This is a genomic window from Pseudomonas sp. LTGT-11-2Z, assembly GCF_003691445.1.
GTDB lineage: Bacteria > Pseudomonadota > Gammaproteobacteria > Pseudomonadales > Pseudomonadaceae > Aquipseudomonas > Aquipseudomonas monteilii.
In genome coordinates this window covers 3,780,517-3,836,753 of the sequence record NZ_CP033104.1, presented here as the reverse complement: position 1 = coordinate 3,836,753, position 56,237 = coordinate 3,780,517, and the positions used below count along the sequence as shown (strand labels likewise).

Sequence of the window (56,237 nt, the reverse complement as noted above, 5' to 3'; positions counted from 1 at the left end):
GATTACCGCTCGGGGCAGGAGTTTCATGTGGACTATGCCGTGGGATGGGGGCTTGGGAATGGCTGGGTGCTGGGGGTAGGGGGGTATTACTATCGGCAGACGACTGACGACCGTCAGGACGGTGAGCGTATCGAAGACAACAAGGGGCGCAGCTTTGCCATCGGCCCGTCGATCAAGTACAGCGGCAAGGATGGCTGGTTCGTGACGGCGAAGTGGTCTAAGGAAACCGAAGTGCGCAACCGCGCCCAGGGTGATGCTTACTGGTTGAAGCTGACGCTACCCTTCTGAAAATGGGGCCAGTGCAGACATTACAAGGCTGCCTGTACTGGCCGATTCATCAGGCCACATCTACCAGCACGATCTCGCTGTCTTCGATGGCGGTCACCCGCAACACTTCTTCCTGCTCGATCGCCACGCCATCACGCGCCTTGGCCCGCAACCCGTTCACCTCCACCAGCCCCTTGGCCGGCACCAGGTAACCCCGGCGTGCGGCATCGAAGCGGTACTCGGCAGTTTCACCCGCACGCAAGGTAGCAGCCACCAGCCGCGCATCGGTGCGAATCTGCAGGCTGTCTTCATCGCCCACGCGGCCGCTGGCCAGGGTCACGAAGCCTTCACCACGTTCGCCTTTGGGGAACGGCCGGGTGCCCCACTGCGGTGCTTCACCGGTGCGCTCCGGCACGATCCAGATCTGGAAGATACGGGTATCGACGTCCTCCAGGTTGTACTCGCTATGCACGATGCCGGTACCGGCGCTCATTACCTGCACGTCACCGGCTTCGGTGCGGCCCTTGTTGCCCAGGCTGTCCTGGTGGCTGATCGCGCCTTCACGCACATAGGTGATGATTTCCATGTCGCGGTGCGGGTGCGGCGGGAAACCGCTGCCGGCTGCGATCAGGTCGTCGTTCCATACCCGCAGGTTGCCCCAGTGCATGCGCGCCGGGTCGTAGTACTCGGCAAACGAGAAATGGTGGTGGGCGTCGAGCCAGCCATGGTTGGCGTGGCCGAGGCTATCAAACGGTCGCAGTTGCAGCATGATCGTGCTCCTTGAATCAGTGGAATGACGCCATGATGCGCTAAAGAAACATCGAAAATAAGCGTAAATATCGGCTTAAAATAATCAGTTTAATAGATGTTAATTCTGCTGGCCTTTCTTCGCTTCATCGCCTAATCCACTGATCTGCAAGCATTCGCTGGCGATTTTCCGTCGATGCAGCGAACATGCCCGCTGATTTTGTTTTTCAACGGAGTGACCGTGGCCCACGAGCAACCCCAGGCCCCCGCCGACCTTACCCCGCCCGCCCAACTGCCCTGGTTTCGCCGCCTGGTCGCCCGCCTGCTGGGGCGTGGCCTGACCCGCCTGCAGGCTCAGCACCGCGACTCCTGGTTCCTCGGCCACGCCAGCGGGCAGCGCACGGGCCATGCAGAGGGTGAGCGCGAAGGGTTCGAGCGCGGTCGGGTGGAAGGCTACGAGGCCGGGCGCCAGGTGCTGGTTATTCGCGATACCCGCCCCGACACCGCCGCCGTGCCTGGCCAGGACGATAACCTGTTCGATGACTGGCGCCTGCCATTGACGGCCGAGCTGAAAAAGCGCTTCAAGGCTGATGTGGCCCAGCGTCTGCCCGCCGAGGCCCAGCCCAGTGTCGCGCAATGGAAGCTGATTTTCAGTGACACGCCCTCCACCTGCGTGGTGGCCGGGGCCGGGGCGGGCAAGTCCACGTCGCTGGTGCTGCGCATTTTGCTGCTGCGCCATTACCTGGGCTACGAGCTGGACGCGATGACCGTGGTCACGTTTACCCGCGAGTCGCGCAAGGACTTCATCAAGCGCCTGATGCAAGTGTTCGCCCTGTGGCAGATCAACCTGCAACCGGTGCAGGCACGCGAGCTGGTGCGCACCTTCCATTCGCGCATTCTGCCGCTGGTGCGCAGCCTGCCGGGTTTCGGCCAGGTGCGCGCATTCGAGACGCTGGGCAACGAGATGGCCGCCGGGCGTGAGGCCGAGGCCGACAGCAACCCGTTCGACCTTCGACTTAACGATGCCCAGCGCCAGCAACTGAACCAGTGCTACAGCAGCTTGCTGGGCGAGAGCCCGCGTTTTGCCGAGCTGGTCGGCCTGTTGCGCAGCGAAGCGTTGCAACTAAAGCCACTGGACCCGAACAACCCCGATGTGCAGAAGCGCGCACAGGTAACGCAGCTGGCGGCCCAGCGCGACGAAGAGCTGTGCGATGTGATCGAGGACCTGTGGTTCGCCGCTGGTGCCTGGCCGATCAAGGGTATCGAACCCTGCCGCGAAACCGTCGACATCCGTGGCAGCCGCTTCCATGTGCATGGCCGGCTGGAAGGCCAGGGGCCTTGGGTGGTGCTGGGCTTCGACCCCGCAGAAAGTGCCCAGTATCAGCGCCCCGGCGCCAAGCTGGCCGTGCGTGCCGAGTGGGCGGTCAAGCGCACCTTGTTGCAGGCCTTCTGCGACAGGCCGCTGATCTGGCTGGACAACTACGCCATGGCCCGGCGCCTGGCGGCCTCGCTGGCGGGGGATGCCGTGGCTGGCCCGGGGTTCGAGTACAAGGTCAAGGGTGAGCTGGCCCCGGCGCCGTTGCTGGATGCCTTTGTCGGCGCGGCCAACTTCATCGAGAACCTTGGCCTGGACGTGAACAACGCGGTGGCGGCGATGAGCTTCCCGTCGGGCGACAGTGATGCCTTGTTCTTCGAGGCCCTGGCCCTGTACTGGAAAGCCCTGGAGGCGCACCTGCTTGACCAGTCGCCGCCTGTGATGAGCTACAACCGTATGTTCGCCTTGTTTGGGGAGAACAACCCGGAAAACCTGAAACTGCTGCCCGACCCGCTGCTGCGGCCACTGGCGCACCTGATGATCGACGAGTTCCAGGACGTGTCGCCGCAGATCGTCAGCTGGCTGCGCGCCAGCCTCGCCGAAATCCGCCGACGCGGCCCGGCCATGCACACCGGGCGCCATGCGCAGCATTCGTCGTTGCTGTGCGTGGGGGACGACTGGCAGTCGATTTACGGCTGGCGAGGCAGTTCGCCCAAGTACTTCATGGAGTTCACCAAGGCCTTCCCGTCGCCGTCCAGCACCCGGGTGATGCTGGTCGACAACTACCGCTGCCAGCAGCAGGTGATCGACGCGGCCGAGCACCTGGTCAAGGGTACCCCGGCGATTGCCGGCAAGAAAGCCCGGGCCAGTGGCCCGGCAGCCGAACTCCCGGGTTCGCCAGTGAAGGTATTCGACCGTGACGAGGCCGCCCTGGGCGAAACGCTGATGGAGCACTATCAGCGGGGCGAGACGGTGATGATGCTTTACCGCAAGGGCAGCGACAGGGCCTTGATGAACGAGCACCTGCAAAGCGTGCTGCACGCCGAAGCCGCATTGCCGGCTGAACAGCGCCGGCTGCGCCAGCTGACCTACCACAGTGCCAAGGGCTTGCAGGCCGATGCGGTGTTCATGCTGGGCGACTGCCAGTACCTGACCAGCTCGCCCTACAAAAACCAGGTGTATCGCCAGGCCGGGCTGGGCAAGGCCGGTGATGCCCAACCGTTCGATACGGCGCAGAAGGAAGAAGTGCAGCGTCTGGCCTATGTGGCGGTGACCCGTGCGGTGCAGCATTGCTATTGGCATGTGGAGGCCGCCAATGCTGATGCGGCGGTGGCCTCGCGGGCGTCCAGCCAGGTGGATGGCCGGCAGGCCTTCTTCGAAGACCTGCGCGGGCAGTGAGAGCCGTTTAGCCGCCGAGGGTTTGCGCCTGGCGAGTGAGGCTGGTCAGCAGGCCGGTTTCAACCTGCTGCTGCTCGGCAGTCAGCACGTCCACCCCCTGGCGGTACTGCTGCTCGTTGATCGGGACGCGACGCAGTATTCCTTGAGCATTCAATGGGCTTTCAGGCATGACGCCGGCCAGCGCTCGTAGAACAGAACTGTCCAGGGTGGTGACTGGGTCGGCGGTTTCATCCAGGCAGTAGTACAGGTAGTCCAGGCCCGGCCGCCAAAAATCGGTGATCAGGCCGAACTGTGCGGCATGCTCACGTTTCAGGTACCCAACCCAACCCGGCTGCTGGTTCAACCATTGTTCCCGAGCACTGGCATCCTTATCCAGCGCCAGGACCGCAGCTTTCACCCGGTCGATGATGGTCTGGTTGATCCTGGCTGTGTCGCGGTACAACATGCCTCGGCTTGGCTCAGGATAGTCCAGCGCGGTGGCCAGAGACTGGCGCAACGCCAGGCGCACCTCGATATCGTCCACCAGCCCCGTTTCCAGGTCGATGTCCGGAAACGCAGAGGGTTCGTCGAGCACATCGTAAGCGGGAAGATCTTCATCGAAGACGCCATCGAGCAGCGCCTGTTTGCGCAAGGACCTTTTCCAGCTGATACGGTCGGCCAGTTGATTGACCTGGTCGCGTCGATACAGCTTGCGATACAGCCTCAGCAGATCGATGGGTTGGCTACCGGCACGGCCTGCGGCTTCGTGGGCCAGTACCTCTATTTCCAATGCGCTGAAAGCGTCGGCGCCTGCGTCGCCACAGGTTGGGGGGAAGTCGCCAGCCACGGTGGCCAGGCGTTCACGTAGCTCGGTGTCTTGAGCAGCCTTCTCCAGCAAGTCCCAGACACGTTTCCTCAGGGCTACGGTATCACGCCGCGCTTCCGCCGACTGGGCGAGACGTCCCAGGACCCCTAGCAGTGCCGCATTCTCACCTTGGTCGAACAGATCGCTCCACAGTTGCTCCTCCGCATTGCTCGCCTCACCACGGAAAATGCCTTGCCACTGTGGTACGTCCTCTGCGTGCTCGAATACGTTGACGCCACTGCTGCCCAGGCGCGCACGTGTCTGGGCTTCCAGGGTGTTGTAGTTGAACAGCCAGCGGCGCTCAGGCAGGCGCGCGGCGACGTCACGGGCGAAGGGGGTACGCAGCACCCCTGGCAGGTCTGGCAGCGTGCGAATGCGGTTGGAGGAGAGGTTGAGATAGCGCAGTTGGTACTGGGGCTGACTCATGAGGGTGGTCAAGCTGTCGGGCCATTGCTGCAGTTCGCAACGTTCGAGGTCCAGGTGGCTGAGGCGGGCCATGAAGCGCAGGTCAGGCGGCAGCTGCAATGGGTTGCCAGGCATGTGCAATACCATGGGGTGAATCATGTCCTGAAAACGGGCTGCCAGGGTGTCATCGAGTGTGATCTGATTATTGCCCAGGCCCAGTGCATCCAGTGGCAAGCGCGCAAGGAAACTCAAGCTGGCGGCATCGAGTTGCAGGCGATTGCGGCTGAGGCCGAGTATTCTCAGGCCGGGCATTGCTTCGATGGCTTGTTGGGCAGTGGCTGTAAGGGCAGTCAAGCCATTGCTTGTCAGGCCCAGCTCGCGTAGCCGTGGCGCAGACTTGAGCGCCTCGAACAGTGTTTCGGCGTCAATGTCGGGGTTGCCAATGATTTCCAGGTTTTCCAGGTTGGGGAAGTTTGACAGCAAGCCGCTGTCCAGGCGCTGCAGTTGCAGCCCATCAAGCGTGAGTTGCCGGATATGCGGCATGCGAGCAGTGAACGTTGGCAGCGCTTGCAACTGCATGCGGTCCAGCACGAGTGCCTCGCGTTGCGCGCCGCCTTCACGCCGGGCAGCACTCATCAGCCGCTCGGCGCACTGTTGGCGATCAAAGCGCTCTTCCAGCGAAGCTGAAGCGTTGGCCCAGCGGTTGAGGTCACGGCTGAGGGTACGCTGTTCTGCTTCCAGCCGACTGATGGCGATACCCAGGTCGCCCCCTTGGGCAAGATCAGCTTGCAGCGCACTGATTTGCTGGCTGCTGAGTTCGGGGTAGAGTGCCTGGAGGCGGCGCGCGGCTGGCAGGCCCCGACCACTCAAAGGGTAGCCAAGTTGGCCGTTGGCCATGCGCAAGGGTGAGCGCAAGCTCGGCTTGATGGGCTGTTGGCCAAGTAGTGAGGCGCAATGCTGGCGATCGGCAAGGGCAAGTTGCAGTAACTGAGCCGAGTCTGCCTGTGGGTGCTCGGCTTGCAGGGCCTGTTTCAGGCGTTGGCTGTCATCGTTAGCCAGGCTGCGCCTGAACATGCCGAGGATGGCGCGGTCTAGCCGTGCACGGGCTTGCAGGCGACGGGCTTCTTCGGCAATGCGAAGCGGCACCCGTCCGTTGGTCAGGCTTAGCCGTTCGGCGTTGCTGATGTTGGCCAGTAACGCTTCAAGCGCACTGTCCGGCAGGCCGGGAAACTGCCGGGCGAGGGGTTGGGCGGCTGGGGGAAGGACGGAGCGGCGGCTTTGTTGCAGGCTGCTGAACAACGCCTCGCGATGTGCTTCCAGGTGTGTCGCGAGCGTGTTGTTCAAGGCAGAAGGTCGCTGCTCGGGTGGCGTGTCACCCACCAGTTGCAGCGCGGCCTCTTCCTCCATTTGAGCCAACACGGTCTGGCTCAGTTGACCATTGTCCAGATCGGTGCGGGTGACTTCGATTTCTACCTGTCCCGTCGAATGGGGTGGGCCGTAGCGCACAGACTCGCCCCAGGGTTCTGGCCCTTTGTAAACCTTGAGTACAGTCCCCTCAGGCCACCCCGGCAGGCGCAGCAGTTCAGGTAAGGCAAAGTTCTTGTACGCTGCCAGCGGCAGCCCATGGCGTACGCGATCAATGATCTGTTGAGCCTCGTTGTCGAGTTGCAGGCGTTGCAAGGTGTCGATCAACAGGGCGGGTGGGCGTGAGCCTGTTGCCTGTTTACGGCGTAATACACTTTCATCGGTACCGGTACTGCGCATGGCGTAGTCCAGCTCGCTTTCGTCCAGGCCAGTGGTGTAGTTGCCCAGGCGGCTCATGAGTTGCTGGTGGTCCCATTCCAGCGGTTGTTCATGGTCGAGTTGCCAGCGAGCGTCACCATGATGCAACAAGCGCGGCGCATAGGCCTGCGCATCATCGGGGTGGCGCACGCGCCATTGTTGCTCAGCGTCCTGAAACACTTCGTATAGCGTCCCATCCAGCTTCAGGTAGGTCTTCCCATCGAGGTGCACATGGCCGAGCGAATCGGGTTGAGTTTCCTCAGGGATAGCCGCTGGGCTTGCATACGGCTTCATGTCGGGGTACCAGAGCACTTCCTGATCTTCGTGCCACACACTCGTCAGTGCATCGACGAAGCCTGATGCCTGAACGATCTTGGCGCCTACCGCAAAACCGGCGATGACCGCCGCATTGATGGCCAGTGATTCCAGTTGCACCAGCGCTTGCTGGCTATCGCCTTCTTCCCAGGCCTCGAACCCGGTGAACACAGAACTCATCAGGTCGTAGGCGAAAACGCCAAGCATGACCGTGTTCAGCCCGGGCACGAAGAACGCAGCCACGTTGAGCACATTCATGCCCATGTCGAACCAGTGCTTCAGGCGCTGGTTGCGGGCCTTGGCGTCTACGTCGGCAGTGGGGACAGCAATGGTTTTCGCGTCGGCCTTCATGCGCGCAAGGTGCGCGTTGTACAAGGTGGCCCAGGGATCAGTGCGGATGGGCGAGGGGGTGAAAGGGAGTACAGGCTTGTGTCGGGGTCTGCGTATGCCTGCATCGTCCTTCTCGAACAGCGCGTTCTCCAGCTTGTCGGCCAGCTCCTGTTGCCTGTCCTTGTAGGCGAAATGGACCAAGGCACGACGGAATGTGCTTTGCAGCAAGCGGCTGCGCAGGTGCTTGCCTGCTGCCTGGCGTGAGGCAAATTCCCTGACCGGGTGCTCGTTGTCTTCAGGTATGTAAACAATGCACGGGTTTATCTGGCCAGGCTCGTCGGGCCCGATGAACAGGATTTCGTGGATGGGGATACCGAACAGGCTGAAGTTCCAGCAGTGCAACGGCTGCTTATCGTAGGTGGGGTGGGGCTTGCCATCGCATAACTGAATGAGCGCATTGCCTGCGCGGTCGCTCAACAGGCCTTTGAGCGTTGCGATCAGTGCCTGCACCCTCAAAGCTTCACGGCTGGCTTGAATCGACAGGCGCTGGATTTCAGCGCGGTTGTCGCCCTCGTGGGTTGCATGCAGATGGTCTTGATAGCGCTGGCCAAGGTCCAGCGCCCGACAATGCTTGACGAAGTCCGCCATCGTCAGGCCTGGCAAGGGTGTCTCGCTGCCTGCTGCACGGGTGAGCCTGCTGTAGGCGCCTACTTCATCCAGGCCCTCGAAGTTGTGCAGAGCCGCCTCCAGCAAGCTGCGTGCTTGCGGCTCGCCCACGGGGCGGGTGGCCAGCACATCCACCTTCCGGTCAGGGAACAAAGGCACTTCCAGGTCGGGAACGCCGGTCCAGATATCGGCATCGGCTTCAAAGGGCTGGAAGACATACTGCGCTCTGTCTACGGGCACATTCACTTTCAACCGCTCGGTCAGCAGAGGGGTGCTGAAGGTGATGATGTCTTTGAAGCCCGCAAGCGCTGTCTTGAGTTGCGCCAGGCATTTGTTTCGCACTTTGATGGCGTTGCGCAACTGCTCGCGCGCGGGCGCATCGGCAGTGGCGTACCATGTGTAAGGGGTGCCATCTTCAGCCAGATAGTCCCTGCGCAGGCTTTGCACCACTTTTTGCGTGTGTGCGGGGTGAAGCGCCTTGCTCCATTTCGGCAATGCGCGGGTTATCTGGCTTTGATGTAGCGGCGTGGGGTTTGTCATGGTCATGACCTCTTGCGTAGAGGGGATAGTCCACGCTCTTCAAGGCGCCGTGGTGCGGTAGATAGTTGTCGGTAACGGTCGGTCTTGCGCATGCGTGGGTCGGTGAGGGGCCAGCAGCAGGGGGCGATCTGCGAGAGGGTGAGGCAGGCCATGGCGCAGGCTTCAGCCAAGGAGAATTGCAATGCGTTCGCTGTGCAGTCCGAAAGATCACCTGCTAGACCTCAATGGTATTGAAATAGCGGTCCGCACCTGGGGCGCCGAAGACGGTATTCCCGTATTGGCCTTGCATGGCTGGCTGGACAACGCTGCCTCGTTCGAACGCCTGGCACCGATGCTGGACGGTTGTTTCGTGGTGGCCCCCGACCTGGTCGGCCATGGCCGCTCTGACCATCGCCGCCACGACAGTGGCTATTACCTGTGGGAGCACGCCGAAGACATGCTGGCGGTGACCGATAGTCTGGGGCTGGCGCAGTTCCATGTGCTGGCCCACGGCATGGGCACCGGGGTGGCATCGCTGCTGGCTGCCATGACCAGTGGCATTGCCAGCATGACCTTCCTCGACGGCATGGGGGCACCGTTCACGGTGGCCGAGGATGACCGCGTGCAGCACCTGGCGCGGGCCTACCGGCTCAAGCGTATGGTGCAGCGCAGCCAGCTACCGGGATTTGCCGAGCCAGACCCCGGCCGCTTCGACGACCTGGACACCGCCTTGACGCAACGCCGCGAACGCCTGGACACCGAGCTGTCGGAAGGTGCTGCACGGCTGCTGGCGCTGCGCGACCTGTTGCAACTGGGCGATGGCTATTGCTGGCGCCACGACCCGCGGCTGGTGCTGCCCGAACCCATGCCACTGACCGAGCGCGAAGCCTGCGAACTGCTCAACCAGATCAGCTGCCCGTTGTACCTGCTGTTTGGTCGCCAGGGGGCATTCACCGGCGAAGCCTTTGCCCGGCGCGAGGCTGCCTTGCCTGGTCAGGCGAAGATTTCGTGGCACCCGGGCGGGCACCACTTCCACCTGGATACCCCGGACCGGGCGCTGGTCGACCAACTGTTGCGTATCCTTACGCGGCATGAAGGGCGCGTGCTGCAACGGTTGGTGAACGAGTAGCTGATTCTGGTCACGCCGGGCGAAGCTGGGCTATGGTGGCGAACGTATTCGCACACACGGCACAAGGAGCCCGGCATGCGACCGTTCGCTATCAAGCACATAGACCATCTTGTTCTGCGGGTCAGCGACCTGCCGCGCAGTGTTGCCTTCTACACAGAGCTGCTGGGCTGCACTGTCAGCCGCGTACGCGACGACCTGGGCATGGTGCACTTGGCCACGGGCACGGCGATGATCGACCTGGTGACCCTGGACGGCCCGCTGGGCCAGCCAGGCGGGGCGGCACCGGGGGTGGGGGGGCGCAACCTGCACCATTTCTGCCTGCGTATCGAGCCGTTCGACGAGGCGGCATTGACGGCCTACCTGGAAGCCGCCGGGGTCAAGGTTGAACCTGCCGAGAGACGTTATGGTGCCGAGGGCGAGGGGCTGTCCCTGTATTGCTACGACCCGGATGGCAACCAGGTCGAGTTGAAGGGGCCGGTAGCAGAGGCGGTATGAGCGAGCTGCACAGCCGTGAGCATTGGATCGACACCGCGCAAGGCAAGCTGTTCGCCCAGGCGTGGGTACCCCTGCAGGTGCAGGGGGCGCCCATTGTCCTGCTGGATGATTCGCTGGGTTGTGTGGCGGGTGGGCCGGCGGCGATGCAGTTGCTGCAAGGGTGCGGGCATGTACCGCATCGGGAACAGGCTGAGGTGGCGCTGGCAGCGGTCGTGCAGGTTCTGTGTAAACGCCGCTAAGCATGCGCCGTTCTTTCAAGCGCCCACCTGGCCTCAGGCCCAACACTGGCGGCTCCTGACTAACTGGAGTCGCCCATGCGCGCCCTGTATGCCCCACTGTTCTTCTTCGGTTTCATTGCCGCCGCACTGTCATTGGCAGCCCAACCGTTGTGGCTATTGCCCCTGCTGGCCAATGCCGTGCTGCAGAGCTGCTCGCCCACACGCACCTCGACATCGGCGCCGAGGCCGACAAGCACCTGATGCGCGTAGTGCACGTGACGGTCGGTCCTGCCGAGTGTAGACAGCAGCAGGCAGTGATCGTCCGCCAACCAGATATCGCCTAGCCAGCCCGGTGTAGCCGTGTCGTTCATGCTGCCCTCTGGAGTGCGGTCAGCCGGGTGGATATCCAGGCAAACCCGATTATGCTTCAGTTACCTTGCTGCGATCCGAGGCGGCTCGCCTCGTCGTGCTTCGCGCAACCAAAGCAAGCCCCAAGGCCTGGGTGCGACGGTGAAGTGGTTGTGAGGTGCTCCGGCCTGCATGATGACATGACGGAGGCAACCCATGGCGGTTCTCGACAGCGCATCCACGGGCAGTAGCGCGCCCCAACGCGGTATCACCCGGGAGGAGCGCAAGGTCATCTTCGCCTCTTCCCTGGGCACGGTGTTCGAATGGTACGACTTCTACCTGTACGGTTCCCTGGCGGCGATCATCGCCAAGCACTTCTTTGCCGGGGTCAATGAAACCACCTCGTTCATCTTCGCCTTACTCGCCTTTGCCGCCGGGTTCGCCGTGCGGCCATTCGGTGCCATCGTATTCGGCCGCCTGGGCGACATGATCGGGCGTAAGTACACTTTCCTCATTACCATCGTGATCATGGGCCTGTCCACCGCCATCGTCGGCTTGCTACCTGGCTACGCCTCGATCGGTGTGGCCGCGCCGATCATCCTGATCACCCTGCGCCTGCTGCAGGGCCTGGCACTGGGGGGCGAGTACGGCGGCGCGGCCACCTACGTGGCCGAACATGCACCGAAGGGGCGGCGCGGATTTTTCACCGCCTGGATCCAGACCACAGCCACCTTGGGGCTGTTTCTGTCGCTGTTAGTGATCATGGCGTGCCGCACGGCCATGGGGAACGAGGCGTTCGAGGCCTGGGGCTGGCGGGTGCCGTTCCTGCTGTCGATCCTGCTGCTGGCGATTTCGGTGTACATCCGCATGCAGCTCAACGAGTCACCGGTGTTCATGAAGATGAAGGCCGAAGGCAAAGCCTCCAAAGCACCCCTGACGGAGTCGTTCGCCCGTTGGGACAACCTGAAGGTGGTGATCATGGCGTTGCTGGGCGGCACTGCTGGTCAGGCCGTGGTGTGGTACACCGGGCAATTCTATGCGCTGTTCTTCCTGTTGCAGATGCTCAAGATCGAGCCACAGACGGCCAACCTGCTGATTGCCGGCTCGCTGCTGATCGGCACGCCGTTCTTCATCTTTTTCGGTAGCTTGTCTGACCGCATTGGCCGCAAGAAGATCATCATGGCCGGCTGCATTATCGCTGCGCTGACTTATTTCCCGATTTTCAAGGCGCTGACCGAGTACGGTAACCCGGACGTGTTCGTTGCCCAGGAGCAGAACCCGGTGGTGGTGGTGGCTGACCCTGGCCAGTGCGCGTTCCAGTTCGACCCGGTGGGCAAGGCCAGATTCACCAGTTCCTGCGACATCGCCAAGAGCCTGCTGGCCAAGCGCGCCATTCCCTATACCAACGAAGCGGCCGAGCCTGGCAGCGTGGCGCAGATCCGTATTGGTGAGCGGGTATTGCCGAGCTTTGAAGGCAGTAGCATGGCCGCAGCGGACTTCAAGGTGCAGAGCGAGGCGTTTACTGCAACCGTGAGTGGTGCATTGAAAGAGGCGGGCTACCCGGAAAAGGCTGACCCGGCGAAGATCCACTACCCGATGGTGCTGTTGCTACTGACCCTCCTGGTGATCTACGTGACCATGGTCTACGGCCCGATTGCCGCCTGGCTGGTGGAACTGTTCCCAGCGCGTATTCGCTACACCTCGATGTCGCTGCCTTACCACATCGGCAACGGCTGGTTCGGCGGCTTCCTGCCGACGGTTGCGTTTGCCATGGTGGCGGCGACCGGGGATATCTATTACGGCTTGTGGTACCCAATCGTGATCGCCGTGATGACGGCGGTACTGGGGATCTTCTTCATGCCGGAGACCAAGGACCGGGATATCAGTCATACCTGACGAATGAGGTTGCCTGTACGGGCCTCTTCGCGGGTTTACCCGCGAAGAGGCCCGTACAGGCAACCGGTCAGTCGAAGTACCCTCGCAGCCCAAAGGCATACCCGGTGTCCACTTCAACAGTCTGACCCCGACTCCAGCGCTTCTTCAAAACAAACTCGAACGCCGGCTCGTACAAACCGTCCCGTACCAGTGCCCCCGCCAGCACCTCAACGTCATACCAGCCATTGTCCAGCTCGATGATCGGCCGCCCAGGCACCTGGTAGCGAGCCATCAGGTCGCCCAAGGTCTTGGGCGTGAAATGCTGCAAGATGCGCCAGGTGTACAGCATCAGCGCACCGTGCTCGACCCGCAGCACGTAGCCATTGCGCCGGTGCTTCAGGCGGCTGCCGGGTTCGCGCAGGGCCGGAGTGTAGCCATCGAGGGTGAAGAGGATGCGATAAGGCAGGTTGTCGACCCCGGCTAGCGGCAGCACGATGCCTTCGCGTACGGCCTGGTCGCCACTGTCGTCATGGGTGAATGCATAAGCAAGGTCGTCGGGCAGCTCATGTTCCTGTTTGAAGCGTTCGAGCAGCTGGATATCGCCAAGCAGAAAGTAATCGACCAGGTCGTTGAGCACTTCGCTGAATTCGTGGCGCATCTGTTTTCCTTGTTGTTGCGCGTGAGGGTGGATTGTCAGTGCTTCTGGGCAATCTGGATCAGGTTGCCACAGGTGTCATCGAACACCGCCACTGTGACGGGGCCCATGGCGGTGGGGGGCTGAGTAAATTGCACGCCCGCCGCGCACAGCCGGGTGTATTCGGCCTGGATATCGCGCACGCCGAACGAAGTGGCGGGAATGCCGTCTTGCTTGAGCGCGGCCTTGTACACCTTGGACGCCGGGTGCGCGTCAGGCTCCAGCAACAGCTCGACGCCATTGGGGTCGTTGGGTGAAGTGAGGGTCAGCCAGCGGTGCCGGCCCATGGGGATGTCATGCTTGGGCTCGAAACCGAGTACATAGTGATAGAAGGCCAGGGCCTTGGCCTGGTCGTCGACGAGAATGCTGGTAACCACGATCTTCATTGGCGCACTCCGTATCGCTGAGGCCGTTGGGTATCAGTAAAGACGTTCAGAGATTATTGGCCAGTGGCCGGGTTTCCAGATGGGGTACCGGGTGAGCGGACGATAGAGTCTATCTGGCAAGTTCACCCAACCCAGGAGTAACGTACATGCAAGATGAACCGAAGGCCGAATTGCCAGGTAACGCTGAACAACAGACGCTGGAACATGTGGAGTCTGAAGTGAAACTCTCCAGGCGCAAGCGTGGCGTGGTCCCTATCGTGGGGATGCCATGTGCCCCAGGGTACAAACAGGTCGGGGATGAGTGCGTGATGGCGAATGTAGACTTCGAGTGATCCGGTGGGGGCTTCAGGTGGCCCCCACAAAAAAACCTGCTCAAGCCATAGGTAAATCCTTTATCACCCAGCCCCCATCCGCCAGCGGCCAGGGTTAAAGTGTCAGCCATGATCCCTGCGTGCCCATACGGGCGCCAAAGAGGTACCCGTGGCTGCCTATACCTTGCGACAACTGAAGTATTTCGTCACCACCGTGGAGGCCGGCAGCGTTGCCGAGGCTTCGCGCCAGCTGTACATCGCCCAGCCGTCCATCTCCACGGCCATCAAAAGCTTGGAGGAAAGTTTCGGTGTGCAGCTGTTCATCCGTCACCATGCCCAGGGTGTGTCGCTGACGCCCAGTGGCAAGCGCTTCTATGCCAAGACCAAGTCGCTGCTGCAGATGGCCCATGAGTTCGAGCAGAACGCCTTGGCCGACAACGATACCGTGGCCGGGCAGATCGACATCGGCTGTTTCGAAACCGTGGCGCCGTTGTACCTGCCGCGGCTGATTGCCGGTTTTCGTCAGCGTTATCCGGGCGTGGACATTCGCCTGCGTGACGGCGAGCAGCAGGACCTGATCCAGGGCCTGACGGCCGGCACCTTCGACCTGGCATTTCTCTACGATCACGACCTGGACGGCACCATCGAAGCCGAGCCGCTGATGCCGCCGCAAAAGCCCTATGTGCTGCTGCCGGAAAACCACCGTTTTGCCGGCCAGGCCCAGGTCTCGCTACGCGACCTGTGCCCGGAACCGATGATCCTGCTTGACGTGGCCCCCAGCCGCACCTACTTCGTCAGCCTGTTCAACGAACTGGGGCTGACACCGAACATCGTTTTCAGCTCGCCGTCGATCGAGATGGTGCGTGGCATGGTCGGGCAGGGCTTTGGCTTTTCGCTGCTGGTGACACGGCCGCATTCGGAATACACCTACGACGGCCAGCGCCTGGCCATGCTGGACATCGCCGAACCGGTGGCACTGTCGGGGCTGGCGGCAGCGTGGTTGAAGCGGGTGCAGTTGACCAAACCTGCACAGTTGTTCGTGGAGTTCTGTCGGGAGGAGCTGGCGAAGTTCTGAGGCCGGCACGCCATGCCGCCGGATTCATCGGCACGGCGTGCCAGGGTGGTCAAGGATTGACCTGATAGCCGCGGCCTTGCAGGCAGCCGCTGTAGGCACTGGCATGGGCCTGGGTTTTTGCTTCGTCCTGACCGCGCCTGTCCTGACGCCGATCCTGACGCTGACGCATGCCACCGACTGCGGCACCGGCGGCAGCCACTTCGCCAGCGCGGTTTTGCCGGTATTGCTGCTTGGCATCGTCACTAGCCCGGTCATACAGCTCTTCATGCTGGTTGCCGCGCACTTGCGCGCCCACTGCGCCGGCTGCGGCCCCCGCCGCCGCGCCACGAACCCGGCCGCCGACATGGGTTTCGCTGGATGTCGCGGTGCTGTTCGCGGCATTGGTAGCGACGGTATTGCAATCGTTGATATCCAGTTGCATCTGCTGGCTGCTCTGGCCCTTTAGCGGCACTACCGACTGCGCCTGGGCGACCGATGCCGCACACAGCAGCACCAGCAGGTAACTCCACGTGAACGTACGCATGGCACACCTCCACCGGGCGAAAGGCCCGTTTCACAGGATAGTCTGTCATCGACTAAAGATGGCGGTTTCGTCTGCATGGTCTACACCGGATATCAGAGTTCGCCATTGCACATGACTCTCAAGCCGGGCTACCTGTGGAGTCGCCATGACCCAGTCCCACGATTTGATCATTTGCGAGTACTGCGACACGGTGTACCACCGTGCAGCGCTGCAAAAGAATCAGCGGGCCCTGTGTCAGCGCTGTGGCGGCGTGCTGTACCGGCACACCTCGCTGACTGTGCAACAGCGGCTGGCCCTGAGTGTGACCGGTGGCATCCTGCTGGTGTTCGCCAATGCCTACCCGGTGATGACCATCGGCATGCAGGGGCTTACCCATTCGGCGACGTTGTGGGACTCGGTGCAGATCCTCAGCCACGGCAGTATTACCTTCATCGCCCTGGTCATGGCGCTGTCGATCATCGTTGCGCCGGTGCTGCAGATTGCCGTGTTGTGCTGGGTGTTGAGCTTTGCCCTGGCCGGTCAGCGTGCCCCCGGCTTTGCCCTGTGCATGCGCGGGCTAGAGAGCCTGCGGCCCTGGAGCATGCTGGAGGTGTGCCTGCTGGGGGCGATGGTGGCGGTGATCAAGCTGGCGGGGTTGCTCGATGTAATCCCGGGCATCGGTTTGCTGGCCCTGGCCGCGCTGAGCATGCTGATCATTCATATCGCCGGCAAGGACATCCGCGATTTGTGGGAGCAGGTATGACTGCCCCGGCCAGCGCTGACGACCTCGGCCTGTGTCTGTGCCATGGCTGCGGCCAGGCGTGTGACCTGAGCAGTGGCGCGCATACGTGCAACCGCTGTGGTGCTGCCATCCATCGGCGCAAGGCCAATGCCATCAGCCGCGGCTGGGCGTTTCTGCTGGCCGCGCTGGTGTTTTACATCCCGGCGAACCTGCTGCCTGTGATGCACACCGAAATGCTCGGCAGTGGCAGTGAAAGCACCATTGGCGGTGGGGTGCTGGAGTTCTGGGAGGCGGGGGCCTGGGACATCGCACTGATCATCTTCATTGCCAGCGTGGGTGTGCCTGCCATCAAGTTCTTTTCCCTCGGTCTGCTGCTGTATACCGCCCAGCGTGGTTCCACCTGGGCTTGCCGGCAACGTTCGCAGCTGTATCGCTTCGTCGAGCTGATCGGCTACTGGTCGATGCTCGATGTCATGGTGGTGGCGCTGGTGGCGGCACTGGTGCAGTTGCGCGGACTGGGCACCATCGAGCCACGGGTGGGCATCCTGTTCTTCGGCATGGTGGTGGTGCTGACCATGTTTTCTGCGATGAGCTTCGATCCACGCCTGATCTGGGATAGCCATGCCAACGAGGGGAGGCCGCACTGATGGGGCAACAGACTGACGAGCGCGAGGGGGCGGGGCAGGTTGACGTGCGCACCCGACGCTGGAGCGTATCGCTGGTGTGGATCGTGCCGATACTGGCCATCCTGATCGGCGCTTCGCTGGTGGTGCGCAACTGGATGCAGCAAGGGCCGGTCATTGCCATTTCCTTCCACACCGGGGAAGGGCTGGTGGCGCACAAGACCCAGGTGAAGTACCGCAGCGTGGTGATTGGTGAAGTGACCACGGTGGAACTGGCCGACGACAAGAAGAGCGTAGTGGCCAAGGTGCAGTTGTCGGACGATGCCCGCTCGTTCGCCACACAGGGTGCGCGCTTCTGGGTGGTGCGCCCGCGCATCGGCGTGGGTGGGGTGTCCGGGGTGGACACGCTGCTTTCGGGCAGTTTCATCGGGGCTGACTCCGGCGAGTCGAAAGTGCCGGAAAAGGCTTTTGTCGGCCTTGAACTGCCGCCACCGATCACGTTCGACGAAAAGGGCAAGCGTTTTACCCTGACTGCCAGCGACCTTGGCTCGCTGGACGTCGGCTCATCGATCTACTACCGCAAGATTCCGGTGGGTGAGGTGGTGTCGTTTGCCCTGCAGGAAGATGGCAAGGGGGTAGAGATTGGCGTGTTCGTGCAGGCACCCTATGACAGCTTCGTCACCACGGATAGCCGCTTCTGGAACGCCAGCGGCATCGACATGCAGATTGGTGCCAACGGCCTGAAGGTGGATACCGAATCGCTGTCATCGATCCTAGTGGGTGGGCTGGCTTTCGGCTCGCCTGATTTTTCCCCCCAGGCCGAGGCTGCTGCCGACCAGGCCCGCTTCCAGCTGTTTGCCGACCGCGAGACCGCGTTGGCACCACCCAATGGCCAGGCGCAGTATTTGCAGTTGCGCTTTGACCAGGCCATGCGCGGCCTTTCGGTGGGCGCGCCGGTGGAGTTCAAGGGCGTGGAGTTTGGCCGGGTTACCTCGGTCCAGCTTGACTACGATGCCGCCCGCCAGACTTTTCCGGTGGTGGTCAATGCGGTGATCTACCCGCAACGGTTGGGGCCGGTGCACCGCAAGATGCTGTCGGTGTTCAAGCACGCCCAGGGCGATATGGATGGGGCCAGGCGGTTGATCGGAACCTTCGTCGAACATGGCCTGCGGGCCCAGGCCCGCAGCGGTAACCTGATCACCGGGCAGATGTTCATTTCCCTGGATTTCTACCCGGATGCCCCCAAGGTGGCCTTCGACATGGCTGCCAATCCCATCACCATCCCCACACTGCCGGGTAGCCTGGAACAGTTGCAGGAGCAGCTGCAGCGGGTGGTCGAACGCATTGCCAAGCTGCCGCTGGAAAGCATCGCCGGCAACCTGGACGGCAGCCTTCGAGCGTTGCGCGCCAGCCTCAAACAGTTCAATGGCCAGACGCTGCCGGACGTGAAGGTGGCGCTCGATGAAGTGCACAAGACCCTGCGCACGGCCAACTCGGCCATTTCCGAAGATTCGCCACAGCGCGAGCGGATGGGCGAAACACTGGATGAGCTGGAGCGCATGTCGCGTTCGCTGCGTGACCTCGCCGATTACCTGGGCCGGCACCCCGAGTCGCTGATTCGCGGGCGGCCGAAGGCGGCCGGTGCCGAAGCGCTTGAACCCTGAGGAGACAGCCGATGCAACGACTACGCAATGTATGTGTGGCCAGCCTGCTGGTGTGGCTCGGGGGCTGCAGCAGTACGCCGAACAACTACCACACGCTGGTGGCGAGCGAGCCGGTGCGCGACAGCGGGCAGCATATCCAGGTGACCCGGGTGGTGGTGCCGCCGCAGGTGGACCGCCCGCAACTGGTGGTGCGCCAGGGCCAGAGCGGCCTGGCCATTCTGGAAACGGAATGGTGGGGCGCCAACCTGGTGGATGAATTTCGCAGCGCCTTGCAGGACCAGTTGGGCGGGCCGGCGGCTGGCAACAAGGCGGCACTGCGGGTGGATGTGCAGCGCTTCGATACGGTGCCGGGGCGCTATGCCTCGCTGGAGGCCGTCTGGCGCCTGAAGCAGGCAGGGCAGGCTGAACTGACCTGTCGCACGTCTGTGCAGACGGCCGCGGACAACAGCATCACCAGCCTGGTGAATGCGCACCAGGCCAACCTGCGCAAACTGGCTGAGGCGGTGCGGGGGAGTGCCCGGAACGGCAGTTGCTCTGCACCGGTATAAGTCCCATGCGGGCGGCGCGCTGGCATCCTGCCTTCATGCCTGTGTGGCCTGGCGCAGCGGCACTTCGCGCAGCAGCCAGGGCAGTGCGAAGGCCACGCTGGTGATCAGCCCTGCCAGCAGGAATACACCGTGCATCGCACCGGAAAACGCTTGCAGGTGCCGGCTTACTGCTGGCTGCTGGCTGTTTCCTGTGCTCGCTCAGGCTTGTCCAGCGGCAGGTGGTCGAACTCGCGCAAGCCATCCTTGCGGTAGGGGTCGCCGATCCAGCGCTGTGTTGCCACGAACTGCGGGCTTACCAGGCTCTTGGCCGGCTCGAAGTGGTCATAGCTCAGCCCGGCCAGGTCTGACAGGGTATGAATCAGGTGCGAGCTGCTGTAGGGGCGGTTGGCCATTGCCTGCAAGTCACGAGGGTGCTCGGCCTGCCAGCTGGGCGAGGTCCACAGCAGGAACGGAATGGTGTACATCGGCCGGGTCGGCGCGCCCTCGTTGCGCCCGAGGCGGTCGTGGTCGCCGGAGCTGTAAACGTCCTCACCGTGGTCCGACAGGTACACCAGGAAGCCATTGGGGTTACCGGCCGAGTAGCGCTTGATCAGGCTCGAGACCACATAGTCGTTGTAACGCACCGCATTGTCGTAGAAGTTGTAGGTTTTGACCTGGTCCGGCGTCAGTTTGCTCGGCACGCCCTGGTTGTCGGTGAAGTGCGTGTAGTCGTCCGGATAGCGGTAGCGGTAGTCCATGTGCGTGCCCAGCAGGTGCACGATGATGAACTTGTTCGGTGCAGGGTCCTGCAGGGCCTTCTCGAACGGCGCCAGCACCACGTCATCGTACTGGCTGGCATTCTGGTTGCGCTGGTTGTTCAGGTACACCGGCGCGTCCGTCTGCTGCGAGAAGGTGGTGAGCATGGTATTGCGCTTGGTCATGGTCTGCTGGTTGGTGATCCAGAAGGTCTTGTAGCCTGCCTGTTTCATCAGGTTGATCAGCGACGGGTCGGTGAGGAAGCGGTCCGGGTTCTGCTCATCGCCGAAGGTGAGGATCTGCTGCATCACTTCGATGGTGTACGGGCGTGGCGATACCACATCGCGGAACACCGTCAGGCCTTTGTCGCTGGCGGCCAGCGCGTCGAGGTTGGGCGTGGTGTCGCGGTTATAGCCGTACAGGTGCATGTGCTCGCGGGTGGTGGACTCGCCCAGTACCAGCACCAGGGTGCGGGGCGCTGTTCCGCTGCTGTCACGCAGGTTTTGCAGCGGCGGCAATGCGGCGTTCTGGGCCAGCAGTTCCTGCATGTTGTCCAGTTGCTGGCGGTACTGCCGGTAGCCGACCAGCAACTGCCAGGGCACGGCGGGTTCCATACGCTGCTGCACCTTCTCCGCAGCATCGGCGAAATTGCGCTCCTGGGTGACCATCTGCTTGTAGAACGGGTACACAAGGTTGGCCACCAGCAACAAGGCGACCACCGGCAGGCGACTGCGCAGCGGCAGGCTGACCGGGCGTACGCGCTTCCACAGCAGCACCGCCACCAGTGTGTACAGCAGCAACGCCAGACCCAGCCATACACTGAAGTACTGGCTGAAGTACTCACCGGCTTCGGCGGTGTTGGACTCGAACATCACGAAGATGACGCTTTGCGAGAACTCCTGGCGATAGATGCCGAAGTAGCTCAAACCCACCAGCGAAGCCCCCCACAGCACCAGGCCGATGACCGCTGCAGTGGCGCGGGTGAAGCGCGGCACCAGCAGCACCGGGGCAAGCCACAGGCTACTGAGGAAGAACGCATCACGAAAACCGGCAAACCCGGTCGTTCCGCTGAACAGCAGCAACGCCTGGGTTACGCCGGAAAAGTACCAGAAGAACAGCAAAAGCCAGCCCAGGCCGGCCCAGTCCACGCGCTTGCGCGCGGCGGGGGATGTAGTGTGTGACACGTATGCCTCGTCGTACCTTGGTAGCCAGCAGGTTTGCTGCGGCCATAAAGGGTGTGACGCTAATCTGTGGGCTGTGAAAATAACGTCAACGTGGCGAAATGCGCAGGCCGCACGGGTATGATGGCGGCCGCTAAAACGTACTGACAGGCCCCGTGGATTATGAACCGTCGTAAGAAGATCAAGCAGCTATTGCAGGCGCATGCCAAAAAGGCCAGTGCCAAGCTGGCACCGCGCAAGCCCAAATACATTTGCAAGGCTGACCGGTTGAAGATGGAGGCAGAGGCGGTGGGGGACACCCCCACCTGACTCACTGAGCAGGCAGTGCAAGTGCTGCCGCAGCGCCCTTAACGGCGGTAGTACCGGTGGTCGTCATAGTGACGCTGGTGCATCGCCCGCTCATGGCGGCGCTCCCAGTCATGGCGGCGCTCCCAGTCACGGCGGCGTTCCCAGTCCCGCCGCCGCTCCCAGTCCCGCCGAGCTTGCTCACGCCGCCACTGCTCACGGCGCCAGTCGCTTCTGTGGTCATGCCAGCGGTCGTCATCATGCGCCAACAGCGTGGCCGGCTGTTCGACGGCCACGGAGGCCACTTTCGACCAAGGGTTGCCGGCAGGCTGCAACGGTGACTGAACGGCGGGGGCCTGGGCCACTGGTGCTTTCATTTGTGTTGCCGATGCCGAACCCATTGCCGCGAACGAGAACAGGCCGAGCAGCATCAACCTTGCGACATGTATTTTCATGAGCGAAGCCAACCTCTGATAACAATTGAGCCATCTGGCCAGCAGGTGGGGGCGCGGCGTGTCTCGCGTTACGCTACCTTTCTGTGCCTCCCTCATAGACACGCAATCAAGAAAAAGTTCGCTGCAGCAACAACTTGTAGAACTTCGATGGCCGATCACCCGGCGGCGTAGCCGTTGATATGCACGCAGTCATTCTTCTGCGAACACCTCTCGCAAGTGCGCCCGGTAACTGTCGAACGCGGCAATCGCGCCAGCGACCACTGCGGCCTCGTCCTGGTCGTCCAGCACTAGGCCGTCGAGCCGGGCAACGAACTCGCGCCAATGCAGCGCACGGCCATCCGGGTGTGGCGCCAGGTGGTGGGCGCCTTGGTCGCCATCGAGCCCGAGGCGCTGGGTTTGCTTGAACAGAAACGCCGCCCCCAGATTCGAACCTTCGCTGCAATATAGCCAGCCCAAGGCCTCGGCCGGGCCGACGCAGACTTGTTGAGGGCGCCTTGGCAGTGGCAGGCCGAGATCACGCAGGTCGGTTTCGACCGCAGCGAAGCGCGACAGCCCAACCAGCCCTGGCAGGTGCTGGTTGAGCTGTGCATCGTTGTACAACGTCAACAGGCTGCCGTGAAAGCGGTGTTGTACCTGCAGAAAACGGCCATAGCGCTCGCGGTTTTCGAAAGGGCGTGCCGCCATCACCAGTTGATCGACGCTGTCATGGTCCCGGCTGCTGGCCGCCTTCAAGCGTTTGCAGCGGCCGGGCTCCACGAGGGGGTAGTGTGCAGCGGTCATAGGGGTATCCGTGGTGTGAGGGGTATACGCCCATGATGCTTGCCATCCTTGGCCAGCATCAAGCACCACGCGGCTGGCCTGGCCGAGGGTGGCGGCCCGATATCGCCAGAACGCACGCCTGATTTACCATGGCAGACGCTTTCACGTTTCCAAGGAATCAGCCATGAGTATTGTCCAGTTCCGCACCCCCACCGCCGCAGACGCCGAGCGCTGCTACGCCATTGAAATCGGCGCCTATGAAGGGGATGAGGCGGCCACCCTGGAGAAGATCCGCACCCGCATCGCACAGTTCCCACAGGGTTTTCTCATTCTGGAAATCGCAGGTGAGATCGTCGGTTTCATCAACAGCGGCTGCGCCCACGAAGTTGTCATGTCTGATGAAGCGTTCAAGGAACTGGTCGGCCACGACCCGGCAGCACCGAACGTGGTGATCATGTCAGTAGTGGTGGACCCGGCACACCAGGGCAAAGGCTACGCCAAACGGCTGATGGAAGCATTCATCGCCCGCATGAAAGCGTCGGGCAAGCAGACCATTCACCTGATGTGCAAAGAGCAGCATGTGGCCCTGTACCAGAAGCTGGGCTACCAGTATGTGAAGCCGTCACCGTCGGACCACGGCGGCATGGCCTGGCACGAGATGATCATGGGCCTGTAATCGAGGGCGTGCTTCAGGCCGGGCGGCCGAACAGGTTGTGGATCACCTCCCTCAGCCAGCGGTTGCCACTGTCCTGGTGGTAGCGAGCGTGCCAGTGTTGCTTCACCGTGAAACCCTCAACTGCAAACGGGCAGTCGTGCACTTGCAGGTCGTGCATATCGGCTAGAGTCTGGCCGATATGCCGAGGCAGGGTTGCGACCAGGTCCGTAGTGCCGACGATCTTCCCCAGTCCGAGAAACGCGGGTAGCTCCAGCACGATGCGACGTTCGATGCTGGCGCGGGCCAGCCCCGCTTCCAGCAACTTCTGGCCGGTCCCCGCGCTGATCTGCACATGGCCTTCAGCGTGGTAGCGGGCCAGGTTCATGCCGCCTTCCAGCCGCGGGTGCTGGCGGTTGCTCAGGCATACCCAGTCCTGTTCGAACAGGACCTGCTGGTACATCCCGCCACCCAGCCAAGGCACAAAGCCGATGGCGAGGTCGGCCTCGCCCGACTCCAGCGCGCTTTCACTGTTGCCATCGATGCGCACAGCCTCCAGGCGGATGCCCGGCGCATGGGTGCGCAGGTGGTTGAGGATGCTTGGCAGCAGGGTGATATGGCTGGCATCGCTGACACACAGGCGAAAGCGCCGTTGTGCCGTGGCGGGGATGAACTGCGGCTCCCAGGCGGTGAGCCTGCGCAGCGACTCCAGCACCTCGCGGCAAGGCCCGATCAGCTGGTCGGCGCGCGGGGTTGGGGCCATGCCGCCGGGGGTGCGCACGAACAGAGGGTCGTTCAGTTGCTGGCGCAGGCGGGCCAGCCAGATGCTGATGGTCGGCTGGCTCTGCCCCAGCTGTTCGGCGGCACGGGTAACGCTACGACAGTGGTAGAGCACATCGAACAATTGCAGCAGCTTGGGCTCGGGCAGGGCGTCGGCAGCAGACATTATTACAAATCTCAATTGGCATATTGCAGTCATTGTATAGCGCGAATAAGGCCTGCTGCATAAGGTAATCGCAAACCACAGGAGGTCTGCGATTTGAAAGTCTGCATTCTGGGTGCCGGCGCCTTGGGCTGCGCCATTGGTGCGGCGCTGAGCGAGGCCGGGCATGAAACCTGGCTGCTCAACCGTGGTCGCGAGCATGTCGAAGCGATGAACCTGCACGGGCTGCAGGTGCAGGATGAGCGCGGTGAGCGCCACGTGCGCGTCAACGCCACCACGGACGCCAACGACGTGGGTGTGGCCGACCTGGTCGTGGTGCTGGTGAAGTCATTCCACACCGCCGAAGCGATGGCCGGGGCCACCGCGCTGCTGGGGCCGCAGACGCTGGTGCTGTCGCTGCAGAACGGCTTGGGGCACGAGGACATTCTGGCCGAGGTGGCCGGACGGGAACGGGTGTTGGCGGGTAAGACCTATGTGGGCGGCGTGCTGCTTGCACCCGGTTCGATTCGCGCTGGTGTGGCGGGCAAACACACTTACATCGGTGAACTCGACGGGCAGCTTTCAGCGCGTGTGCAGGCCATCGCCGAGGCCTTCAACGCTGCCGGGCTGGCCACCACGGTCAGTGACAACATCCTCGGTACCATGTGGGACAAGCTGCTGGTCAATGTCGCCACGGGCGCACTCAGCGGCATCACCATGCTCAGCTACGGCCAGTTGTACAGCGAGCCGCTGCTGGCCAGCACTGCCAAAGCTGCGGTGGCCGAGGCGATTGCCGTGGCCCAGCGTGCCGGTATAAGCCTGAGCCTGACCAGCCCCGACGCAGCGTGGGCCTTGGCCGCCGAGGGCCTGCCATCGAGCTTCCGCACCTCGATGCTGCAAAGCCTGGAAAAAGGCTCGGTCACCGAAATCGACTTCATCAATGGCTCTGTCGTGCGCTGGGGCCAGCGCCATGGCGTCGCCACACCGGTCAACGCCACGTTGGTGGCTTGTATCAAGGGCATCGAACGCGCGATGGCCGATCATCAGAAAAGGGACAACCCATGAGCCAGCCAAAAGCCTACCTTGAACACGTGGCGTTCTGGGTGCAGGACATCCAGTGGCATATCCGCTTTTTCAGCGAAGTGTGTGGCATGACCATGCGTGAGGTGCAGGGCAGCGTCGAGCAACCGGCGCAGTACTGGACGCTGGGTGGCCTGCAGTTCATTCACCAGCCCGACTTTGCCGGCCCTGAGGGGCGCATGGCACATCTGGGCATCATGTGCGAAGACCTGGAGAGCGTACTGGCAGCCGCCCAGCGCTATGGCGTCAGCGAAATGCCCCAGGGCCGCAACTGGCTGCGCCTGCCGGATGGTCTGGCGGTGGAGTTCATTCAGGCGTTGCCGGCGAAGTGTGTTGCCCAGGCACTGGCCATCGACCCGCGTGCGCAGGTGCAAGCATGAGCGGGGTGGAAAGATACTGGGATGATGCCCGCGAAGGCGATGAGTGCATCAGCCCCACCTATACCGTAACCCGTGAGCGCATCCTGGCCTACGCCGATCTCACGGGTGATCACACCCCGGTGCACGTCGACGAGGCCTACGCCAACGCCAGCCACTTCGGCTGCCTGGTTGCGCACGGCCTGTTCGGGCTGTCGATCGCCGATGGTTTGAAGACCCAGTGCGAGTACCGCTTCTTGCCGGGCATGTCGCTGGGCTGGACCTGGGACTTCGTGTTGCCGATCAAGGTCAACGATGTGTTGCACGTACGCATGCGGGTGGGGGCGATGCGACCGAGCAACAGCCGGCCAGGCTGGGGCATCGTGGTGCTGCCGTCAGAGTTGGTCAACCAGCATGGCCAGGTCGTGCAGCGCGGTGAGCACCGGTTGATGGTGCCACGGAGGGGGCAGGCATGAGCCAGGCATTGCCATTGGCGGGTATCCGCGTCATCGATTACAGCCACTTCCTTGCCGGGCCCTATGTAGGGCGCTGCCTGGCGGCGCTGGGCGCTGAAGTGATTAAGGTCGAACGGCCGGGCAGCGGCGATGCTGGCCGCCAGCACGCCTTTACCCTGGACGATCAGCAGAGCGGCTATTTCCTGCAGATGAACATGGGCAAGCAGGGCGTCAGCGTGAACATGAAGGACCCACGCGGAAAAGCCTTCATGCAGCGCCTGGCCGACTCGGCCGACGTGTTCATTGAAAACTACCGCCCCGGCGCGCTGGACAAGCTGGGGCTGGGTTATGCCGAGCTGTCGGTGCGTAACCCGCGCCTGGTGTACTGCTCGATCTCCGCCTATGGCCACACCGGGCCGGATGCCCACCGCGCCGGTTTCGGGCTGATCGCCGAGGCCAAGAGCGGGATCATGCAGATGGTCGGCGTGCCGGGTGAAGCGCCGCCATTGCTGCGCATTTCGCTGGGCGACATGTACACCGGTATTCACGCTGTAGCCGCGATCAATGCGGCGCTGCTGGGGCGGGTGAGCAGTGGGCGCGGCCAGCACATTGACATGGCGCTGTACGACACCTTGGTGTCGATGCATGAGTACGCCGTGCAGTGCTACACGCTGTCCGATGGCACCGTGCTGCCCGAGCAGACCGGCCACGACATGCCCACGTCTACCTTGTACGGCGTGTTCCGCGCCGCCGACGGCGATCTGGTGATTGCAGCCCAGGTCGATGATGCCTGGCGGCGCTTCGCTGCCATGCTCGAAGCCAACGGCGGCCCGGCAGGTTTTGGCAGCGATAACCGCTACCACGACCTGAATGGCCGCAATGCCCACCGAGAGGCGATTCTGGCGGTGGTGCGTGACTGGGCGGGTGCGCGCTCGGTGGCCGAGATCCTCGCCTTGCTCGACACCGTCGACATTCCCAGTGCCAAGGTCCAGCGTATCGATGAGGTGTTGGCAGACCCGCAAATCCAGGCGCGCAACATGGTCATCGAACAGCTGCACCCTCGCTACGGCACCCTGCGCCTGCCCAATCTGCCGTTCCGGTTTTCCGGCTGTGACACCACGATCCATCAGGTAGCCCCTGACCTCGGCCAGCACAACGCCGAAGTGGCCGCAGCGCTTGGCTTCAGCCCTGAAGAAATCACCGCCATGCAGGCAGACGGTGTGCTGTTTACCCACGGAGATACACGATGAGCGACCGCTACGCAGTGATCGGCCGACCGATCAACCACACCAAGTCACCGCTGATTCATGGCCTGTTCGCTCAGGCCAGCAGCCAGCACCTGGAATACGGGGCTATTGAAGGCTCGCTGGACGGTTTTGAGGCCCAGGTGTTGCAGTTTCGCACTGACGGTGGGCTGGGCATGAACATCACCGCGCCGTTCAAGCTGCGTGCCTTCGAACTGGCCGACCGGCGCAGCGAGCGCGCGCAGTTGGCCCGGGCCGCCAATGCGCTGAAGTTCGAGGATGGCCACATCACAGCTGAAAACTTCGACGGCATCGGCTTGCTGCGCGATATCGAAGACAACCTCGGTGAGCCGCTGCGTAACCGCCGCGTGCTGATGCTTGGCGCCGGTGGTGCAGTGCGCGGCGCGCTGTTGCCGTTCTTGCACGCGCAGCCCAGCGAGCTGGTGATTGCAAACCGCGACATGTCCAAAGCCTTGGCACTGCGTAACGAACTGGATCACCCAAGGCTGCGTATCAGCCGTTACGAAGCGCTGGAAGGGCAAACCTTCGACATTGTGGTTAACGCCACTTCCGCCAGTCTTGTCGGTGAACTGCCGCCGCTGCCTGGCGGGGTGCTGAGCGAAGCGCGACTGGCGTATGAACTGGCCTACGGCAAAGGCCTCACGCCGTTCCTGCGCCTAGCGCGCGAGGCCGGTGTGGCACGTCTGGCGGATGGCGTGGGCATGCTGGTCGAGCAGGCCGCAGAGGCGTTTGCCTGGTGGCGAGGAGTGCGGCCTGAAACCCGTGCCGTGATCGACCGCCTGACGATTGCGCTGGAGTAAGCCATGGTCGCCAATGTCCTGATGCTGCACGGTATCAACCACAACATGTTTGGCAAGCGCGACCCGCGCCAGTATGGCACGGCAACCCTGGCCGACATCGACCACGCCTTGGAGGCGCTGGGCGCGGAGCTGGGGGCAAGGGTCGAAAGCTACCAGAGCAACTTCGAAGGTGCCCTGTGCGAGCGTATCCATCGGGCCTTTGACGAGCGGGTGGATGCAGTGCTGATCAATGCCGGGGCGTGGACGCATTACAGCTACGGTATTCGTGATGCACTGGCCATTCTTGAGGTGCCGGTGGTTGAAGTGCATATGTCGAACATCCATGCTAGGGAGTCGTTTCGGCACCACTCGGTGTTTGCCGAAGTGGTGCGTGGGCAGATCTGCGGGTTTGGTGTCGAGACTTACCTGCTGGCGTTGCGTGCGGCCTTGCGCATGCTCTAGGTCCCAGCACCGACCTTTGTGGGAGCGGGCATGCCCGCTCCCACAGGGGCAGCTCCACGGCCCATGATTCATTGCCAACCAGAAGGACGCGTACCTTGGCCAATCCGGCAGCCCCCTATACCTCCCGCCAAGCCACCTGCATCGCCTTGCTGGTCGCCATCACCTTCTTCATGGAAAACCTCGACGCCACCGTCATTGCCACGGCACTGCCGCAGATGGCCAGTGACTTCGGCGAAAATGCGGTCAGCCTGAACATCGGCATCAGTGCCTACCTGCTGGCGGTGGCGGTGTTCATTCCGCTGAGCGGCTGGGTGGCCGACCGCTTTGGCCCGCGACAGGTGTTCGCCGGGGCCATCGGCCTGTTTACCGTGGCGTCGTTGCTGTGTGGTATGGCCCCCAACCTGGAAGCCTTCGTCGCCGCGCGGGTATTGCAGGGTATTGGCGGTGCCTTGATGGTGCCGGTAGGCCGGTTGGTGGTGCTGCGTACCACCGAAAAGAAAGACCTGGTGAAAATGCTTGCGGTGATCACCTGGCCCGGGCTGGTGGCGCCAGTACTGGGGCCACCGCTCGGTGGCCTGATCGTCACCCATTGGTCGTGGCCCTGGATCTTCTACCTGAACATCCCCCTCGGGTTGCTGGCGATCGCGGCGGCCTGGTTACTGGTTCCGAATGCCCGTGCAGATGAAACGCGCCGTTTCGACATGCTGGGTTTCCTGTTTCTGGCGTCGGCTTGTGCGGCGTGGCTGGTCGGCCTGGAAATGCTTGGTTCACTGGCTGGGGGCAGCCTGGGGACCGGGCTGGCGCTGGTGTTGCTGGGTGGGGGGCTGACCGGGTTGGCGATCCGTCACTGCAAGCGCCATCCTGCACCGCTGTTGCCACTGGAAACCCTGGCTATCCCCACGTTCAGGGTCAGCATCGTGGGCGGTACCTTGTTCCGCCTGTCGATCAGCGCATTGCCGTTTTTGATCCCTCTGCTGTTGCAGATCGGTTTTGGCCTGTCGCCAGTGGATGCCGGGCTGCTGGTGCTGGCGATCTTCGCGGGCAACCTGGCGATGAAGCCGTTCACCACCCGCTTGCTGCGCCGTTATGGCTTTCGCCGGGTGTTGCTGGTCAATGGCGTGATTGGCGTTGGGTGCATGCTGGCGTGCCTGGGCTTGCAGCCAGGCATGCCGTGGTACTGGATGGCGGCGGTGCTGTTCGTGGGTGGGCTTTCGCGGTCGATGCAATTCACCACCTACAACGCTGTCGGCTTTGCCGAAGTGCCCAAGCAGCAGATCGGCGAGGCTTCGACGTTGTTCAGCATGTGCTTCCAGCTGGCGATGGCCTTGGGTGTGGCCGTGGTGGCGCTGCTGCTACGCGTAGCGATGATGGTGCGGGGCGGCGAGACTGAGATGTCAGTCAGTGACTTTCACTGGGCGTTGATCGGCGTTGCATTGATCGCCTGCGTCGCGTTGGTGGATGCCATCCGCTTGCCGAGCAATGCAGGGGAGCAGGTCCTGCGCACCTGATGGCAGTGCTGCCTACCTTCAACGCCATCCGCCAGCAGGCGTGAGCAGGCTGCTGCGCCCGACATGGGACGCAGCAGCCGGGTGCCTCACGCGCCGCTGACCAGTTGGTGCGCCAGCTGGTTGTGGCGCTCCAGTACGCGGGGCAGGTCGACGGTGGCCAACTGGCCGTCCTTGACCACCACACGGCCATTGATCACGCTGGTGTGAACCTGGGTCGGGGTACAGAACACCAGTGCCGCCAGCGGGTCGTGATGGCCGCCGGCATAGGCCACGTGGCCCAGGTCGAAGGCGACAAAGTCGGCGACCATGCCGGGTGCCAGGGCGCCGATGTCGTTGCGGTTGAGCACCTTGGCACCGCCCAGGGTGGCGATTTCCAGTGCTTCGCGTGCGGTCATGGCGTCGGGGCCGAAGCCTACCCGTTGCAGCAACAAGGCCTGGCGCACTTCACCGATCATGCTGGCGCCGTCGTTGGACGCCGAACCATCGACCCCCAGGCCCACCGGCACGCCGTGGTCACGCATCTTGCGCACCGGGGCGATGCCTGAGGCCAGGCGCATGTTCGAGCAAGGGCAATGGGCGACCCCGGTACCGGTGCGGGCGAACAGCTCGATGCCGTGCTGGTCGAGCTGCACACAGTGTGCGTGCCAGACATCGTGACCGACCCAGCCGAGGTCTTCGGCGTATTCGGCGGGGGTCATGCCGAATTTCTCGCGGCTGTAGGCGATATCGTTGACGTTTTCGGCCAGGTGGGTGTGTAGCGACACGCCGTACTGCCGCGCCAGCACGGCGGCTTCGCGCATCAGGTCGCGGCTGACCGAGAAGGGCGAGCAGGGCGCCACCACGATACGGCGCATCGCGCCATGGCTGGCATCGTGGTAGTCCTCGATCAGGCGCTGGGACTCCTTGAGGATGTCGGCCTCCTTTTCCACCACCGCGTCAGGCGGCAGGCCGCCCTGGCTCTGGCCCACGCTCATGCTGCCGCGCGCGGCGTGGAAGCGCATGCCGATCTCGGCGGCGGCATGGATGCTGTCGTCGAGCTTGCAGCCGTTGGGGTAGATGTACAGGTGGTCGCTGGAGGTGGTGCAGCCGGACAGGATCAGTTCGGCCATCGCGGTCTGGGTCGACACCGCGATCATTTCTGGGGTCAGGCGTGCCCAGATCGGGTACAGATTGCTCAGCCAGTTGAACAGCTCACCGTCCTGGGCAGCAGGCACCACGCGGGTGAGGCTCTGGTACATGTGGTGGTGGGTGTTGACCAGGCCCGGGATCACCACTTTGCCGGCCATGTCCAGGATGACATCGGCCTGTTGTGGCAGGGTATCGCTGGGGCCGACCTGCTTGATCAGGTTGTCTTCGATGAACAGGCCGCCGTGTTTGATTTCGCGGCGTTCGCCGTCCATGGTAACCAGGAGTGCAGCGTTCTTGACGAGGAGGGTTTTCTTGCGGGTTGAAGATGACATGGCTAAGGCCCGTCGCAATACGCATCGGCGTTTACCGAGGTCGTAGGCGAATGGTTATGTAATCAGAATTCATGAAAGTTGTATACATTGCTCCATTATTGATGAATCTGGTTCATTTAATTTATGAAATATGACCAGAAATAGGAATCCATTTTGCCAATAGACTGACAGACTCTTTTCTGGAGCCTGTCTTGATGCCTGTTCATGAATCCAGCCTTGGGGCTGCCACTACCGGGCGAAATGTTGCAATCAGCATCGCCATCCTGGCCTTCTCGGCATTCCTGATCGTCACCACCGAGTTCCTCATTGTCGGGTTGCTGCCCGCGCTCAGCCAGGACCTGGAGATATCGATCTCGATGGCGGGCCAGTTGGTTACGCTGTTCGCCTTTACCGTCATGCTTGCCGGCCCGGTCTTGACAGCCGCATTGGCCCATCTGGACCGCAAGCGGTTGTTCATCACCATCCTGCTGGTGTTTGCCGCAGCCAATGCGCTGGCTGCGGCATCGAGCAGTTTCTGGGTGCTGGCTATCGCGCGGGTGATTCCGGCTCTGGCATTGCCGGTGTTCTGGGGCACGGCCAGCGAAACGGCCGGGCACCTGGCCGGGCGTGATAGCGCGGGGCAGGCCATCGCCAAGGTTTACCTGGGCATCTCGGCGGCGATGTTGCTGGGCATTCCGCTGGGTACTGTGGCGGCCAATGCCGTGGGCTGGCGTGGCGCGTTCTGGATACTGGCCGCGCTGTCGTTGCTGATAGCGTTGGCCATGGGGTTGTGGATGCCGCGAGTCGCCCGCACGGCGAAAATCGATTTCATGCAACAGGCGCGCATTTTCAAGGAGCGCTATTTTCTCGCCAATGTGCTGCTGTCGGTGGTGGTGTTCACCGCGATGTTTACCGGCTACACCTACCTGGCCGATCTGCTACAGCGGGTTGTCGGCGTCGCACCGGCTCATACCGGCTGGTGGCTGATGGGCTTTGGCGCAGTCGGCCTGTTTGGCAACTGGATCGGCGGGCGCGCAGTGGACCGTTCACCGCTCAGGGCGACGGCGCTGTTCCTGCTGCTGTTGGCCACCGGTATGGCGGCGCTGGTGCCGCTGGCAGGTGCCGGCCTGGCATTCTGCCTGGCACTGGCGGTGTGGGGCATTGCCAACACGGCGCTGTACCCCGTCAGCCAGGTGCGGGTGATGAGTTCGGTTACGCACGCCCAAGCGTTGGCCGGTACCACCAATGTGTCGGCGGCCAACGCTGGGATCGGCCTGGGCGCCGTGCTCGGTGGCATGACCATCTCTGGCTTGGGTATCGAGTACCTGGGCTACATGGCCGCCGGTGTCGCGCTGTTGGCGCTGGGCCTGGTGCCGCTGGTCAGCAGCCTTTCGCGTCAGCCCGCGGTGCTGGCACGGGTGCCGTGAGGCGACAACCGGGGCAGCAGGTAGTCGCGCAAGGCGCGTACCTTGGGTAACCCTTCGCGGCTTTTCAGCCACACCAGGTTCATCGGCAGGCCGTCGGTGGCCAGGGCCGGCAACACCTCTACCAGGCGCCCTTGATCGAGGTGTTGCTGGGTCAGCCAGGTGGGCAGCTGGCCGATGCCATGACCGGCCAGCACGGCTGCAACTTCCCCCTCGCCGTCGCCCACCGCGATGCGCGGCTGCACGGTGCGTCGCTCCATCTCACCAGGTTGGCGGCCCTTGAAGAACCATGGGCTGACCATGCCGTCGGTGTGGCCATAGCCGATGCAGTGATGGTGTTCCAGGTCGCGCTCGTCTTGCGGCACGCCGTGCTTCTCCAGGTAGGAGGGGGCGGCACAGAACATCAGGCGCTGGGCGCCGAAGTACTGGTGGCCGAGCGCGGCCGGCCATGCATCCGGGCCACCGATGCGCACGACGATATCGATACCTTCGTGCACCGGGTCGACAAAGCGATCGGAAAACGACACATGCGGCTGCAGCAGAGGGTGCAGGCGGATGAAGTCGAGGATCAGTGGCAGCACATGCAAGCGACCGTAGGAGGCGGGCAGCTCGATTCGGACTTTACCGTGGGGTTGACTATCGCTGGCGACCAGTGCGTGCTCGACCTCTTCCAGGTCAGCCAGCACCGAGGTGCAGGTGCGGTAGAACACCACGCCCGCTTCGCTGAGCGACAGGCTGCGGGTGGTGCGATTGAACAGGCGTGCGCCCAGGCGAGCCTCTAGCCGGGCCACACTCTTGCTGATGGCCGAGCTGGTGAGGTTGAGCCGATCGGCGGCTGCGGTGAAGCTGCCCAGATCGGCGACGGCGACGAAAACATCGATGCCTTTCAGGCGTTCGGAGGAGTACATGGCCGGCCTTTTGATGAATTGAGTTTGATTGTCAGTGCTGCATTATTGAATGCTGACAACCCAAATTCATCAATGATGTGAGCCTGTAACGGCCTCTTCGCGGCGGTTAGGCGCCTCGAAGAGGCCGGCACAGGCTACCTCAGTGCCCGTTCAAACCGTCTCGCGGGTGGCCACACCATCCACCAACCTTGTAATCCCCAGCGGGTTGGCGCTTTTCAGTGCATCCGGCAGCAGCGCCTCCGGGTAGTTCTGGAAGCACACCGGGCGTAGGAAGCGGTCGATGGCCAGGGTGCCGACCGAGGTGCCTCGGGCATCGGACGTGGCCGGGTAAGGCCCGCCATGCACCATCGCGTCGCTCACCTCAACGCCAGTCGGGTAGCCGTTCAACAGCAGGCGCCCGGCCTTGCGTTCCAGCAGTGGTACCACTCCGGCAAAGGCGTGCAGGTCGTCAGGTTCGGCAATCAGGGTGGCAGTCAGCTGGCCTTGCAGGTGGCGCAACGCCTCGGCCAGTTGCTGGGCATCGGCCACCTCCACTACGACGGTGGTCGGGCCGAATACTTCTTCCTGTAGCAGCGGGTCGCCGTTCAGCAGCAGGCTAACGTCGGCCTTGAACAGCTGTGGCCGGGCCTGGTTACCGGTTTGCGGCTGCCCGGCCAGATGCTGGATGCCTGGGTGCGCCAGCAGGTGCTGCACACCGTTCTGGTAGCTGCGCAGGGTTCCGGCATTGAGCATGGTCTGTGGACCCTGGTCGGCCATGCGCGCCACCAGCGTGTGTACGAAGTGCTCGAACTGCGGCGACCGAATTCCGATGACCAGGCCCGGGTTGGTGCAGAATTGCCCGCAACCCAGCACCACCGAGGCGGCCAGCTCTACAGCCACTTGCTCGCCACGGGCCTGCAGCGCCTGGGGCAGCACGATGACCGGGTTGATGCTGCTCATTTCGGCGAACACCGGGATTGGCTGCGGGCGCGCGGCAGCCATGTCGCACAGGGCGCGGCCACCCCGCAGCGAGCCGGTGAACCCCACTGCCTGAATGGCCGGGTGCTTGACCAGCGCTTCGCCCACGCCGGCACCGTAGATCATGTTGAACACCCCTGCCGGCATGCCGCTGCTGGCCACGGCGCGGTCGATGGCTGCGGCTACATGCGCGGCAGTGAGCATGTGCCCGCTGTGCGCCTTGAACACGACGGGGCAGCCCGCTGCCAGCGCCGAGGCGGTGTCACCACCTGCCGTGGAGAAGGCCAGTGGGAAGTTGCTGGCGCCGAACACGGCCACCGGGCCCACGCCGATGCGGTACTGGCGCAAGTCCGGGCGCGGCAGCGGGGTACGCTGGGGCAGGGCCCGGTCGATGCGTGCGGCGTAGAAGTCGCCACGGCGTACCACCTCGGCAAACAGGCGCAACTGGTTGCTGGTACGGCTGCGTTCGCCACGGATGCGGGCTTCGGGCAGTGCGGTTTCGCGGGTGACATGCTGGATGAAGTCATCGCCCAGGGCGTCCAGTTCGTTGGCGATGGCGTCGAGGAAGGCGGCGCGTTGTGCCGGGCGGGTACTGCGGTAGGCCGGGTAGGCAACCTCGGCAGCCTGCACGGCAGCCTCGACTTCGTCGCCGGTCGCCTGGTGGAAGGCGTACGGCAGCGGCTCGCCGCTGTGGGCGTCGACGCTGTTCAGCAGCACGTCCCCGTTGCCGCTGAGTTGGCCGGCGATGTGGTTCAGGCGATGTTCGATGGACATTTCGGTTCCCGTTGGCAATGACAGTCGTTGCGCTGGGACTGTAGGCGGCGAACGGGAGGCTGAATAATGATTAATGCGGATCGGGTGATAACGAGCGGTTATCACCCGGTGCTCAGCGTCACTCGGCCATCTGCAACTCCGGCAGCTTCACCCGGAACGCCTTGGTCAGCCCCATCAGCACCACCAGCCCCATGCCCATCCAGCACAGGCCGATGGTGAACGACAGGCTGGTCAGGCTGCTCCACAACCACAGGGTGCTAAGGAAGCCCAGGCCGGGAATGGCGCCATACAGCAGGTAGTTGCGGCCTCCGCGTAGCTTCTGATCGACCAGGTAGTGCTTGACCACCGCCAGGTTTACCGCCGAAAAGGCGAACAGGGCGCCAAAGCTGATCATGTTGGCCACGGTGTCGAGGGTGATGACCAGGGCGATGAGGGACATCAGGCTGACCACCAGAATGGCAGTCGCCGGTACGCGTTTTTTCGTCACCAGCTGGCCGAACGCGCGCGGCAATGCGCCGTCGCGGCCCATGGCGAACAGCACGCGTGACACGCTGGCCTGGGACACCATGGCCGAGGCGAAGCAGCCGGCCACGTAGGTGGCGGTGAACGCGGTAACCAGCCATTCGCCGCCCACCCGGCGCATGACATCCACCGAGGCCGAGTCGGGGTCGGCAAAGCTGCCCCAGTCGGGGAACACCATCTGTGCGCAGTACGACACCACCAGGAACAGCAGGCCGCCGATCAGCGACACGGCCAGGATCGCCACGGGAATGCGGTAGGTCGGGTTGCTGGTTTCCTCAGCCATGGTCGACACCGCGTCAAAGCCGAGAAACGACAGGCACAGCACAGCGGCGCCCGTCATGATCAACGGCACGTTGAAGCCTTCATGATGGAAGGGCGCCAGCAGCGACACCGGCTCCGCCTGTCCGTTGAGCTTGAGCACGGACAGGGCGACGAAGACGATGATGAACACCAGCTGCGCCACCACCAGGATCCAGTTGACGCGGGTGATCGACTCGATGCCGATCAGGTTGAGGAAGGTGACCAGGGCGATGGAGCCCGCCACCCACACCCAGGCGTGGATCGCCGGAAAGTATTCCGACATGTAGATGCCGATCAGCAGGTAGCTGAGCAGTGGCAGGAAGATGTAGTCGAGCAGCAGCGTCCAGCCGGTGATGAAACCGATGTGGCTGCCGAAGGCTTTGCGCGTGTAGGTGTAGACCGAGCCGGAGTAGGGGTGGGCCTGGACCATGCGGCCGTAGCTGTAGGCGGTGAGCAGCATGGCGGCGAGGGTGAGCAGGTAGGCGGTGGGCAGGTGCCCTTTGGTCATCTGGGTGACCAGCCCGTAGGTGGTGAAGACGGCCAGGGGCACCATGTAGGCCAGGCCGAACAGCACCAAGGCGGTCATGCCCATGGACTTGCGGAAGCGGCCAGTGTTGGTGCCGGGGTGTGACGGTGCATGCGAAGCAGGCGAATGGGCTGTACTTGTTGTTGTATGCATTGCTAACTCCTGGAAAGGGATGCAGGGCATCGCAGTACGCGAGCAGGCTCGCTACCGGTGGGTGGTGTGCAAGGAGGTCGAGCGCAAGGCTCGCAGCGCTGGGGCGGTTTGATGCTCCCACACCCTGTGGGTGCCCGGAATCACCCTTTGGGGTGAGGGGGGCGACCCTTGGCCGACTCACCCCAACGGGTGATTTCGGTACCTGCAGCGGCGTGGGAGGATCTGGTCAACAACGCACCGCACTGGCGGCGGTGCCACTGAATAGAAACGGCAGGCCCACAGTGACTAATCAATTGCTTTCAGAACAGTGGTTCGAGCACCTGGCCAAGGTCACCGAGGCCATCGGTCGCCCGGGCTTCGCCGCCAACCTGTTTGTCGCACTTGGCGTGATCCGGCCGATCCAGGCGACCACGGTGTACCTCTACCCGCACGACGGCATGCCTTGCGCGCTGTTCGAGCAGGACGACAAGGCGCCCTGGCAGCCCGAGGGCAATGTCAGCCGCTACCTGTCGGGCTTCTACCTGCTCGACCCGTTTTACGGTGCTTGCGTGGAGCAGGTCGCGTCCGGTTGCTATGGCTTGTTCGAAGTGGCTCCCGACCACTTCGAGGTCAGCGAGTACTACCAGTCGTTCTACCGGCACTCGCACCTGGAAGATGAGCTCAACTACATCCTGCAGGTGGCGCCCGGGCAAAGCCTGGCGGTGTCGCTGGCGTTTACCGACAAGCTCGATACACAGACCCGCGAGCTGTTCGGGCGCGTCACGCCCTGGGTGCTGGCGGTACTCGGCAAGCACTTCGCCGGGCTGGACAGCCGCGCCGGGCGTTTCGAGAACATCCTCGAACAACGTATCCACGCTGCGCTGAACAACTTCGGCAGCTCGTTGCTGACCGAGCGTGAATGCCGCATCGCCCAGCTGATCCTGCGTGGCCACTCGACCAAGTCGCTGGCCGAGCGCCTGGGTGTTTCGGAAGACACCATCAAGTCGCACCGCAAGAACGTCTACGCCAAGCTCGACATCGGTACCCAGTCCGAGCTGTTTTCCCTGTTCATCGACGCGCTGGCCAATGCCCAGGGCGTGCTGGGCAAGGACCCGCTTGAAAGCTACATGGGCAAGCTGCGCTGAGCGACGGCTGCCCTGCAACCCCACCGCAAAGGAAAACCAACAATGAACGCGCCTTTCGCCCCGCAACGCCAGACCCGTGACTACCAGGCAGCCGACGCCGCACACCATATCCATGCCTTCCTCGACCAGAAGGCGCTGAACGCCGAAGGGCCGCGGGTGATCGTGGGTGGCGAACGCCTGCACCTGTGGGACAGCGAGGGCAAGCGCTACCTGGATGGCATGTCTGGCCTGTGGTGCACCCAGCTCGGTTATGGCCGCCGCGATTTGACGGCCGCCGCTGCCACGCAGATGGACCAGCTGGCCTACTACAACATGTTCTTCCACACCACCCACCCGGCGGTGATCGAGCTGTCCGAGTTGCTGTTCAGCCTGCTGCCGGGGCACTACAGCCACGCGATCTACACCAACTCCGGCTCCGAGGCCAACGAGGTGCTGATCCGCACCGTGCGCCGCTACTGGCAGGTGGTGGGTCAGCCAGGCAAGAAAATCATGATCGGCCGCTGGAACGGCTACCACGGTTCGACCCTGGCGGCCACGGCGCTGGGCGGCATGAAGTTCATGCACGAAATGGGCGGGTTGATTCCGGACGTTGCGCACATCGATGAGCCGTACTGGTACGCAGAGGGTGGCGAGCTGACCCCGGTCGAGTTTGGCCGCCGTTGCGCCTTGCAGCTGGAGGAAAAAATCCTCGAGCTTGGCGCCGAGAACGTTGCCGGCTTTATTGCCGAGCCTTTCCAGGGCGCGGGCGGCATGATCTTCCCGCCGGAAAGCTACTGGCCGGAAATTCAGCGCATCTGCCGCCAGTACGACGTGCTGCTGTGCGCCGATGAGGTGATTGGGGGCTTTGGCCGCACCGGCGAGTGGTTTGCCCACGAATACTTCGGCTTCGAGCCCGACACCCTGTCGATCGCCAAGGGCCTGACCAGTGGCTACGTGCCCATGGGCGGCCTGGTGCTGAGCAAGCGCATTGCCGAAGCGTTGGTAGAGCGCGGTGGGGTGTTTGCCCATGGCCTGACCTATTCCGGCCACCCGGTGGCGGCGGCGGTGGCCATTGCCAACCTGAAGGCGCTGCGCGACGAAGGCATCGTGCGCCAGGTGAAGGACGACACGGGACCCTACCTGCAACGCATCTTGCGCGAGGTGTTTGCCGACCACCCGTTGATCGGCCAGGTGCAGGGTGCCGGACTGGTGGCGGCGTTGCAGTTTGCCGAGCACAAGCCAACGCGCAAGCGTTTTGCCAACGAGAACGACCTGGCCTGGCAGTGCCGTACGTTTGGTTTCGAGGAAGGGGTGATCATTCGCTCGACCCTGGGCCGGATGATCATGGCGCCGGCCTTGATCGCCAACCACAGCGAGCTGGATGAGCTGGTGGAGAAGACGCGGATTGCCGTGGACCGCACGGCCCGGTTGGTCGGCAAACTCTAACCCGTTCCCACAGGAAACGCGTAGCCCTTCATCAAAAGACTGCTCCAAAGGTATAAGGAGTACAAATGTACACCCTCGAATTCTGGCAACAACGCGCCTCGGACCTGTACCTCCCGTCCCAAGCACTTATCAGCGGCAAAGCCGTCAACGCACAGGATGGCGCCACCTTCGCCGCCATCAACCCCGCCACCAACGCCGTACTGGCCCAGGTCACTGCCTGCGGCCAGGCCGAAGTCGACCTTGCAGTGGCCAGCGCCCGTCGGGCCTTCGAGCAAGGCCCGTGGCCACGCATGGCTCCCGGCGAGCGCAAGAAGGTGCTGCTGCGCCTGGCCGAGCTGATCATGGCCCATCGCGAAGAACTGGCCTTGCTGGACTCGCTGAACATGGGCAAGCCCGTCATGGATGCCTACAACATCGATGTGCCGGGCTCGGCCCATGTGTTCGTCTGGTACGGCGAGGCGCTAGACAAACTCTACGACCAGGTGGCACCCACTGCGCCCAACGCGCTCGCCACCATCACCCGGGAAGCGCTCGGTGTGGTGGGCGCCGTGGTGCCCTGGAACTTCCCGCTCGACATGGCCGCCTGGAAGCTGGCCCCGGCGCTCGCGGCCGGCAACAGCGTGGTACTCAAGCCCGCCGAGCAATCCCCGTTCTCGGCCCTGCGTCTGGCCCGGCTGGCCCTGGAAGCGGGCTTGCCGGAAGGTGTGTTGAACGTGGTGCCGGGCCTGGGTGAGCAGGCCGGGCAGGCGCTGGGCCTGCACCCGGACGTAGACTGCCTGGTGTTCACCGGCTCTACCCAGGTGGGCAAGTACTTCATGCAGTATTCGGCGCAGTCCAACCTCAAGCAAGTGTGGCTGGAGTGCGGTGGCAAAAGCCCCAACCTGGTGTTCGATAACTGCCAGGACCTGGACCTGGCGGCGGAAAAGGCCGCCTTCGGCATTTTCTTCAACCAGGGCGAGGTATGCTCGGCCAACTCGCGGCTGTATGTGCAGCGCTCGATTCATGACGAATTCGTCGAGCGCCTGCAGGCCAAGGCACGCCAGTGGATGCCGGGTAACCCGCTGGACCCGGCAAGCCGCGCCGGTGCCATTGTCGATGCCGAGCAGACCGGCCGCATCGAGGCCGCCATCACCCGCGCCGGGCAAGAGGGCGCCAGGTTGGTGTGTGGCGGTCGACGCGTGACTGTCGAAGGCTCGGACAACTACATCGAGCCGACCATTTTTGCCGGTGTCGAGGGGCGCATGCGCCTGGCGCGGGAGGAAGTGTTCGGGCCGGTGCTGTCGGTCAGCGCCTTCGACACGGAAGAAGAGGCGGTGCGCCTGGCCAACGACAGCATTTATGGCCTGGCTGCCTCGGTGTGGAGCGATGACTTCAATCAGGTACACCGGGTGGCGCGGGCGTTGAAGGCCGGTACGGTGTCGGTGAACACGGTAGATGCGCTGGATGTGACGGTGCCGTTCGGCGGGGGCAAGCAGTCGGGGTTTGGCCGCGACTTGTCGCTGCATTCGTTCGACAAGTATTCGCAGCTCAAGACCACCTGGTACCAGCTGCGCGCCTGATGCGTTGTTCATGAACTGCGTCGCCTGCTTCGCGGGTTCAACCGCGAAGAGGCCAGCGCAGGGCAGCGATCAGGCCTTGCTGTCGAGCAAGCGCTGATACCGCGACAGGCTCTCTTCCAGGTGTTTGCGCAGCGCCGTGCGCGCACTGGCCACGTCGCCCATGCTGATTGCCGACAGGATTGCCCCGTGTTCACGGGCGATTTTCTTGATATGCGCCTGGCGGTTCTTGCCGGTGACCTGCCCATGCTTGAGGTTCAGGTCGAGGATGATGTCCGGCCCCAGCGCCTCCAGCAGTTGGGTGAAGTGCGGGTTGCTGGTGGCGCGGGCAATCGCCAGGTGGAACTCGAAGTCGGCCTTGGCTTCTTCCTCTTGCGTGGCGCCGTCCAGCGAGTTGAAGCGGTCGAACGCCTCGGTGATCGCCGCCATGCTCGCAGGGCTGCGGCGCTCGGCGGCGCGGGCGACCGATTCGGTCTCGATGCCCAGGCGCAGTTCAAGGATCTGCGCTGCAGCGCGTACATCATCGACAACGCTGTCGATGGCGAAGCCGATGCGCTTTACATCCTGCTCGACCACGAATACGCCCACACCCTGGCGAGCGATCAGGCGCCCGCCAAGGCGCAGCGAGGCCACCGCCTCGCGGATGACGGGGCGGCTGACGTTGAACTCTTTGCACAGCTCCTGTTCGGACGGCAGTTTGTCGCCCGGGCCGTAGGTGCCGTTGTCGATGCGGCTGGAAAGCTCCTGGATCACGGTTTCCGCCAGGTTGGCGCGGCGCGTGCCTAACGACGCATTCATAGAAGGGTTGCTCCTGAAACTGATTGGCTCATCACGGTTGATTCTCCGGCAGGTTGCGCGCAGCCCTGATGCCCCTTGCGGCGGGATCCGTAGCCAACCAGCGGTGATGGTGTCGGCATATGTTATCAAACATCTTACTAGTCAGGCTCATGCCCTGCTTTTTGATTGCGTGCATCGCTTGTCGCCGGAAAGATTATTTTACCTTCTCCCGTAGCATACACCCATTGACAGTTGCCTGCTGACTGTTATCTTACAAGTGCGATGGCGTTCCGGCCAATTTGCATGCGGTAAGCGATGTCGAGGTTCGTCCAATCACTACTGGGAGCTGAGCATGAATAACAACAAGGGAGGGCGTACAGCCCTCGCGACCGCGGTAACATTGCTGATGGCCATGGGGACGGCACACGCAGAAGGCAGTGAAGTCGTCAGGATCGGCTTCGCCGGCCCCCTGACCGGGCCTTCGGCGCACCAGGGACAGGACGTCGAGCATGGCATCCAGATTGCGGTGGAAGAGGCCAACCAGCAGCAACTGAAAATCGGTGACAAGGTGGCCCGGTTCAAGCTGGTTTCCGAAGACGATGTCGCCGACCCGCGCACAGGCACTGCGGTGGCGCAGCGGCTGGTGGACTCGAAAGTGGCGGTGGTGATCGGTCACTACAACTCTGGCACCAGTATTCCCGCTTCGAAAATCTATGCCGCCGCCGGCATTCCGCAAATTTCACCTTCGGCCACCAACCCCACTTTGACGCGCCAGGGTATCCCCTCGGTATTTCGCACCGTCAACGACGACGCCACCCTTGGCCGTTATGCCGGCAATTACCTGGTCAGCCAGCTCAAGGCCCAGCGCATTGCCATCTTCGATGACCGCACCGCGTATGGCCAAGGCCTGGCCGATGAGGTGACCAAGGCGGTCAAGGCGGCGGGTGGCAACGTGGTGGTGCGCGAGTACACCAATGACAAGTCGACCGACTTCAATGCCATCCTCACCACGGCCAAAGCGCAAAAGGCCGATGCAGTGTTCTTTGCCGCCCTCGACTACCAGGCCGCCCCGATGGCCAAGCAGATGAAGAACCTGGGCATGAAGGCGCGCTTCATGAACATCGGCAACCTGCCCAACGATTCGTTCAGGCAGATGGCCGGCAGCGCCGCTGAAGGCACCTACGCCTGGAACTACGGCACGCCGTTGCAGGACATGCCCAAGGGCGCGGCTTTCGAGCAGAAGCTCAAGGACAAGTTCGGCGTGGGTGTGGTGCAGTCGTCGCCCGCCGCCTATGACGCCACCTGGGCGGCAATCAACGCCATGGTCAAGGCCGGCTCCGACGACCCCAAAGTGTACTTGCCTGTGCTCAAGAACCAGAGTTACGAAGGCGTCACCGGCACTATCGCCTTCGACGATCAGGGCAACCTGAAGAACCCGGCGGCCACCGTGTTCCAGTTCGCCGACGGCGGCTGGAAAACCCTGTCGGTCGAGCGCGACTGAGCAGCACCTCATAACAAGCAGGCGCCGGCCTGCCACATAACAAGAAGACTTTTCCCACCTGCCAGGCCTGTCGGCGTGTGGCGCTGAGCCGCCGCGCGCCGACGACAACGCAGTTTCGAGGATTCAGCGCGTGGACGGTAATTTCGATATCTTGTTGCAACAGGTCCTCAACGGCCTGGTGCTGGGCAGCATCTATGCCTTGGTAGCCCTGGGCTACACCATGGTCTACGGCATCATCGGCCTGATCAACTTCGCCCACGGCGAGGTGGTGATGGTTGGCGCCATGGTGACTATTTCGGTACTGACGATGCTTGCTGGCGCAGGTTTTGCCCCCGGGCTCATTACCTTGCTCCTGGCGATCATGGCCGCCGCGGTGGTGTGCATGCTGCTGGCCCAGGGCATGGAAAAGTACGCTTATCGGCCCTTGCGCAAAGCCCCGCGGTTAACCCCGCTGATTCTCGCCATTGGCATCTCCATCGCCCTGCAGAACCTGGCGATGATGATCTGGGGGCGCGGCTACAAGACCTTTCCTGAAGTGGTCGAGACGCAGCCGGTCGACGTGTTCGGCGCCACCGTCACCAACGTGCAGCTGTCGATCATGCTGATTGCCGTGGTGATCATGCTTGGCTTGTGGCTGCTGGTGGACAAGACCCGCCTGGGCAAGGCCATGCGTGCCACCGCGCAAAACCAGGAAGTGGCCGGGTTGATGGGCATCAACATCAACCGCGTGATCAGCGCCACCTTCCTGATCGGCGCCAGCCTGGGTGCCATCGCCGGGGTAATGCGTGCGATCAACTACGGCCAGGCCGATGCCTACATGGGCTTGCTACTGGGCCTGAAGGCGTTCTCGGCGGCGGTGCTGGGCGGTATCGGCAACCTGTTCGGCGCCATGGCCGGCGGCCTGTTGCTGGGGCTGATCGAGTCGCTGGCAGCGGGCTACACCGGCCAGATCACCGGCGGTTTCCTGGGCGCCAACTACCAGGACATCTTCGCCTTCGCGGTGCTGATCCTGGTGTTGCTGTTCCGGCCAAACGGCCTGCTTGGCGAACGCCAGGCCGACCGGGCGTGAGGAGGCGGTCATGAAAAACCTCAAGAGCCAGTACCTGCTGTTGATCCTCGGCTTTATCGCCCTGCCGTTCCTGATCGAGGCCATCCCCATGCTCGGCCCCACCTGGGTGCGCATCCTTGGCTTTGCCATGCTCTACGTGCTGCTGGCGTTGGGCCTGAACATCGTCATCGGTTACGCCGGGCTGCTCGACATGGGCTACATCGGCTTCTACGCCATTGGTGCCTACCTGTACGCACTGCTGGCCTCGCCGCACTTGCAAATGGCCGGCCTGATCGAGGTTGTGCTGGACTGGCCGGTGTGGGTGATCATCCCGCTGGCAGCCGTGGCCGCAGCCATTTGCGGCGTGTTGATCGGGGCGCCAGTGCTCAAGTTGCGCGGCGATTACCTGGCCATCGTCACCCTGGGGTTCGGCGAGATCATCCGCATTTTCATGAACAACCTGGACCAGCCGGTGAACCTCACCAATGGCCCCCAGGGCATCAGCGACATTGCCCCGCTGCACGTCGATTTCGGGCCATGGGCGCATGCGCCGGATGCCGGTGCGGCACCCGTGCTGTCGTTGCAGCAAAGCTGGAGCGTGTTCGGCCTGCAGGTTTCGCCGGTGATCAGCTACTACCTGTTCTTCCTGTTCATCGTCATCCTCTGCATCGTGCTGTCCAAGCGCCTGGAAGTGTCGCGCATCGGCCGTGCCTGGATGGCCCTGCGGGAAGACGAAGTGGCCGCCGAGGCCATGGGCCTGAACAAGCGCAACCTCAAGTTGCTGGCGTTCGCCATGGGCGCGACCTTTGGCGGGGTGTCTGGCGTGCTGTTCTCCAGCTATCAGGGCTTTGTCAGCCCCGAATCGTTCACCCTGATGGAATCGATCATGGTGCTGGCCATGGTAGTGCTCGGCGGCATGGGCTCGATCCGTGGCGTGGTGCTGGGGGCGCTGATCCTGTCGGTGATGCCCGAGCTGTTCCGCGACCTGGTCAACTGGATCCAGCCATGGGTGATGGACAACGTTACCTTCATCAGCCGCGACATCCTGCGCAACGTGCTGGATGCCTCGACCCTGCGCATGCTGGTGTTCGGCCTGGCGTTGATCCTGGTCATGCGTTTCCGGCCCGAAGGGCTGTGGCCGTCCGACCGCCGCCGTGCCGAGCTGCACGAGGGTGAAGTGGAAGCAGAGCCCGCGCCGGTCGTTGCAGTACCTCAACAGGCATCCTTCGAACTCCCGATCAAAGAGGCGGACAAGGCATGAGCGATATCCTTCTCGAACTGCATCAGGTCAGTAAATTCTTCGGTGGCCTGCAGGCACTGCACGGCATCGACCTGAGCATTCGCCGTGGCGAGATTCGGGGGCTGTTGGGCCCTAACGGTGCTGGCAAGACCACCCTGTTCAACGTACTTACCGGCCTGTACCGGGCCGAGAAGGGCCATGTGATGTTCGACGGCTTGCCGCTGCGCATCAGCAAGCCGCACAAGGTGGTGGAGGCGGGTATTTCCCGTACCTTCCAGAACATCCGCCTGTTCCACAACATGACCGCCCTGGAGAACGTGATGATTGGCCGCCATGTGCGTACCCGCAGCGGTGTGTTCGGCGCCATCCTGCGTACCCCGGCCTGCGTGCGTGAAGAGCGCGAAATCCGCCAGGCCGCCCGTTACTGGCTGAATTACGTGGGCATCGGCCACCTGGCCGGCGAGTTGGCCAAGAGCCTGTCCTACGGCGACCAGCGTCGCCTGGAAATCGCCCGGGCACTGGCCACCGAACCCAAGCTGATTGCACTCGACGAGCCGGCTGCAGGCATGAACGCTTCGGAAACCGAAGGCCTGCGCCAACTGATGTGCAAGATGCAGGCGGATGGCAAAACCGTGTTGTTGATCGAGCACGACGTGAAACTGGTGATGGGCCTGTGCGACCACATCACCGTACTTGAATTCGGTCGCAAGATCGCCGACGGCTTGCCGGCCGACGTGCGCAAGGATCCACGCGTGATCGAGGCTTATCTGGGTGCAGAGGCAGTGGCATGAAGAACATTCTGCAAGTGAGCGACCTGAGGGTCAGCTATGGCGCCATCCAGGCCATCAAGGGCATCGACCTGAGGGTGGGCGAGGGTGAGATGGTGGCGCTGATCGGCGCCAACGGCGCGGGCAAGACCACCACCTTGAAAACGCTGGCCGGGCTACTGAAGCCGAGTGCCGGCAGTATCACCTTCGATGGCAAGGCGCATGCGGCGATCAAGGGCCACGACCTGATCCGCGAAGGGCTGGCGCTGGTGCCGGAGGGGCGGGGGATCTTTCCCAAGCTGACGGTGTACGAAAACCTCGAAATGGGCGCCTTCAGCCGGCGCGACGGCAAGGACGCCATCGCTGCCGACATCGAGCGCATGTACGGCATCTTCCCGCGCCTGAAGGAGCGTGCCTTCCAGCTGGCCGGCACCCTGTCGGGTGGCGAGCAGCAGATGTTGGCGATTTCCCGGGCATTGATGGGGCGGCCCAAGCTGCTGTTGCTGGACGAGCCGTCCATGGGGTTGGCGCCGATCATCGTGCAGAAGATTTTCGAAACCATCGTCGAGGTGGTCAAGGGTGGGGTGACGTTGCTGCTGGTGGAGCAGAACGCCCGGCTGGCGCTGCAAACCTGCCAGCGCGCCTACGTGATTGATGGTGGGCGCATCAGCCTGGAAGGCTGCGCCAAGACCCTGCTGCATGACGACCAGGTGAAGAAGGCCTACCTGGGCGAATGATTCACTCACAATGACAAGCCAGTCTGTCCTGGGGTTGAACGTTTGTATCGCCGGCCGCTTCGCGGGCACGCCTGCGAAGAGGCCGGTAAGCCCATGCCTGATTTTCGCCCTGGCGAGGCACCCCAAAATGCTTAAATGTGTGGCGCGCTGTGAGCCGTCACTCCTCCCGCGAACTCAGGCTTCAGATGCCCCTGCTCATCCAGCAGATAAGCATCCATCACCTCCCGCACCACCGGCCCTGCCACCCGGCCTCCCGCCTCACCGTTCTCGATCATCACCGCCACCACCACACTCGGGTGGTCGGCCGGTGCAAAGCCGACAAACAGGGCGTTGTCACGGTGCCGCTCCAGGGTCTTGTTGCGGTTGTAACGTTCGCCCTGCTTGATCGCTACCACCTGCGCGGTACCACTCTTGCCGGCAATCCGGTATTGCGCCCCAGCTGCCGCCGCACGGGCGATGCCGCGCGGGTCGTGCATGACCATCTGCATGCCCTGGCTGACCTGGTCCCAGGCATGTTTATCGTGCAGCACGATGTTGGGCATCGGGTTAGGATCGACTGGCGCATCGCCGCCCACGGTCATCGCCAGGTGCGGGCGGTGCCATACCCCTTTGCTCGCCAGCAGGCTGGTGGCCTGGGCCAGTTGTAGCGGGGTGACCTGCATGTAGCCCTGGCCAATGCCCAGGATCAGCGTTTCGCCCGGGAACCATGCCTGGCGGCGCGTGGCACGCTTCCACTCGGCCGACGGCATCAGCCCGGAGGCTTCCTCGAACATGTCCAGTGATACCTTCTGGCCCAGCCCGAACTCGGCCATGTAGTCGTGCAGGCGGTCGATGCCCAGCTTGTGCGCCAGGTCGTAGAAGTAAGTGTCGTTGGAGCGCATGATGGCGGTGTACATGTCCACCCAGCCGTCGCCGCTGCGGTTCCAGTTGCGGTACTTGTGGTCGTAGTTGGGCAGTTCGTAGTAGCCCGGGTCGAACACCCGGCTGCCCGGGGTGATCACGCCGCTGTCGAGGCCTGCGATGGCTACCTCCGGCTTCACCGTCGAGCCTGGGGCATACAGTCCGCGCAGCACGCGGTTGAACAGCGGGCGGTCGATGGAGTCGCGCAGTTCGGCGTACTGCTTGAAGCTGATGCCTTTTACGAACAGGTTGGGGTCGAAGCTGGGGTTGCTGACCATCGCCAGTACATCGCCATTGGCCGGGTCCAGCACCACCACCGAGCCGCGGCGGTCGCCCAGCGCTTTTTCTGCGGCGATCTGCAGGTGGGCGTCCAGGGTCAGGACGATGTCCTGGCCAGGGGTCGGGGCCTTGTGGTTGAGCACGCGCATCACCCGGCCCTGGGCGTTGGTCTCGACCTCTTCGTAGCCCACGTGGCCGTGCAGTTGGCTTTCGTAGAAGTGTTCGATGCCGGTCTTGCCGATCGATTGGGTGCCTCGGTACTCGGTACTGTCGAGGACCTTGGCTTCTTTCTCGTTGATACGCCCCACATAGCCTACCGAATGGGCGAAATGTTCGGCCAGCGGGTACTCGCGGATGAACTGCGGCTCCACCTCAAGGCCTGGCAGGCGGAACTGGTTCACGGCCACCAGGGCGATCTGCTCTTCGCTCAAGCCCACCATCAAGGTTACGGGCTCGAACGGTTTGCGACCCCGGCGCAGGTCCCTGTCGAACTGCTTGCGGTCGTCCTCGGTCAGGCCCAGTACCTGGGTCAGGGCATCGAGCACCTTGGCCGTATCGCCACCGGCCCGCTCGCGCGTCATGGTCAGGTCGAAGCTGGGTTTGTTGTCAGCCAGTACCACGCCGTTTCGGTCGTAGATCAGCCCGCGTTCGGGGGCGATGGGCAGTACGTGTACGCGGTTGTTTTCCGACACGGCGGTCTGCTGGTCGTGCTGCAGCACCTGCAATACGTACAGCCGTCCCACCAGAACGGCACACAGGCTGAACACCAGGGCGGCGCAGGCCAGAAGCCGGCGGTTGACCAGGTGCTTTTCCTTTTCGTGGTCCTTGAGGGGGATGGGCTGTGGCATCGGGGCTCTTCTTTCTACGGGTATCGCGTTGGCTGTGCGGGCGCGCGAACGGGCGGGGGATGCTACGCAACACGCCCCGCCGCCTCAAGGTGAGTGGCGCCCATCAGAAAGCGGGTAGGGGCTGTGTGCCCCGTGATCAGGGCGCTGGCGCACATCATGAAGATTTGTTCATGGCTAACCCTTGGTGATAAGGATTGAGGTCGATTTTGGTGTATTTATGGATCCATAAATAAAATTTGTGCGATAAACGAACACGAAATCTTTTTCGGTATAAATATGTAAGCTGCTGAAATTAATTAATAAAATTGATTTTTTGTCGTTTTATTTCTTTGTTCACCGCGTTACACCCTGAGCCTCCACCGCTGAAGTGATTGTTTGTGGATCCACTATCCGGTTGATTAGCGCCTGACAACGGCCGGATCCCTCCAGCCGTATGCGACAACAATTACAAAAAGGGTCCAGTCATGACTGGTTTTCCAGGGCTACGGAACCGGCAGGTGACCTTGTGAATGCCGATCTCAAGCAACGCCTGGACAACGACCCGATGGGCCGCTTCAGTGCCTGGCCATTGGTATTTGCATCATTCTCAACATGATCGATGGCTTCGACGTGCTGGTGATGGCCTCGCGCAGTGGCCACACGCTGTACCTGGGGTTGCAGAAGGTCAGTGGCGACAGCCAGTGGATGTCGGTGTACGGCAGCAGTGGCAAGGAGTGGGAGCGCGATACCGAAGTGAACTACACCTTCCAGAGCGGGGCGTTGAAAAACCTCAACATCCGGCTGAATAACGCGACCAACCGGCGTAGCTTCAACAGTGATTTCGACCAGACCCGCCTGATCGTCAGCTATCCGCTGTCGCTATAAAAGCTTGCACCGCGCCGCCTTGAAGGCACTGGGGCTGCGCAGCAGCCCCAATGATACGCCGCACTGTCTCTGGTATTGCCCGAACAAGCCAACAGCACCTCCCCGCCTTACGCTAAGATGCCCGCTCATGTCCCTGGAAGTCGCCCGGATGAGCAAGCCTGGTCAAATGGTGCTGGTCGCGTTGCGCAAGATGATCGCCTCGGGCGAGCTTGCAGCTGGCGAGCGCTTGATGGAAGTCCCCACCGCTGAACTGTTCGGCGTGTCACGCATGCCGGTGCGTATGGCGTTTCGCACCCTTGAGCAGGAAGGCCTGCTGGTGCGTTTTGGCGGTCGGGGTTTTCAGGTGCGCTCGGTCAGTGCCGATGACATCGCCGGCGCAGTCGAGGTACGCGGCGTACTGGAAGGCCTGGCTGCCCGCCAGGCTGCGGAACGTGGCCTGTCAGCCCAGGCCCGCGAAGCGCTGCAACGCTGCCTGGTCGAAGGCGACCAGTTGTTCGACAAGGGCTTCGTTACCGAAGAAGACCTGCAGGCCTACCACGACCTCAACATGCGCTTTCACCAGGTCATCATCGAAGCCAGCCACAACCCGGCCATCGCCGATGCCCTGGCGCGCAACGATCACCTGCCGTTTGCCTCCGTCACAGCGCTGGCCGTGGACCGCCACGACCTGGCCCGCGAATACCGGCGCTTCAACTTCGCGCACATGCAACACCACGCGGCGTTCGATGCCTTGGTCAATCGCCAGGGTGCCCGCGCCGAAGCCATTATGCGCGAGCACGCCAACGCCACCTTGCGCTACGCCGAAACCTTCGGCGGGGCAACGGTGGAAGAGGGCATGAAGGTGATTCTGCCCTCGTCGTAGGCCGGCTCAGATGTCCAGCACCAGCAGAGGTGTTTTCGAGCGCGAGCAGCAGGGCGTGAACTGATCGTTCAGCGCTTGCTCTTCTTCGGTGAGGAACATGTCGCGATGGTCTGGCGTGCCTTGCAGCACGCGCGTCAGGCAGGTGCCGCAAATGCCCTGTTCGCACGACATCGCAATCTCGATGCCGTGCTGCTCCAGCACCTGCACCACTGTCTGGTTGGCGGGTACCTCGAACACCTGGCCGGTGCTGCCGACCTGTACCGAGAAACTGCCGTCGTTGCTGGCATCCACCGGCGCTGCGGCAAAATATTCCCGATGCAGGCACGCCTCCTGCCAACCCAGGCCCCTGGCGCTGTCCAGCACATGCTGCATGAAACCACCCGGCCCACACACATACAGGTGTACATCCGGCTGCGGGTTATCCAGCACCCGGGCAATGTCCAGTGCCGTTTCCGGCTGCTCATCAAAATGCACGAACAGGCGGTCGGCGAAAGGCGCTTTACGAATGCGTTCAACAAAGGCGGCACGCTCACTCGAGCGGGCGCAGTAGTGCAGTTCGAAATCCCCACCGCTTTGCGCCAGCTGCTCGGCCATGCACAGGATCGGGGTAATCCCGATGCCTCCCGCAAACAGCACACTGCGCCGCGCCCCTTCCGCGAGCGGGAACAGGTTGCGGGGTTCGCTGATGCGCAGGCTTGCGCCGGCCTGTACCTGCTCGTGCAGGCGGCGTGAACCACCCCGCGAGGCCGGGTCGTTGAGCACACCGATCAGGTAGCGGTGGCGCTCTTCGGGGTGGTTGCACAAGGAATACTGGCGCACCAGCCCATCGGGCAAATGCACATCTATGTGCGAGCCAGCGCTGAACGCGGGCAGCAGGCTGCCATCCGCCGCTGCCAGCTCGAAGCTGCAAATGCCCTGCGCTTCATCGTTGCGGGAAACCACTACGGCATCGATCATCTTGGCTTCTCCTCAGGCAGGGGTAGCGCTGGTGGCAATCAGTTGTGGTTGCGGCATGCGCTCTTTGGCAATCAGCCGCTCCAGGATCTTGCGCGACTGCACGCCACCGGCATCGATGTTCAGCTTCAGCAGGTTGCGTTCCGGGTAGGCCAACAGGTTCTGTTGCTGCCGCTCCAGCATCTCCAGGTCTTCGCTGAAGATCTTGCCCTGGCCTTCCCGGATGTTATCGGTCAGGGCATGGTCCTGCGCCGCGAAATTGCGCGCCATGCCCCAGAAGTACCAGATCGAGGTGTCGCTCTCTGGCGTGATGAAGTCCACCACGATGCTCGACGCCTTGTGCTGCGCATCCGCGTGATAGCCCCCTTTGCCGGCATGCGCTACGCCTACTTCAATCAGCACATGGCTGGGCGGGGTGAAGCGGCAGATCTGCCAGCGGTCCACGGGTACATCGTCTGCCAGCCCGTTGCCACGTAGGGCCATGCGCCAGAAGGGCGGCGCCATGATGTTTTCCATGTGCCGGGCGGTGACCACTTCGTTGCCGGTGACGGTGGTGACGGGCGGCGCCTCGTCGATTTCCTTCTGGCCGATGCTGGAGGCGTGCACGTAGGTTTCGTGGGTGAGGTCCATCAGGTTGTCGATCATCAGGCGGTAGTCGCAACCGATATGGAACAGCCCACCGCCATAGGCCCACTCTTCATTGACGGCCCAATCCAGGTGCGGGATCAGCGCCGGGTCGGCCAACGCCTGGTCGCCGGGCCAGACCCAGATGAAGCCGTAGCGCTCGACGGCGGCGAAGGTTTTGTTGCAGGGAAAGCCCCGTACCCGCTGGCCCGGCATCGACACGGTCTTGCCATCGCAGCCCATCACCAGGCCGTGGTAACCACACACCAGGTTGCCGTTTTCAACGTAACCCAGCGACAACGGCGCACCACGGTGCGGGCAGAAGTCCTCGACGGCGGCCACGCGGTTTTCCTGGGCGCGGTAGAACACGATCTTCTCGCCGCAGATCTGCCGGCCCAAGGGTTTGGTGGCGATTTCGTCTGGGGTGCAGGCTACGTACCAGGTGTTTTTGGGGTACATGAAGGAGGCTCTCCGGGTTTTGTTTTTATTTAATGGATCCATTAGAGCCAGTGGTGCTATCCATGGTCAACAGTAAATAAGGCGTTTAATGATATTATGTGCGATTATCGGATTTTGTATGGATCCATTGTGCGTGTCACGATGCTTTCCCTGTAGGAGCGGGTTCACCCGCGAACACCGGCGTAGCCGGTGCCATGCACCGCGTTGCCTCTTCGCGCATAGTCGCGTACCGCTATTCGGGTGGTGGCGCTGGCGGATCAGCCCGGCTTCGTTGTAGTCCCAGCGGGTGCGGCGGTGCAGGGCGTCGGTGTAGCTGAGCAGGCGGCCTTCGGCGTCGTGCTCGAAGCGATCTTCGGTCTTGTCGGGGTAGACCAGGCGGCTGAGGTGACCGGCGTTGTAGTGGTACTCGGTGGCTTCCCCGGCGCATTGACGGTTTTGCTCAGTTGGCCGAGCGCGTCGTACTTCAACAGCGTGGTCTTGCCCGAGCAGTCGGTATAGCTGGCCAGCTGGCCGTCGCGGGTGTAGCTGAGGGTTTTCTCGCCGCCGTTGGCGTCGAGGATGGCGGTGGGCAGGTTGTCGCGGTTGTAGGTGTACCGGGTTTTGTTCTCCAGCGGGTCGAGGGTTTCGAGAAGTTTGATGCGACGATCAAGATGTAGCTCAATCGAACTTCATTTCGATACTGCGTCGACCCGCAGAAATGTAAATTTTTAAAGAGCTGTTAAATCTGTTAGGTGTAGATGGTTATGCTTTTGGGGTGAGCGGTTAGTGTTATATGGTTTGATAATTTCCTGGTCGTGTTTTTGTGAGTGCGGGATGTGGTAGATGTTCTAAGCGTTTTTGCCTATGTGGTACTCGTGGTGATGAATGAATAAAGTTTCCTGGTTTTTCAAGAAGGTCTGAGGAAGTGACTCGGCTGCGGAGCATCGACTGATGCTCCGATCAGAGAATGATAGAAATATGTTTGTAGGTTTTATGTGTATAATTATTTCGTTTGCTGGCTTTCTATAGTTCTGGTGCGTTGCAGAAGATCAGATCACCATGGTCGTTTTCAGCTATCATCCACTTTAATTGTTTGTTGACTATGTAGTATTCAAAATATCTACAGTCGTCAAGTACTGATGGTATACAGTTAAGTGGCAAGCTAAAGAGAAACTTTTCTTCGTTGTCTTCATCTGCTATCAGCCATACATCTTCCTCCTGGTTAGGTGCTAGCTCACATAGGTGAAGGTATCCAGTGTTGTCATTATAAGTTTGTATTTTAGGTTTTGAAATTAACGATGCCCACCATGCTCGAGGGTTTCCTTTGATGAAAACTGATTGTATTTTTGATAGGATTTCTTTCTTTTGTATAGGCTCTGTGCGTGCAAGCTCTTGCTTGTCTAGCGCTTGAAGTATTTCTTGAATGAGTGTTAACGAATCCGAATTCATGGTGACCTCACTTTTCGTCTGCGCGATGAGGATGTTGCGGACCAGGATATGTGATGTTTCCTCTGTCGCCACAACCGCATTTGCTTCGTTTACCGGCTGTTTGCCAGCCAACGTGCGGCTTGTCATGCCCGCTCTTTGGATCCATGTCAGCATGAGGGGCGTCATATGCAACCTTACTACCTCCTGGTCCCTTGAACTCAACCACTGTGCCTGTAGTAGTGTCGATTTTCGAAAATACAACCCGGTCGGGATCATCCATTCCCGCATTTTTAAATGCTTGTCGTCTTGCGGTATCAAAGTCTGCGGCATGGCTTAGTTTAGCAAGACCGAAAGGGTCAACCCATTGGGCAGGATTTTGGACGTAACCATATATGTTCAGTCCACCCAAAAAGCCGATCGGATCTTTGGCTATGAATCGTCCGATAACAGGGTCGTAGTACCGATACCGGTTGTAATGCAGCCCCGTCTCAACATCCCAGTACTGTCCCTGAAAGCGTAGCGGATTCCGTATCTCCGCCCACATCGCCTTTTCGCTGCGCTTTTCCTCCGCCAACCCCCAGGCCTTGTACGTCCCGCTCCAGGCTATCTCCCCATCCTCACCCGTCAGCTCCATCGGCGTGCCCAGGTGGTCACACTGGTACCAGGCCAGCGCACCAAACGGCTTCGGTTTCGGCTTATGCAACCACACCGGATCCTTGTCGATGTCATACGGAAACACATACACCGGCTGCGGTATCAGCTCGACCACGTGGTTGGACACCGCCTGTGCCACCGGCACAAAGGTCCCTGGTTCAAACACGTAATGGGTACTGTGGCCTTTTCCGTCCCGGTCCCGGCACTCAAACGCCAGCGTGTCGCCTTCCCACACGTACCAGGTGAATCCGCAGCCCAGTTCCTCATCGCGTTGCCGCCGCGCGTTCTGGTTCCACACCGGCCCGGCCTGGGGCCGGTCGCGGTATTTGGAGCGGGAGTATTTGTACAGCCGGCGCCCCAGCGCATCGTAGTCAAAGCTGGCAGTCAGGCGGTCATCTTCGTACCGCCGCAGGCGGTTGAAGAGGTCCCAGACAAAGTGGCCGCGCTTGCCGTTCTCGCTCCGCTCCAGCAGGTTGCCGCGTTCGTCGTAGCGGTACTGCGTGCCGCAATAGCTGCGCAACACGTTGTCGTTCAGCCGTCGCGGCGAGTGCGGATTGGGACCGGGCGGGGCCTGTGGGTCCAGCAGGTTGCTGGCCGGGTCGAAGGCGAACAGCTCTTGCTTGCGGCGGTTGCCTGCTTCCAGCAGGCGGCCGAGGGGGTCGTAGCGGTAGAAGGTATTGTCTCGCTGCAGGTCCTTGATGTGGGTGAGCTGGCCGCTGGCGTCGTATGCATAGTCGCGTACCGCGATTCGGGTGGTGGCCCCATGCCGGGCCAGGGTTTGCTGCTGCAACTGGCCGTTAGGCGTCCAGCGCTGGCGTTGAATCAGGCCGTTGCCTTGCTCCCGGCCGATTTCCCGGTGCAGGTCGTCGCGCTGGTAGCTGAGCAGTTCGCGGTCGTCGAGCTTGAGGCTGAGCAGGTGGCCGCTGCCATAGGTCAGCCAGCTGACGCGGTGGCCGTCGGGGCGGGTGGTGGCGATGCGCAGGTTGAGGGCGTCGTACTCGTGGGTGAAGACCGCGACCGTTGGTTGCTTCGCGTACTTGAAGTGCTGGTGCTCGCGGGTGTTGTTGCCGGCCTTGTCGTAGAACCATTGCAGTTTGCAGGCCTGGTTTTCGGCGA

At 62.5% G+C, this 56,237-nt stretch carries 53 protein-coding genes and 1 pseudogene (2 of these 54 only partly in view); 32 read left to right on the top strand and 22 right to left on the bottom strand.

The genetic code is table 11. From position 1 onward, the window contains the following. A protein-coding gene (locus tag D8767_RS17840; protein ID WP_016714635.1) for a transporter crosses the window boundary here: on the top strand, window positions 1–288 show its 3' portion. The gene continues 612 nt to the left of window position 1, outside the view; 288 of the gene's 900 nt are visible here — the last part of the coding sequence; its start codon lies off the left edge, out of view; it ends in the stop codon at window positions 286–288. A gap of 49 nt (window positions 289–337) precedes the next feature. Here the strand turns inward: D8767_RS17840 and D8767_RS17835 are convergent, their stop codons facing one another. Next, complete coding sequence (locus D8767_RS17835; RefSeq protein WP_016714634.1) at window positions 338–1,036, bottom strand: pirin family protein; 699 nt, start codon at window positions 1,034–1,036, stop codon at window positions 338–340. A 174-nt stretch (window positions 1,037–1,210) separates the two neighbouring features. Here D8767_RS17835 and D8767_RS17830 point away from each other — a divergent pair, with 174 nt between their 5' ends. Then, window positions 1,211–3,727, top strand: coding sequence for a UvrD-helicase domain-containing protein (locus D8767_RS17830; protein ID WP_016714633.1), 2,517 nt, complete (start codon window positions 1,211–1,213; stop codon window positions 3,725–3,727). Between the two features lie 7 nt (window positions 3,728–3,734). Here D8767_RS17830 and D8767_RS17825 read toward each other — a convergent pair whose 3' ends face one another. Then, window positions 3,735–8,609 carry an NEL-type E3 ubiquitin ligase domain-containing protein gene (locus tag D8767_RS17825; protein WP_233456887.1) on the bottom strand — a complete coding sequence of 1,625 codons (4,875 nt, stop codon included), beginning with the start codon at window positions 8,607–8,609 and terminating at the stop codon, window positions 3,735–3,737. Between the two features lie 181 nt (window positions 8,610–8,790). Here D8767_RS17825 and D8767_RS17820 point away from each other — a divergent pair, with 181 nt between their 5' ends. The 3 genes from D8767_RS17820 to D8767_RS29290 all read left to right on the top strand — a co-directional run bounded on the left by D8767_RS17820 (window position 8,791) and on the right by D8767_RS29290 (window position 10,451). Then, on the top strand, window positions 8,791–9,717 hold the full coding sequence (locus D8767_RS17820) for an alpha/beta fold hydrolase (RefSeq protein ID WP_016714631.1): 927 nt from the start codon (window positions 8,791–8,793) through the stop codon (window positions 9,715–9,717). A 75-nt stretch (window positions 9,718–9,792) separates the two neighbouring features. Next, window positions 9,793–10,212, top strand: a complete 420-nt coding sequence (locus D8767_RS17815) for a VOC family protein (protein ID WP_016714630.1) — start codon at window positions 9,793–9,795, stop codon at window positions 10,210–10,212. Continuing rightward, window positions 10,209–10,451, top strand: coding sequence for a hypothetical protein (locus tag D8767_RS29290; protein ID WP_016714629.1), 243 nt, complete (start codon window positions 10,209–10,211; stop codon window positions 10,449–10,451). Before D8767_RS17815 ends, D8767_RS29290 begins: the two co-directional genes overlap by 4 nt. Before the next feature lie 59 nt (window positions 10,452–10,510). Here D8767_RS29290 and D8767_RS29285 read toward each other — a convergent pair whose 3' ends face one another. Beyond that, complete coding sequence (locus D8767_RS29285; RefSeq protein ID WP_016714628.1) at window positions 10,511–10,801, bottom strand: hypothetical protein; 291 nt, start codon at window positions 10,799–10,801, stop codon at window positions 10,511–10,513. A gap of 193 nt (window positions 10,802–10,994) precedes the next feature. On the opposite strand from D8767_RS29285, the gene D8767_RS17795 reads away from it, so the two are divergent. Continuing rightward, window positions 10,995–12,674 carry an MFS transporter gene (locus D8767_RS17795; protein ID WP_016714627.1) on the top strand — a complete coding sequence of 560 codons (1,680 nt, stop codon included), beginning with the start codon at window positions 10,995–10,997 and terminating at the stop codon, window positions 12,672–12,674. 67 nt (window positions 12,675–12,741) lie between these two features. Here D8767_RS17795 and D8767_RS17790 read toward each other — a convergent pair whose 3' ends face one another. Both D8767_RS17790 and D8767_RS17785 read right to left on the bottom strand, forming a co-directional pair. Then, the gene (locus tag D8767_RS17790) at window positions 12,742–13,311 is read right to left on the bottom strand and encodes a hypothetical protein (RefSeq protein ID WP_016714626.1); all 570 of its coding nucleotides are present in this window, start codon (window positions 13,309–13,311) and stop codon (window positions 12,742–12,744) included. Between the two features lie 35 nt (window positions 13,312–13,346). Next, window positions 13,347–13,733: a VOC family protein gene (locus tag D8767_RS17785; protein ID WP_016714625.1), complete on the bottom strand. Its 387-nt coding sequence runs from the start codon at window positions 13,731–13,733 to the stop codon at window positions 13,347–13,349. A gap of 146 nt (window positions 13,734–13,879) precedes the next feature. Between D8767_RS17785 and D8767_RS17780 the strand changes: the two genes are divergently transcribed. Both D8767_RS17780 and D8767_RS17775 read left to right on the top strand, forming a co-directional pair. Continuing rightward, window positions 13,880–14,065: a hypothetical protein gene (locus tag D8767_RS17780; protein WP_016714624.1), complete on the top strand. Its 186-nt coding sequence runs from the start codon at window positions 13,880–13,882 to the stop codon at window positions 14,063–14,065. Window positions 14,066–14,213: 148 nt separating this feature from the next. Beyond that, the gene (locus D8767_RS17775; RefSeq protein ID WP_016714623.1) at window positions 14,214–15,119 is read left to right on the top strand and encodes a LysR family transcriptional regulator; all 906 of its coding nucleotides are present in this window, start codon (window positions 14,214–14,216) and stop codon (window positions 15,117–15,119) included. Window positions 15,120–15,168: 49 nt separating this feature from the next. Here the strand turns inward: D8767_RS17775 and D8767_RS17770 are convergent, their stop codons facing one another. Next, window positions 15,169–15,642, bottom strand: coding sequence for a YMGG-like glycine zipper-containing protein (locus D8767_RS17770; RefSeq protein ID WP_016714622.1), 474 nt, complete (start codon window positions 15,640–15,642; stop codon window positions 15,169–15,171). A 145-nt stretch (window positions 15,643–15,787) separates the two neighbouring features. Between D8767_RS17770 and D8767_RS17765 the strand changes: the two genes are divergently transcribed. Genes D8767_RS17765 through D8767_RS17750 form a run of 4 tightly spaced genes read left to right on the top strand, consistent with a single transcriptional unit; the run spans window position 15,788 to window position 19,198 of the window. Next, window positions 15,788–16,384: a paraquat-inducible protein A gene (locus D8767_RS17765; protein ID WP_016714621.1), complete on the top strand. Its 597-nt coding sequence runs from the start codon at window positions 15,788–15,790 to the stop codon at window positions 16,382–16,384. Continuing rightward, a complete protein-coding gene (locus D8767_RS17760) occupies window positions 16,381–17,010 on the top strand; it encodes a paraquat-inducible protein A (protein WP_016714620.1) in 630 nt (209 codons plus the stop codon). The genes D8767_RS17765 and D8767_RS17760 overlap by 4 nt, the downstream gene beginning before the upstream one ends. Next, window positions 17,010–18,650, top strand: coding sequence for an intermembrane transport protein PqiB (locus D8767_RS17755; protein ID WP_016714619.1), 1,641 nt, complete (start codon window positions 17,010–17,012; stop codon window positions 18,648–18,650). The genes D8767_RS17760 and D8767_RS17755 overlap by 1 nt, the downstream gene beginning before the upstream one ends. 11 nt (window positions 18,651–18,661) lie before the next feature. After that, a complete protein-coding gene (locus D8767_RS17750; RefSeq protein ID WP_016714618.1) occupies window positions 18,662–19,198 on the top strand; it encodes a membrane integrity-associated transporter subunit PqiC in 537 nt (178 codons plus the stop codon). A gap of 164 nt (window positions 19,199–19,362) precedes the next feature. Here D8767_RS17750 and D8767_RS17745 read toward each other — a convergent pair whose 3' ends face one another. Next, window positions 19,363–21,117, bottom strand: a complete 1,755-nt coding sequence (locus D8767_RS17745; RefSeq protein ID WP_080578126.1) for a phosphoethanolamine transferase CptA — start codon at window positions 21,115–21,117, stop codon at window positions 19,363–19,365. 159 nt (window positions 21,118–21,276) lie between these two features. Here D8767_RS17745 and D8767_RS17740 point away from each other — a divergent pair, with 159 nt between their 5' ends. Then, window positions 21,277–21,423 (top strand): DUF2986 domain-containing protein, encoded by a 147-nt coding sequence (locus D8767_RS17740; protein ID WP_016714615.1) that lies wholly within the window; start codon window positions 21,277–21,279, stop codon window positions 21,421–21,423. Between the two features lie 38 nt (window positions 21,424–21,461). On the opposite strand, the gene D8767_RS17735 is transcribed toward D8767_RS17740, so the two are convergent. Both D8767_RS17735 and D8767_RS17730 read right to left on the bottom strand, forming a co-directional pair. Next, a complete protein-coding gene (locus tag D8767_RS17735) occupies window positions 21,462–21,830 on the bottom strand; it encodes a hypothetical protein (protein WP_016714614.1) in 369 nt (122 codons plus the stop codon). Window positions 21,831–22,043: 213 nt separating this feature from the next. Beyond that, a complete protein-coding gene (locus D8767_RS17730) occupies window positions 22,044–22,634 on the bottom strand; it encodes a biliverdin-producing heme oxygenase (protein ID WP_016714613.1) in 591 nt (196 codons plus the stop codon). A gap of 163 nt (window positions 22,635–22,797) precedes the next feature. On the opposite strand from D8767_RS17730, the gene D8767_RS17725 reads away from it, so the two are divergent. Then, window positions 22,798–23,289, top strand: coding sequence for a GNAT family N-acetyltransferase (locus D8767_RS17725; RefSeq protein WP_016714612.1), 492 nt, complete (start codon window positions 22,798–22,800; stop codon window positions 23,287–23,289). Between the two features lie 13 nt (window positions 23,290–23,302). Here D8767_RS17725 and D8767_RS17720 read toward each other — a convergent pair whose 3' ends face one another. Beyond that, window positions 23,303–24,211 carry a LysR family transcriptional regulator gene (locus D8767_RS17720; RefSeq protein WP_122048347.1) on the bottom strand — a complete coding sequence of 303 codons (909 nt, stop codon included), beginning with the start codon at window positions 24,209–24,211 and terminating at the stop codon, window positions 23,303–23,305. A 93-nt stretch (window positions 24,212–24,304) separates the two neighbouring features. Here D8767_RS17720 and D8767_RS17715 point away from each other — a divergent pair, with 93 nt between their 5' ends. The 7 genes from D8767_RS17715 (at window position 24,305) to D8767_RS17685 (ending at window position 30,092) form a co-directional block, all read left to right on the top strand. Further along, complete coding sequence (locus tag D8767_RS17715) at window positions 24,305–25,252, top strand: ketopantoate reductase family protein (protein ID WP_016714610.1); 948 nt, start codon at window positions 24,305–24,307, stop codon at window positions 25,250–25,252. Continuing rightward, window positions 25,249–25,647, top strand: a complete 399-nt coding sequence (locus D8767_RS17710; RefSeq protein ID WP_016714609.1) for a VOC family protein — start codon at window positions 25,249–25,251, stop codon at window positions 25,645–25,647. Before D8767_RS17715 ends, D8767_RS17710 begins: the two co-directional genes overlap by 4 nt. After that, window positions 25,644–26,099: a MaoC family dehydratase gene (locus D8767_RS17705; RefSeq protein ID WP_016714608.1), complete on the top strand. Its 456-nt coding sequence runs from the start codon at window positions 25,644–25,646 to the stop codon at window positions 26,097–26,099. The genes D8767_RS17710 and D8767_RS17705 overlap by 4 nt, the downstream gene beginning before the upstream one ends. Next, window positions 26,096–27,328 carry a CaiB/BaiF CoA-transferase family protein gene (locus tag D8767_RS17700; RefSeq protein WP_016714607.1) on the top strand — a complete coding sequence of 411 codons (1,233 nt, stop codon included), beginning with the start codon at window positions 26,096–26,098 and terminating at the stop codon, window positions 27,326–27,328. The genes D8767_RS17705 and D8767_RS17700 overlap by 4 nt, the downstream gene beginning before the upstream one ends. Continuing rightward, a complete protein-coding gene (gene aroE, locus D8767_RS17695) occupies window positions 27,325–28,143 on the top strand; it encodes a shikimate dehydrogenase (protein ID WP_016714606.1) in 819 nt (272 codons plus the stop codon). The genes D8767_RS17700 and aroE overlap by 4 nt, the downstream gene beginning before the upstream one ends. A gap of 3 nt (window positions 28,144–28,146) precedes the next feature. Then, on the top strand, window positions 28,147–28,584 hold the full coding sequence (gene aroQ, locus D8767_RS17690; protein WP_016714605.1) for a type II 3-dehydroquinate dehydratase: 438 nt from the start codon (window positions 28,147–28,149) through the stop codon (window positions 28,582–28,584). 95 nt (window positions 28,585–28,679) lie between these two features. Then, a complete protein-coding gene (locus D8767_RS17685; RefSeq protein ID WP_016714604.1) occupies window positions 28,680–30,092 on the top strand; it encodes an MFS transporter in 1,413 nt (470 codons plus the stop codon). An 86-nt stretch (window positions 30,093–30,178) separates the two neighbouring features. Here the strand turns inward: D8767_RS17685 and D8767_RS17680 are convergent, their stop codons facing one another. Beyond that, the gene (locus D8767_RS17680; RefSeq protein WP_016714603.1) at window positions 30,179–31,552 is read right to left on the bottom strand and encodes an 8-oxoguanine deaminase; all 1,374 of its coding nucleotides are present in this window, start codon (window positions 31,550–31,552) and stop codon (window positions 30,179–30,181) included. A gap of 194 nt (window positions 31,553–31,746) precedes the next feature. Between D8767_RS17680 and D8767_RS17675 the strand changes: the two genes are divergently transcribed. Then, window positions 31,747–32,958 carry an MFS transporter gene (locus D8767_RS17675; RefSeq protein ID WP_016714602.1) on the top strand — a complete coding sequence of 404 codons (1,212 nt, stop codon included), beginning with the start codon at window positions 31,747–31,749 and terminating at the stop codon, window positions 32,956–32,958. Here D8767_RS17675 and D8767_RS17670 read toward each other — a convergent pair. The 3 genes from D8767_RS17670 to D8767_RS17660 form a co-directional block, all read right to left on the bottom strand. Beyond that, on the bottom strand, window positions 32,928–33,863 hold the full coding sequence (locus tag D8767_RS17670) for a LysR family transcriptional regulator (protein WP_016714601.1): 936 nt from the start codon (window positions 33,861–33,863) through the stop codon (window positions 32,928–32,930). The two genes, D8767_RS17675 and D8767_RS17670, sit on opposite strands and share 31 nt — an antisense overlap. 150 nt (window positions 33,864–34,013) lie before the next feature. Next, entirely contained in the window at window positions 34,014–35,594 is a 1,581-nt protein-coding gene (locus D8767_RS17665) for an aldehyde dehydrogenase (NADP(+)) (RefSeq protein ID WP_016714600.1), read from the bottom strand. A gap of 118 nt (window positions 35,595–35,712) precedes the next feature. Continuing rightward, window positions 35,713–37,095, bottom strand: coding sequence for an APC family permease (locus D8767_RS17660; protein WP_016714599.1), 1,383 nt, complete (start codon window positions 37,093–37,095; stop codon window positions 35,713–35,715). A 281-nt stretch (window positions 37,096–37,376) separates the two neighbouring features. Here D8767_RS17660 and D8767_RS17655 point away from each other — a divergent pair, with 281 nt between their 5' ends. The 3 genes from D8767_RS17655 to D8767_RS17645 all read left to right on the top strand — a co-directional run bounded on the left by D8767_RS17655 (window position 37,377) and on the right by D8767_RS17645 (window position 41,203). After that, window positions 37,377–38,219, top strand: coding sequence for a helix-turn-helix transcriptional regulator (locus D8767_RS17655; protein WP_016714597.1), 843 nt, complete (start codon window positions 37,377–37,379; stop codon window positions 38,217–38,219). A gap of 42 nt (window positions 38,220–38,261) precedes the next feature. After that, window positions 38,262–39,644, top strand: a complete 1,383-nt coding sequence (locus D8767_RS17650) for an aspartate aminotransferase family protein (protein ID WP_016714596.1) — start codon at window positions 38,262–38,264, stop codon at window positions 39,642–39,644. 65 nt (window positions 39,645–39,709) lie between these two features. After that, the gene (locus D8767_RS17645; protein ID WP_016714595.1) at window positions 39,710–41,203 is read left to right on the top strand and encodes an aldehyde dehydrogenase; all 1,494 of its coding nucleotides are present in this window, start codon (window positions 39,710–39,712) and stop codon (window positions 41,201–41,203) included. Window positions 41,204–41,272: 69 nt separating this feature from the next. Here D8767_RS17645 and D8767_RS17640 read toward each other — a convergent pair whose 3' ends face one another. Then, window positions 41,273–41,998, bottom strand: coding sequence for a FadR/GntR family transcriptional regulator (locus D8767_RS17640; protein ID WP_016714594.1), 726 nt, complete (start codon window positions 41,996–41,998; stop codon window positions 41,273–41,275). Window positions 41,999–42,329: 331 nt separating this feature from the next. On the opposite strand from D8767_RS17640, the gene D8767_RS17635 reads away from it, so the two are divergent. The 5 genes from D8767_RS17635 to D8767_RS17615 all read left to right on the top strand — a co-directional run bounded on the left by D8767_RS17635 (window position 42,330) and on the right by D8767_RS17615 (window position 47,270). Further along, window positions 42,330–43,478, top strand: a complete 1,149-nt coding sequence (locus D8767_RS17635; protein WP_231115652.1) for a branched-chain amino acid ABC transporter substrate-binding protein — start codon at window positions 42,330–42,332, stop codon at window positions 43,476–43,478. A 130-nt stretch (window positions 43,479–43,608) separates the two neighbouring features. After that, window positions 43,609–44,547 (top strand): branched-chain amino acid ABC transporter permease, encoded by a 939-nt coding sequence (locus D8767_RS17630; protein WP_016714592.1) that lies wholly within the window; start codon window positions 43,609–43,611, stop codon window positions 44,545–44,547. Between the two features lie 10 nt (window positions 44,548–44,557). Further along, complete coding sequence (locus D8767_RS17625) at window positions 44,558–45,787, top strand: leucine/isoleucine/valine transporter permease subunit (protein ID WP_016714591.1); 1,230 nt, start codon at window positions 44,558–44,560, stop codon at window positions 45,785–45,787. Continuing rightward, window positions 45,784–46,557, top strand: a complete 774-nt coding sequence (locus D8767_RS17620) for an ABC transporter ATP-binding protein (protein ID WP_016714590.1) — start codon at window positions 45,784–45,786, stop codon at window positions 46,555–46,557. Before D8767_RS17625 ends, D8767_RS17620 begins: the two co-directional genes overlap by 4 nt. Next, window positions 46,554–47,270, top strand: a complete 717-nt coding sequence (locus D8767_RS17615) for an ABC transporter ATP-binding protein (RefSeq protein WP_016714589.1) — start codon at window positions 46,554–46,556, stop codon at window positions 47,268–47,270. The genes D8767_RS17620 and D8767_RS17615 overlap by 4 nt, the downstream gene beginning before the upstream one ends. A gap of 131 nt (window positions 47,271–47,401) precedes the next feature. Here the strand turns inward: D8767_RS17615 and mrdA are convergent, their stop codons facing one another. Further along, window positions 47,402–49,297, bottom strand: coding sequence for a penicillin-binding protein 2 (gene mrdA / locus D8767_RS17610; protein ID WP_016714588.1), 1,896 nt, complete (start codon window positions 49,295–49,297; stop codon window positions 47,402–47,404). 636 nt (window positions 49,298–49,933) lie between these two features. Here mrdA and D8767_RS17605 point away from each other — a divergent pair. Both D8767_RS17605 and D8767_RS17600 read left to right on the top strand, forming a co-directional pair. Beyond that, a pseudogene (locus D8767_RS17605) lies at window positions 49,934–50,161 on the top strand (OprD family outer membrane porin); the annotation flags it as partial. Between the two features lie 148 nt (window positions 50,162–50,309). Next, a complete protein-coding gene (locus tag D8767_RS17600; protein WP_016714586.1) occupies window positions 50,310–51,023 on the top strand; it encodes a GntR family transcriptional regulator in 714 nt (237 codons plus the stop codon). A gap of 6 nt (window positions 51,024–51,029) precedes the next feature. On the opposite strand, the gene D8767_RS17595 is transcribed toward D8767_RS17600, so the two are convergent. The 6 genes from D8767_RS17595 to D8767_RS17575 all read right to left on the bottom strand — a co-directional run. After that, a complete protein-coding gene (locus tag D8767_RS17595; RefSeq protein ID WP_016714585.1) occupies window positions 51,030–51,980 on the bottom strand; it encodes a PDR/VanB family oxidoreductase in 951 nt (316 codons plus the stop codon). A 12-nt stretch (window positions 51,981–51,992) separates the two neighbouring features. Beyond that, complete coding sequence (locus D8767_RS17590) at window positions 51,993–53,060, bottom strand: aromatic ring-hydroxylating dioxygenase subunit alpha (protein ID WP_016714584.1); 1,068 nt, start codon at window positions 53,058–53,060, stop codon at window positions 51,993–51,995. 66 nt (window positions 53,061–53,126) lie between these two features. Next, the gene (locus D8767_RS28970; RefSeq protein ID WP_230852969.1) at window positions 53,127–53,360 is read right to left on the bottom strand and encodes a hypothetical protein; all 234 of its coding nucleotides are present in this window, start codon (window positions 53,358–53,360) and stop codon (window positions 53,127–53,129) included. Beyond that, entirely contained in the window at window positions 53,318–53,566 is a 249-nt protein-coding gene (locus D8767_RS29695) for a hypothetical protein (protein WP_371058838.1), read from the bottom strand. Before D8767_RS29695 ends, D8767_RS28970 begins: the two co-directional genes overlap by 43 nt. 496 nt (window positions 53,567–54,062) lie before the next feature. Next, window positions 54,063–54,488 carry a DUF6756 family protein gene (locus tag D8767_RS28800; RefSeq protein ID WP_141745091.1) on the bottom strand — a complete coding sequence of 142 codons (426 nt, stop codon included), beginning with the start codon at window positions 54,486–54,488 and terminating at the stop codon, window positions 54,063–54,065. Window positions 54,489–54,495: 7 nt separating this feature from the next. Further along, window positions 54,496–56,237, bottom strand: the 3' portion of a protein-coding gene (locus D8767_RS17575) for a polymorphic toxin type 47 domain-containing protein (protein WP_121757641.1). It continues 94 nt past the right edge of the window; 1,742 of the gene's 1,836 nt are visible here — the last part of the coding sequence; the start codon falls outside the window, past its right edge; its stop codon occupies window positions 54,496–54,498.

Bases quoted from the DNA above. Each gene is read 5' to 3' on its own strand.
- D8767_RS17825 (WP_233456887.1), bottom strand. From the start codon at position 8,609: ATGACAAACCCCACGCCGCTACATCAAAGCCAGATAACCCGCGCATTG.
- D8767_RS17820 (WP_016714631.1), top strand. From the start codon at position 8,791: ATGCGTTCGCTGTGCAGTCCGAAAGATCACCTGCTAGACCTCAATGGT.
- aroE (WP_016714606.1), top strand. From the start codon at position 27,325: ATGAGCGACCGCTACGCAGTGATCGGCCGACCGATCAACCACACCAAG.
- D8767_RS17700 (WP_016714607.1), top strand. From the start codon at position 26,096: ATGAGCCAGGCATTGCCATTGGCGGGTATCCGCGTCATCGATTACAGC.
- D8767_RS17780 (WP_016714624.1), top strand. From the start codon at position 13,880: ATGCAAGATGAACCGAAGGCCGAATTGCCAGGTAACGCTGAACAACAG.
- D8767_RS17615 (WP_016714589.1), top strand. From the start codon at position 46,554: ATGAAGAACATTCTGCAAGTGAGCGACCTGAGGGTCAGCTATGGCGCC.
- D8767_RS17795 (WP_016714627.1), top strand. From the start codon at position 10,995: ATGGCGGTTCTCGACAGCGCATCCACGGGCAGTAGCGCGCCCCAACGC.
- D8767_RS17755 (WP_016714619.1), top strand. From the start codon at position 17,010: ATGGGGCAACAGACTGACGAGCGCGAGGGGGCGGGGCAGGTTGACGTG.
- D8767_RS17640 (WP_016714594.1), bottom strand. From the start codon at position 41,998: ATGAATGCGTCGTTAGGCACGCGCCGCGCCAACCTGGCGGAAACCGTG.
- D8767_RS17710 (WP_016714609.1), top strand. From the start codon at position 25,249: ATGAGCCAGCCAAAAGCCTACCTTGAACACGTGGCGTTCTGGGTGCAG.
- D8767_RS17635 (WP_231115652.1), top strand. From the start codon at position 42,330: ATGAATAACAACAAGGGAGGGCGTACAGCCCTCGCGACCGCGGTAACA.
- D8767_RS17680 (WP_016714603.1), bottom strand. From the start codon at position 31,552: ATGTCATCTTCAACCCGCAAGAAAACCCTCCTCGTCAAGAACGCTGCA.
- D8767_RS17815 (WP_016714630.1), top strand. From the start codon at position 9,793: ATGCGACCGTTCGCTATCAAGCACATAGACCATCTTGTTCTGCGGGTC.
- D8767_RS17705 (WP_016714608.1), top strand. From the start codon at position 25,644: ATGAGCGGGGTGGAAAGATACTGGGATGATGCCCGCGAAGGCGATGAG.
- D8767_RS17835 (WP_016714634.1), bottom strand. From the start codon at position 1,036: ATGCTGCAACTGCGACCGTTTGATAGCCTCGGCCACGCCAACCATGGC.
- D8767_RS17590 (WP_016714584.1), bottom strand. From the start codon at position 53,060: ATGTACCCCAAAAACACCTGGTACGTAGCCTGCACCCCAGACGAAATC.
- D8767_RS17645 (WP_016714595.1), top strand. From the start codon at position 39,710: ATGTACACCCTCGAATTCTGGCAACAACGCGCCTCGGACCTGTACCTC.
- D8767_RS17600 (WP_016714586.1), top strand. From the start codon at position 50,310: ATGAGCAAGCCTGGTCAAATGGTGCTGGTCGCGTTGCGCAAGATGATC.
- D8767_RS29290 (WP_016714629.1), top strand. From the start codon at position 10,209: ATGAGCGAGCTGCACAGCCGTGAGCATTGGATCGACACCGCGCAAGGC.
- D8767_RS17785 (WP_016714625.1), bottom strand. From the start codon at position 13,733: ATGAAGATCGTGGTTACCAGCATTCTCGTCGACGACCAGGCCAAGGCC.
- D8767_RS28800 (WP_141745091.1), bottom strand. From the start codon at position 54,488: ATGAATTCGGATTCGTTAACACTCATTCAAGAAATACTTCAAGCGCTA.
- D8767_RS17750 (WP_016714618.1), top strand. From the start codon at position 18,662: ATGCAACGACTACGCAATGTATGTGTGGCCAGCCTGCTGGTGTGGCTC.
- D8767_RS17740 (WP_016714615.1), top strand. From the start codon at position 21,277: ATGAACCGTCGTAAGAAGATCAAGCAGCTATTGCAGGCGCATGCCAAA.
- mrdA (WP_016714588.1), bottom strand. From the start codon at position 49,297: ATGCCACAGCCCATCCCCCTCAAGGACCACGAAAAGGAAAAGCACCTG.
- D8767_RS17730 (WP_016714613.1), bottom strand. From the start codon at position 22,634: ATGACCGCTGCACACTACCCCCTCGTGGAGCCCGGCCGCTGCAAACGC.
- D8767_RS17790 (WP_016714626.1), bottom strand. From the start codon at position 13,311: ATGCGCCACGAATTCAGCGAAGTGCTCAACGACCTGGTCGATTACTTT.
- D8767_RS17665 (WP_016714600.1), bottom strand. From the start codon at position 35,594: ATGTCCATCGAACATCGCCTGAACCACATCGCCGGCCAACTCAGCGGC.
- D8767_RS17670 (WP_016714601.1), bottom strand. From the start codon at position 33,863: ATGTACTCCTCCGAACGCCTGAAAGGCATCGATGTTTTCGTCGCCGTC.
- D8767_RS17725 (WP_016714612.1), top strand. From the start codon at position 22,798: ATGAGTATTGTCCAGTTCCGCACCCCCACCGCCGCAGACGCCGAGCGC.
- D8767_RS17735 (WP_016714614.1), bottom strand. From the start codon at position 21,830: ATGCTGCTCGGCCTGTTCTCGTTCGCGGCAATGGGTTCGGCATCGGCA.
- D8767_RS17660 (WP_016714599.1), bottom strand. From the start codon at position 37,095: ATGCATACAACAACAAGTACAGCCCATTCGCCTGCTTCGCATGCACCG.
- D8767_RS17675 (WP_016714602.1), top strand. From the start codon at position 31,747: ATGCCTGTTCATGAATCCAGCCTTGGGGCTGCCACTACCGGGCGAAAT.
- D8767_RS17760 (WP_016714620.1), top strand. From the start codon at position 16,381: ATGACTGCCCCGGCCAGCGCTGACGACCTCGGCCTGTGTCTGTGCCAT.
- D8767_RS17830 (WP_016714633.1), top strand. From the start codon at position 1,211: ATGCAGCGAACATGCCCGCTGATTTTGTTTTTCAACGGAGTGACCGTG.
- aroQ (WP_016714605.1), top strand. From the start codon at position 28,147: ATGGTCGCCAATGTCCTGATGCTGCACGGTATCAACCACAACATGTTT.
- D8767_RS29285 (WP_016714628.1), bottom strand. From the start codon at position 10,801: ATGAACGACACGGCTACACCGGGCTGGCTAGGCGATATCTGGTTGGCG.
- D8767_RS17770 (WP_016714622.1), bottom strand. From the start codon at position 15,642: ATGCGTACGTTCACGTGGAGTTACCTGCTGGTGCTGCTGTGTGCGGCA.
- D8767_RS17650 (WP_016714596.1), top strand. From the start codon at position 38,262: ATGAACGCGCCTTTCGCCCCGCAACGCCAGACCCGTGACTACCAGGCA.
- D8767_RS17720 (WP_122048347.1), bottom strand. From the start codon at position 24,211: ATGTCTGCTGCCGACGCCCTGCCCGAGCCCAAGCTGCTGCAATTGTTC.
- D8767_RS17595 (WP_016714585.1), bottom strand. From the start codon at position 51,980: ATGATCGATGCCGTAGTGGTTTCCCGCAACGATGAAGCGCAGGGCATT.
- D8767_RS17625 (WP_016714591.1), top strand. From the start codon at position 44,558: ATGAAAAACCTCAAGAGCCAGTACCTGCTGTTGATCCTCGGCTTTATC.
- D8767_RS17620 (WP_016714590.1), top strand. From the start codon at position 45,784: ATGAGCGATATCCTTCTCGAACTGCATCAGGTCAGTAAATTCTTCGGT.
- D8767_RS17765 (WP_016714621.1), top strand. From the start codon at position 15,788: ATGACCCAGTCCCACGATTTGATCATTTGCGAGTACTGCGACACGGTG.